44 protein-coding genes (1 of these 44 only partly in view) are annotated in these 57,671 nt (G+C 49.6%); 42 read left to right on the forward strand and 2 right to left on the reverse strand.

The features are described 5' to 3' along the window. The first annotated feature begins 25 nt into the window (after nt 1-25). From GT1_RS05095 to GT1_RS05210, 24 genes are all read left to right on the forward strand, one after another. A complete protein-coding gene (locus GT1_RS05095; RefSeq protein ID WP_188397812.1) occupies nt 26-1,177 on the forward strand; it encodes an amidohydrolase family protein in 1,152 nt (383 codons plus the stop codon). Nucleotides 1,178-1,226: 49 nt separating this feature from the next. Continuing rightward, on the forward strand, nt 1,227-2,387 hold the full coding sequence (locus GT1_RS05100) for an amidohydrolase family protein (RefSeq protein ID WP_188397813.1): 1,161 nt from the start codon (nt 1,227-1,229) through the stop codon (nt 2,385-2,387). Between the two features lie 126 nt (nt 2,388-2,513). Further along, entirely contained in the window at nt 2,514-3,410 is an 897-nt protein-coding gene (locus GT1_RS05105; protein ID WP_188397814.1) for an NAD(P)-dependent oxidoreductase, read from the forward strand. Then, nucleotides 3,410-4,612 (forward strand): 3-isopropylmalate dehydratase/homoaconitate hydratase family large subunit, encoded by a 1,203-nt coding sequence (locus tag GT1_RS05110; protein WP_188397815.1) that lies wholly within the window; start codon nt 3,410-3,412, stop codon nt 4,610-4,612. Before GT1_RS05105 ends, GT1_RS05110 begins: the two co-directional genes overlap by 1 nt. A 2-nt stretch (nt 4,613-4,614) precedes the next feature. After that, nucleotides 4,615-5,163, forward strand: a complete 549-nt coding sequence (locus GT1_RS05115; RefSeq protein ID WP_188397816.1) for a 3-isopropylmalate dehydratase — start codon at nt 4,615-4,617, stop codon at nt 5,161-5,163. Next, complete coding sequence (locus GT1_RS05120; RefSeq protein ID WP_188397817.1) at nt 5,164-6,318, forward strand: 2-methylaconitate cis-trans isomerase PrpF family protein; 1,155 nt, start codon at nt 5,164-5,166, stop codon at nt 6,316-6,318. 56 nt (nt 6,319-6,374) lie between these two features. Continuing rightward, entirely contained in the window at nt 6,375-7,241 is an 867-nt protein-coding gene (locus GT1_RS05125; RefSeq protein ID WP_188397818.1) for an oxaloacetate decarboxylase, read from the forward strand. 154 nt (nt 7,242-7,395) lie between these two features. Next, on the forward strand, nt 7,396-8,799 hold the full coding sequence (locus GT1_RS05130; protein WP_223226062.1) for an L-serine ammonia-lyase, iron-sulfur-dependent, subunit alpha: 1,404 nt from the start codon (nt 7,396-7,398) through the stop codon (nt 8,797-8,799). A 242-nt stretch (nt 8,800-9,041) separates the two neighbouring features. Then, nucleotides 9,042-10,634 carry a sigma-54-dependent Fis family transcriptional regulator gene (locus tag GT1_RS05135; protein ID WP_188397819.1) on the forward strand — a complete coding sequence of 531 codons (1,593 nt, stop codon included), beginning with the start codon at nt 9,042-9,044 and terminating at the stop codon, nt 10,632-10,634. Nucleotides 10,635-11,057: 423 nt separating this feature from the next. Continuing rightward, entirely contained in the window at nt 11,058-12,914 is a 1,857-nt protein-coding gene (locus GT1_RS05140) for a cobalamin-dependent protein (RefSeq protein ID WP_188397820.1), read from the forward strand. A gap of 22 nt (nt 12,915-12,936) precedes the next feature. After that, nucleotides 12,937-14,379, forward strand: a complete 1,443-nt coding sequence (locus GT1_RS05145) for a glutamate mutase L (protein ID WP_223226063.1) — start codon at nt 12,937-12,939, stop codon at nt 14,377-14,379. A gap of 72 nt (nt 14,380-14,451) precedes the next feature. Continuing rightward, nucleotides 14,452-15,810: an MFS transporter gene (locus tag GT1_RS05150; protein ID WP_223226064.1), complete on the forward strand. Its 1,359-nt coding sequence runs from the start codon at nt 14,452-14,454 to the stop codon at nt 15,808-15,810. 21 nt (nt 15,811-15,831) lie between these two features. After that, the gene (locus tag GT1_RS05155) at nt 15,832-17,412 is read left to right on the forward strand and encodes a DUF362 domain-containing protein (RefSeq protein WP_188397822.1); all 1,581 of its coding nucleotides are present in this window, start codon (nt 15,832-15,834) and stop codon (nt 17,410-17,412) included. A gap of 34 nt (nt 17,413-17,446) precedes the next feature. Then, complete coding sequence (locus tag GT1_RS05160) at nt 17,447-18,337, forward strand: UPF0280 family protein (protein WP_188397823.1); 891 nt, start codon at nt 17,447-17,449, stop codon at nt 18,335-18,337. A 51-nt stretch (nt 18,338-18,388) separates the two neighbouring features. After that, the gene (locus GT1_RS05165) at nt 18,389-21,223 is read left to right on the forward strand and encodes a molybdopterin cofactor-binding domain-containing protein (protein ID WP_188397824.1); all 2,835 of its coding nucleotides are present in this window, start codon (nt 18,389-18,391) and stop codon (nt 21,221-21,223) included. Between the two features lie 22 nt (nt 21,224-21,245). Continuing rightward, nucleotides 21,246-21,485 (forward strand): hypothetical protein, encoded by a 240-nt coding sequence (locus GT1_RS05170; RefSeq protein ID WP_188397825.1) that lies wholly within the window; start codon nt 21,246-21,248, stop codon nt 21,483-21,485. Nucleotides 21,486-21,587: 102 nt separating this feature from the next. Then, nucleotides 21,588-21,854 carry a hypothetical protein gene (locus GT1_RS05175; RefSeq protein ID WP_188397826.1) on the forward strand — a complete coding sequence of 89 codons (267 nt, stop codon included), beginning with the start codon at nt 21,588-21,590 and terminating at the stop codon, nt 21,852-21,854. After that, nucleotides 21,855-23,378, forward strand: a complete 1,524-nt coding sequence (locus tag GT1_RS05180) for a sodium:solute symporter (RefSeq protein ID WP_188397827.1) — start codon at nt 21,855-21,857, stop codon at nt 23,376-23,378. Nucleotides 23,379-23,564: 186 nt separating this feature from the next. Next, nucleotides 23,565-24,380, forward strand: a complete 816-nt coding sequence (yqeB, locus tag GT1_RS05185) for a selenium-dependent molybdenum cofactor biosynthesis protein YqeB (RefSeq protein ID WP_188397828.1) — start codon at nt 23,565-23,567, stop codon at nt 24,378-24,380. Nucleotides 24,381-24,441: 61 nt separating this feature from the next. Then, on the forward strand, nt 24,442-25,110 hold the full coding sequence (locus GT1_RS05190) for a class I SAM-dependent methyltransferase (protein WP_188397829.1): 669 nt from the start codon (nt 24,442-24,444) through the stop codon (nt 25,108-25,110). Between the two features lie 107 nt (nt 25,111-25,217). After that, nucleotides 25,218-27,266: a methyl-accepting chemotaxis protein gene (locus GT1_RS22125; protein ID WP_223226065.1), complete on the forward strand. Its 2,049-nt coding sequence runs from the start codon at nt 25,218-25,220 to the stop codon at nt 27,264-27,266. Between the two features lie 270 nt (nt 27,267-27,536). Then, entirely contained in the window at nt 27,537-28,580 is a 1,044-nt protein-coding gene (locus tag GT1_RS05200; RefSeq protein WP_188397830.1) for a molybdopterin-binding protein, read from the forward strand. Between the two features lie 44 nt (nt 28,581-28,624). Beyond that, a complete protein-coding gene (locus GT1_RS05205) occupies nt 28,625-29,779 on the forward strand; it encodes an XdhC/CoxI family protein (RefSeq protein WP_188397831.1) in 1,155 nt (384 codons plus the stop codon). A 168-nt stretch (nt 29,780-29,947) separates the two neighbouring features. Then, nucleotides 29,948-30,889 (forward strand): selenium metabolism-associated LysR family transcriptional regulator, encoded by a 942-nt coding sequence (locus tag GT1_RS05210; protein ID WP_188397832.1) that lies wholly within the window; start codon nt 29,948-29,950, stop codon nt 30,887-30,889. A gap of 499 nt (nt 30,890-31,388) precedes the next feature. On the opposite strand, the gene GT1_RS05215 is transcribed toward GT1_RS05210, so the two are convergent. Then, nucleotides 31,389-32,885, reverse strand: coding sequence for an Nramp family divalent metal transporter (locus tag GT1_RS05215; RefSeq protein ID WP_188397833.1), 1,497 nt, complete (start codon nt 32,883-32,885; stop codon nt 31,389-31,391). A 33-nt stretch (nt 32,886-32,918) separates the two neighbouring features. Next, on the reverse strand, nt 32,919-33,422 hold the full coding sequence (locus tag GT1_RS05220) for a hypothetical protein (RefSeq protein WP_188397834.1): 504 nt from the start codon (nt 33,420-33,422) through the stop codon (nt 32,919-32,921). 759 nt (nt 33,423-34,181) lie between these two features. Between GT1_RS05220 and GT1_RS05225 the strand changes: the two genes are divergently transcribed. The 18 genes from GT1_RS05225 to GT1_RS05310 all read left to right on the forward strand — a co-directional run. Further along, nucleotides 34,182-35,510 (forward strand): MFS transporter, encoded by a 1,329-nt coding sequence (locus GT1_RS05225; protein ID WP_188397835.1) that lies wholly within the window; start codon nt 34,182-34,184, stop codon nt 35,508-35,510. 89 nt (nt 35,511-35,599) lie between these two features. Then, on the forward strand, nt 35,600-36,757 hold the full coding sequence (locus GT1_RS05230; protein WP_188397836.1) for an FAD-binding oxidoreductase: 1,158 nt from the start codon (nt 35,600-35,602) through the stop codon (nt 36,755-36,757). Continuing rightward, nucleotides 36,754-38,043: a (Fe-S)-binding protein gene (locus GT1_RS05235; RefSeq protein ID WP_188397837.1), complete on the forward strand. Its 1,290-nt coding sequence runs from the start codon at nt 36,754-36,756 to the stop codon at nt 38,041-38,043. The genes GT1_RS05230 and GT1_RS05235 overlap by 4 nt, the downstream gene beginning before the upstream one ends. A gap of 5 nt (nt 38,044-38,048) precedes the next feature. Next, nucleotides 38,049-39,443, forward strand: coding sequence for an FAD-binding oxidoreductase (locus tag GT1_RS05240; protein ID WP_188397838.1), 1,395 nt, complete (start codon nt 38,049-38,051; stop codon nt 39,441-39,443). A gap of 38 nt (nt 39,444-39,481) precedes the next feature. Beyond that, entirely contained in the window at nt 39,482-43,006 is a 3,525-nt protein-coding gene (nifJ, locus tag GT1_RS05245) for a pyruvate:ferredoxin (flavodoxin) oxidoreductase (protein WP_188397839.1), read from the forward strand. Between the two features lie 47 nt (nt 43,007-43,053). Continuing rightward, complete coding sequence (locus GT1_RS05250; protein WP_188397840.1) at nt 43,054-43,983, forward strand: dihydrodipicolinate synthase family protein; 930 nt, start codon at nt 43,054-43,056, stop codon at nt 43,981-43,983. Nucleotides 43,984-44,103: 120 nt separating this feature from the next. After that, nucleotides 44,104-44,403: a UxaA family hydrolase gene (locus tag GT1_RS05255; RefSeq protein ID WP_188397841.1), complete on the forward strand. Its 300-nt coding sequence runs from the start codon at nt 44,104-44,106 to the stop codon at nt 44,401-44,403. A gap of 189 nt (nt 44,404-44,592) precedes the next feature. Continuing rightward, nucleotides 44,593-45,756, forward strand: a complete 1,164-nt coding sequence (locus tag GT1_RS05260) for a UxaA family hydrolase (RefSeq protein ID WP_188397842.1) — start codon at nt 44,593-44,595, stop codon at nt 45,754-45,756. Between the two features lie 476 nt (nt 45,757-46,232). Next, a complete protein-coding gene (locus GT1_RS05265; RefSeq protein WP_188397915.1) occupies nt 46,233-47,504 on the forward strand; it encodes a lactate racemase domain-containing protein in 1,272 nt (423 codons plus the stop codon). 33 nt (nt 47,505-47,537) lie between these two features. Next, complete coding sequence (locus GT1_RS05270) at nt 47,538-48,311, forward strand: HpcH/HpaI aldolase/citrate lyase family protein (RefSeq protein ID WP_188397843.1); 774 nt, start codon at nt 47,538-47,540, stop codon at nt 48,309-48,311. A gap of 12 nt (nt 48,312-48,323) precedes the next feature. After that, nucleotides 48,324-50,042, forward strand: a complete 1,719-nt coding sequence (ilvD, locus tag GT1_RS05275) for a dihydroxy-acid dehydratase (protein WP_188397844.1) — start codon at nt 48,324-48,326, stop codon at nt 50,040-50,042. A 246-nt stretch (nt 50,043-50,288) separates the two neighbouring features. Beyond that, nucleotides 50,289-52,103 (forward strand): thiamine pyrophosphate-dependent enzyme, encoded by a 1,815-nt coding sequence (locus GT1_RS05280; protein WP_188397845.1) that lies wholly within the window; start codon nt 50,289-50,291, stop codon nt 52,101-52,103. Further along, entirely contained in the window at nt 52,100-52,690 is a 591-nt protein-coding gene (locus GT1_RS05285; protein ID WP_188397846.1) for an indolepyruvate oxidoreductase subunit beta, read from the forward strand. The genes GT1_RS05280 and GT1_RS05285 overlap by 4 nt, the downstream gene beginning before the upstream one ends. A gap of 132 nt (nt 52,691-52,822) precedes the next feature. Then, complete coding sequence (locus GT1_RS05290; protein ID WP_188397847.1) at nt 52,823-53,962, forward strand: acyl-CoA dehydrogenase; 1,140 nt, start codon at nt 52,823-52,825, stop codon at nt 53,960-53,962. Nucleotides 53,963-54,000: 38 nt separating this feature from the next. Continuing rightward, nucleotides 54,001-54,786: an electron transfer flavoprotein subunit beta/FixA family protein gene (locus GT1_RS05295; protein ID WP_188397848.1), complete on the forward strand. Its 786-nt coding sequence runs from the start codon at nt 54,001-54,003 to the stop codon at nt 54,784-54,786. Between the two features lie 14 nt (nt 54,787-54,800). Next, nucleotides 54,801-55,997 (forward strand): electron transfer flavoprotein subunit alpha, encoded by a 1,197-nt coding sequence (locus tag GT1_RS05300; RefSeq protein WP_188397849.1) that lies wholly within the window; start codon nt 54,801-54,803, stop codon nt 55,995-55,997. A gap of 38 nt (nt 55,998-56,035) precedes the next feature. Beyond that, nucleotides 56,036-56,452 (forward strand): MaoC family dehydratase, encoded by a 417-nt coding sequence (locus tag GT1_RS05305; protein ID WP_188397850.1) that lies wholly within the window; start codon nt 56,036-56,038, stop codon nt 56,450-56,452. Nucleotides 56,453-56,583: 131 nt separating this feature from the next. Beyond that, nucleotides 56,584-57,671 carry the 5' portion of a 4-hydroxyphenylacetate 3-hydroxylase family protein gene (locus tag GT1_RS05310; protein ID WP_188397851.1) on the forward strand. It continues 367 nt past the right edge of the window, so the window shows 1,088 of its 1,455 coding nt (coding positions 1-1,088); its start codon is at nt 56,584-56,586; its stop codon lies beyond the right edge, outside the window.

The following is a 57,671-nucleotide window of genomic DNA, read 5'->3' on the forward strand; positions in this document are numbered from 1 at the left end:
AATTCAGAAAAAGAGGGATCGCTTTATGGCCAAAATTTTACTGAAAAATATAGGCTGCCTGTATTCCGGGGACATTAATGAGCCTGTTATTAAAGCAGACTCCATTTTGATCGAGGATGGCAAAATCATAGAGGTCGGCAATAGTCTTACAGCCGGTGACGCCAGGGTGATTGATGTAAGAGGCACCACCGTTATGCCTGGCCTGCTTGACAGTCATACCCATCCGGTTATCGGTGAGTGGACTCCCCGGCAGAATGCCATGAGTTGGATCGATCCGTATGTACGTTCCGGTGTAACAGGCCTGATTAGTGTCGGTGAGACACATATTCCCGGAAAGCCGAAAAATGCCGAGGGTATGCGTGCGCTGGCTACTGTTGCCAAACAAACCTTTGACAATGTTCGTCCCGCCAAAATGAAACTGTATGGCGGCGCTTATATAATGCATAAAGACGCTGCGGAAGCAGACTTTAAGAAATTTGTCGACATGGGCTGCAAATGCACCGGTGAAATCGGCCTGGGCAGTGCAATTACTGTCGAGACAGCAGGCCCGATGATGAAGTGGGCCAAAGATGCCGGTTTGAAGGTCACCATACACCGTGGTGCATCCTATCTGCATGGCTCCAATACCATTGACCCTGACACTATCATTGGGCTGCAGCCTGACGTTATATGCCATGTTTCACTGGGAAGGGTTCCGGCTGATGAGGTTCACCGCTATTTTGACGAGACAAAATCCCACATTGAGATTACCCGTCCGCAGCTTGGCAGCCTTGATGCAAACGCTGAGGTCATCCGGTATGCCCAAAAGAGAAACGAGCTGTACCGCGTAGTGTTTGGCAACGACTGCCCGTCTGGTTTCGGCGTCTTCCCGCACGGTATTTGGGAGTTGGTTCTGTTTGCTTCGGTTTTCTGCGATATTGGCGTTGGTGCTGCCATCGCGATGGCTACCGGCAATACCGCACAGGCGTTTAACTTAGAGAACACCGGTACTGTCAAGGCCGGAAACTGGGCAGACCTTGTAATCTGCGATGCACCTGCCGGTTCCGTGCTTAAAGATGCAACGGCTGCCATTTCAGACGGCACCCTTCCGGGTATCAGCATGGTCATGATTGATGGTGAGATCGTAGCACAAGGTGCTGGCGTCAACACCGCTCCAGCCAAAAACCAAGTTTGCTAAGAACGGATTGTGTACCGTATCTCAGAAATAAAATGGGAGCTGAAACAGTATGAAAAAAATATATATTAAAAATTTAGGAACCATTGCGAGCGGCGATGTAAATAATCCGATTCTGGCTGCAGAGGTTATTTATGCAGAAGACGGCGTAATCCAGTATGTAGGTGCTGCTAAAGCAGACCTCGAAGCTGCAGCCGCCACGGTTGTTGATGCCAAGGGGCTGGATGTTGGCCCGGCTTTGATTGACGCCCATGCACATCCGCCGATGAACGACTATCTGGTCGAGTTTAAGGCTACAGACTTTGCTACTAATTTTATGGCCGGCGGCACCGGCAGTATGATCTCTGTCGGCAGCACCATGCCTGGTATGCCCTATACCGTATCTGGCGTAAAGGCAGTCGCCGTTGCCGGAAAGCAGATTTGGGACACGTACCGTCCGTTAGGCTCCAAGGTATATGGCGGTGCGTTGATGCTGGTTGACGGTCTTAAAGACAGCGACTTTGCGGAGATGGCGGCCGAAGGCATCAAGGTTGTAGGCGAGGTCGGCAAGAGTCCTGTGCAGGATGTCGCTAAAGCGGCCGAGCTGACCAAGATGGCGCGCAAGCACGGTATGGTGGTTACAGCCCACTCCGGCGGCCCGGCAAAAGCTTGCTGCGCGAGCTACAATGCCGATGATTTGCTGAAAATAAACCCTAATGTCATTTGCTCATTAAACGGCGGTCCCACACCCATGAGTGATGCCGATATCGAAAAGGTGCTCAAGGAAGGCGATTTCTATTACGATATGCTGGCCCATGGCAATGTGCGTATTTTGCGCAATGTCTACAAGCTGGCAAAATCACTCAATAAGGTTGATAAGTTAATGTTTGGCACCAATGTGCCCTCCATGTCCGGCTACTCGCCGTTAGGCCTGTGGCTGAGCATAGCCGCTTTAAGCAATACCTATCAGGATGTTCATCCTGCCACCTTCATTGCCATGGCGAGCGGCAATGTGGCGGACTGCTATGGTTTGGACCACGGCAAAATCGCAAAAGGCTACAAACTTGACATAATCTTCCTGGATGGCTTCGGCTATGATACTTGCCCGTTTAAGACGCTGCAGTCCGGTAATATGTGCAGCACAAGCTTTGTCATTCTTGACGGCGAGCTGCGGATGCCGCATTGCAAGAACGTGCCCGGCGCTTCCAGAAAGCCTGAGTTCATCACCAAATAAGTAAACAGCTGTATTCCCCTGCATGCTGCAATGCCGGAATTTCCCTGGAGGTTCCGGCATTGCACGGGGTGGGGGGACAACAAGATAAGCAATAGAAAATGTGCCTTAATTAGGGGGAGTAGAATTATGGAACTCGGATTTATCGGATTAGGTGCAATGGGCTCTAAAATGCTTGCAAATGTTATTAAGGCTGGTCACAGTGTTACAGTGTTTGATATTGGACAGGCGGCGGTAGATGCGGCGGTGGCACTTGGAGCCAAGAAAGCAGCCAATGCGGCAGAGACTGCGCGAGGCAAGGAAATTGTATTATTGTCGTTGCCGAACTCGGCTATTGTGGAGTCAACAGTCCTGGGGACCGGCGGTATTCTGGAAGGTGCCGAACAGGGTCTCCTGATTGTAGATTTGAGCAGTATTACACCGCAGTCTATTCAAAAAATTGCAGGCATAGCTAAAGCAAAGGGCGTAAGCATCATTGATGCGCCGGTCAGCGGTGGTACTGCAGGGGCACAAATGGCTACTCTGAGCATCATGGTTGGCGGCGAACAAGCAGATTTCGAACGTGCTCTCCCTGTTTTACAGTCAATTGGCAGCAAGATCGATCATGTGGGTGCAATCGGTGCAGGCGACACCGTTAAGCTTGTTAACAACCTGTTGCTTGGAGTGAATATGGTGGCAGTTGCCGAGGCACTATGCCTGGGGGTCAAGGCAGGCATAAAACCGGAGGTACTTTATCAAATTATCAGCAACAGTTCAGGCAACTCTTATGCATTGACGGCAAAGTATAAGAAGTTTATTGCTGCAGGCAACTTTGAACCAGGCTTTATGATCGATTTGCAATATAAGGATCTCCAGTTGGCAGTCGATACTGCCAAGGGATTAAAAGTACCGTTGGTTTTGGGCAATATCGCGCAGCAGGCCTATGAGATAGCACGTGCCAGCGGGTTAGGTGCTGAAGATATCTCGGCCGTGATTAAGCTGGGTGAAGCTTTGTGCGACATCAAGGTCCGCGAGGAGGCCCAGTAATGAATGTCATAGAAAAAATCCTTGCCAAAAAGGCAGGTCTTGATCATGTCAAGCCAGGGCAGGAAATCACCGTCAAGGTGGATTTGGTCATGGCCCATGATGTGACCGCGCCCATTGCAATTGAACAGTTTCGGAAGATTGGTGTTTCTCGGGTATATGACCCCGAGAAGGTGGTATTATTCATTGATCATAATATACCGTCCTCTACCGTTGAGTCCCGTCAGCAGCACCGGACGATGCAGGCGTTTCATGAGGACTTTGGTGTTCAGTTCTACAAGCGGTCGGACGGCGTCCTGCACCAGGTGGCGTATGAGGAAGGGCTGTATGGCGCAGGCGATATCATTGTCGGCGCAGATTCCCACACCTGTACTGCCGGTGCGCATGGCGCGGTGGCAATTCCGCTCGGTTCCACTGAGGCGGCTGCTGTTATGGCACTTGGCGAGCTTGATCTGGAGGTGCCGGAGACGCATATCATCCGCATCAACGGCAAGCTTAACCCCTTTGTCTATGGTAAAGATATCGTTTTACATATAATAGGAAGGTTTACAACTAACGGCTTTACTGACTGTGCGGTGATTGTCACCGGAGATGCCATTGTTTCGCTGCCGTCGGAGGAAAAGATGACAATCGCTAACATGATGATTGAGTGTGGTGCAATGATTGGCTACATCGACCAAGGCAATGGCGATCCGGGGCCTGGTGCGGTAGAGTACGATATTGATGCCGCAGAGATTGTTCCGGTTGCGGCCTGCCCCTCTTCGCCAGGCAATGTCAAGCCGCTCAGTCAACTGGTTGGCACACGGATTACCCAGGCTGTGCTGGCAAGTTGTACCAATGGTCGTTATTCGGATATGGAGATTGCGGCGTCTGTTCTGCAAGGCCGCAAGATTGCCTCCCATGTTAACTTGGTGGTTGTTCCCGCATCCCGCAGAATCCTTGAGCAGATGGAGGAAAATGGTCTGGTGAAGGTGTTCCGTGATGTGGGGGCTATTGTCATGAATCCAGGCTGCGGCCCTTGCTTTGGTTCACATCAGGGGCTGTTGACCAAGGACGATGTGGCTGTATCTTCTACCAACCGTAACTTCCCGGGACGTATGGGTGACAAGGCCGCGCAAGTGTACCTGGCATCGCCGCGTGTGGTTGCTGAGAGCGCTGTGGCCGGATACCTTGTGCTGCCTGGTACCATAACAAAGGAGGTGTAATTATGGACGGAACAGGCAGAGCTTTTTTTCTTGGAGACAATGTGGATACAGATCAGATATTGCCTGGTTACGCCATGTCGCTGCCGCCGGAGCGCCTCGGAGAGGCGGCCTTGGGCGGCAGTGCAATCCCCAATTTTGCCAAGATTGCCGCTCACGGTGATATTCTTGTCGCCGGTGACAATTTTGGCTGCGGTTCATCGCGCGAACAGGCACCTGTGGCGTTAAAAGCCTGCGGTATACGTGCGGTTGTTGCCAAATCCTTTGCGCGCATTTTCCGCCGGAATGCCATAAATATTGGGCTGCCGGTTATCACTTGTGATTGCATTGGCCAGATTACGGCTGAGGCAAAAGACAATGATGTTTTCGAAATTAACATTCAGGCTGCAACACTTACGAATATGACCAGGAAAACCGGCTATGTGCTTAAACCGTTGGCGGCGTCAAGCTTGCAAACACTACATGCCGGAGGGCTGATTAATCGTGTGCGCGAAAAGCTGTCAGAGCGTGGTGAGCAGTTGCAGTCTGGCCAACTAACGGGAGGGGATAGGTAAATGGATCAAAAATCAATTCGCACTGTCATTATGCGTGGCGGCACCAGTAAGGCCATGTTTCTTCGTGAGGAGGATCTGCCGCAGGATAAGGCCAAGAGGGATCAGATTATTCTAAAGGTATTCGGCAGTCCTGATGTCCGTCAGATTGACGGACTTGGCGGCGCGGACCCATTAACAAGCAAGCTCGCCATTATCGCAAAGTCAGACAAGCCCAATGTCGATGTAGAGTATACCTTCGGCCAGGTGTCCTACGTTGCGCCCCTCATTGATTATTCCGGCAACTGCGGTAACATCTCGTCCGCCGTAGGACCCTATGCCGTTGATGAAGGCTTAGTACAGATTGAGGAGCCGGTAACCACTGTACGGATTCTAAATACCAATACCGGAAAAATGCTGTATGAGAAGGTACAGGTCGGGGGCGGCAAGGCCAAGGTCAAGGGCGATTATGTTATTGCGGGTGTTCCCGGATCAGGCGCAGAAGTAGTCGTTGACTTTTCCGACACAGCAGGTTCGGCAACCGGTAAGCTCTTGCCAACAGGCAATGTGCTTGATGACATCGAAGTCGCGGGTTTCGGCAAAATCCAGGCGTCACTGGTGGATGCCGCTAACCCGGTGGTATTTGTGCGTGCTGCTGACCTCGGTATGACTGGTATCGAAACGCCCAAGCAAATTGACGAGAATGGCAAGCTGCTGGCGGCACTGGAGGAGATTCGCGGCAAGGCTGCTGTTATGATGGGCTTGTGCGGCAAGTGGGAGGATGCTGTCAAAGAAATTCCCGCTTTTCCGATGGTGGCTTATGTGGCACCTGCTCAAGGCTACAACGATTTCACAACAGGCAAGGCTATCGCCGAAAGTGATGTGGATTTTGTTTCGCGCCTCTTATTTATGCAGGTGACGCATAAGACCTATGCCGGTACTGCCACAACCTGCACAGGAGCGGCTGCCCGTATTGAGGGCACCGTTGTGCACCAGGCAATGATGGCTAAAGACCGCGGTAAAAACATTGCGGTGCGCATCGGGCACCCGGCCGGTGTCATTGCCCTGAATGTCGCAGCCGAACAAAGAAATGGCGATTGGACGCTGACGCGCGCTGAGGTTAACCGTACTGCCAGGCGCATTATGGAAGGAACCTGTTATTACATAGACTCAGAATGATGCTGGGTTCGAATTCATAGTAATCAAAAGCCATAAAGGCGGAATGGAGACAGACAATGAAACAAAGAAAAGTACTCAGAGAGCTTCTGTGCGATAAAGCCATCCTTGTCGCGCCTGGTGCGCATGACGCACTGACTGCGCGTGTTGTGGAAAAGTGCGGGTTTTCAGCGGTGTATATGACCGGATATGGACAGGCGGCAAGTGCGCTGGGCAAGCCTGATATCGGCCTGCTTTCGATGACAGAAATGCTTGACCGCGCCCGCAAGATGGTAAGCGCCGTAAATATTCCGGTGATTGCCGATGCCGACACCGGCTTTGGCAATGCCGTTGGCCTGATGCGCACGGTAGAAGAGTATGAGGCTGCCGGTGTGGCGGCTATTCAGCTTGAGGATCAGGTCGCGCCCAAGCGCTGCGGTCATATGTCCGGCCGGAAAGTTGTCTCACTGGAGCAAATGGTAGGTAAAATAAAGGCTGCTATTGCCGCGCGCAAGGATGCGGATATGTGCATCATCGCCCGCACTGATGCCCGCACCGTACACGGCATTGATGAGGCGCTGCGCCGTGCCAAGGCATATGAGGCAGCAGGTGCTGACATCATCTTCGTGGAGTCTGTGGAGTCTGTAGAAGAAATGCGTCTGGTCAACAGCACAATCAAAATACCGTCACTGGCTAACATGGTCGAGGGCGGACGCACACCGCTGATTCCCAATAAGGAATTGCAGGAAGTGGGTTACCGGCTGGTAATTTATCCGACCGCTTCCACCTATGTCACGGCTAAAGCCATGTTCCAGCTTATGCAGCAGCTAAAAGCTGATGGAACTACAGCTACAAGCATGGACAATATGATCGTATTTTCAGAGTTTAACCAGCTGGTCGGCCTGCAGGATTTTGGGAAGATTGAGGATGAGTTTGTTTGCGAGTGAACTCGTTTCAGCACAGCTGAAGCATCGGGGGTTCAGGTGGAGAGTCTACTCCACCTGAACTGACGCCGCCTGTAGAGGCGGGAGTCCTAACTTGTTGGATAAGATAAATCATAGTGGATAAAAAATAAATACCCGCGGGAAAGGGGTTAGTAAGTTGCCGACGTTGAAGAAAAGGCTGGAGGTTTTGCAACCTGTTACCATGGGACAAATGATTGGCCTGGCAAAGGAGTTTGCCGTTTCTGTTGTCGACGTTGTATTGGCCGAAGCAGAGCTGCAGACAGGGAAATCGCAAGAAGAGATTCTTGCGGATGTTATGGAGCAGTACCGCCATAATTTGCAGGCCATTGAAATCGGGCTAAAGGACGGCGAAAGTATCCTGCTTGGTACGGTTGCGTCACAGCTGGGAAAAATCGAGGGTCCCAAGTGTTTTGACGATAAGTTCCTTGATGATGTTTTGCTGTACACGCAGGCTGCACAGGTGGGCAATCACTGTATTGGCCTCAGACCTTGCGCCGGAACCGGGGATTCCTGTCCTTATACAGGCTATATCATGGCCATGATGCGTGCCGGTTACAGTGAGCGAGAAGTCGCAGAGATCGCTGCTCTGTTTTTAAAAATCGGCGGACTGTTCCGTGCCGGCAAAGTGACGACAGGCTGCAATATGGAGGGTTTTGGTGCTGGTGCGGCCTGTATAGCAGCGGGTACGGCCGCATTGATGAAAGGAACACCAGAGCAGATGGAAAAGGCCATGGTATTGGCACTATCTCCCACCATCGGTGTTCCGTGTACACCGCGCGTGCTGGTTCCGGCTCTGTGTACAACACACATTGCCGGTGCTGTTATGATCGGTATGTACTCCGCCAAGCTGCTCTTGCGGGTAGACATTGATGTTAATGTGCCGATTGATGTGATGTTTGCCATGGCCAGCCAGGTTCACGTCCAGTCAGGCAAGCATTTGGTGCCGACTGTGGTGGACTTTATGGAGCCGTTTTTTAAACGCAAGCCCCAGGTAGAGGATTTGGTAGAACAGCATGTCAAGGATGCCGAGCAGGCCAAAATTGAGCAAACACTGAAAAATGCCGATGCCATATCGCAAAATTTTGCCAAGCAAACTTTGCCAATCACCAATACCTTGGGTGAGGCTGTTGTCGGCGGCAGCAGCCAGGCTGTCGGTTCGCCGACTAATGCAGCGCGTATTGCGCATGAACTGGCTCGGGGGACAATCCGAAAAATAACGGTGGAATTGTATCCGGAATTGTTTGCCCGTCGGGCCATCAACATTCCCGGGGTATTGATGGGTGCTGCCTTTGGCAGCTCGACCGCAGATTACGATATGTACAATGCGGCCGTTCAAAAGGTTCGCGAAGCAGGCATTGAAGTAAACATCGTTGAGGGTACGGAAGCTTACATCCAAAAGATAACCATTGAGACAGATCAAATGACCTGTTGGGTTGACACCTTAAATCGCGGCGGCGGCAGGGTCCATTTGCGCGATGCTTCGCCTTCGCTGGAGCAGGCAGCAGCAGCGGCTAAGCGGTTGGGCATTGTCTTAGCCTAACATAGAGATAACATAAAGCTTGTAGTAATAGTTACTACAAGCTTTATGTTATTGTTTATTTCTGATAGCGGAACAACTGTTGTATATCTATACATCCGTAGATTTATTATGTTAAAATAGCCCTATGGGATTACTTGATTCTAGTGAAGTTTTGGTAATATCCTGCAATCTATGTAAACTACTGTTCGGGCATTGCCGGGCCGGGGTTTACAGAGATTGGATAACTTAAGGGAGGACTGTTAATGTACGACGAGCAAACCAAAATCTTACTCGAAGCGTTGCCGATGATTGCAAAAATCACTGGGGGATATGCGACCTTAACAGACTCCAACGGAGTCATGATCACCAATTATGATTACAAGGGAGAAGAACTTTCCCAATTTAAGAACCAGGTGTATGAGATGGCCACCCGCTGCATTAAGGAGAAGCGGCCGCTGATTGGACCGGCGCGCTATGACCAGAACTGTATGGCCTGGGCAGTTCCTATTAATAACTATGTCCTGGTTAGTACAGACACGCAGCGCATTCGCAACGAGGAAAATTTAAAAGAAGCCATGAAGAAGGCATTGCCGGGTATAGCAAGGATTGCGGGCGGTTATGCGACCATGTGTGACAAAATGGGTCAGCGGATCATCAGCTTTGACTCCAATGGGCAACAGGTTGAAGTAGCAGGCGACTTTGAGCAGGCCAGGCGATCCATCACATCCAAGGAACCCATTGTCACCATGTCCACCCAGGCTGAGGGCGTCTATGTCGCATATATCCCGATTACCAGTGACTGCTGCCTGATCCTGAACAATGCCACTACCTCTAAGAAAAGTATAAAGCTGATGCAGGAGGTCAAACGCCTGCAGAATACTAAGTATAATATCTGTGATATCATCGGCGAAAGTCAGGCAATTAAACGCACCTTGTCGGAGACTGTGCGAATTGCTCGCAGCAATTCGACAGTTTTGCTTGTCGGTGAAACTGGAACCGGCAAGGAAATGTTTGCACAGGCCATTCACAATGCCAGCCATTCAGGCGGGCCGTTTGTGGCCATAAACTGTGGTGCGCTGCCAGATTCTTTGATTGAAAGCCATCTGTTCGGTTATGAGGAAGGTGCATTTACCGGGGCAAAAAAGGGTGGAATGCTAGGTTCGTTCGAGCAGGCCGATGGTGGTACAATCTTTCTTGATGAAATTAACGAACTGGATTTTAACTTGCAGAGTAAGCTGCTGCGTGTGCTGCAGGAAAAGGAAGTCACTCGCATCGGTGGCAGCAAGCCTATTCGTGTGAATACGCGTGTCATAAGCGCAACAAATAAAAATTTGCGGGAATTGGTCAAGGAGAAGAAGTTCCGTGAAGATTTATACTATCGGTTGGATGTAATCCGAATTACCATCCCGCCTCTGCGCGAGCGAGAGGGAGATGTAACTCGGCTTGCGGAGTATTTTTTAAATAAATACAACACGAATCTTGGCAGAGTAATCAAGCAGATTGGCAATGAGGCGATGGAGGCCCTGCAAAAGTATAATTGGCCAGGTAACGTCCGCGAACTGGAAAATACTATAGAATTTGCAGTGAATGTTGCAGAGTATACGGAAATAGAGATTCTACTGCATCATTTGCCGCAGCATATCATATTGCATAACCAGAAAATCAAGGAAGTCAGTAAGGCCAGCCTCTATGAAAATGGTCGCACATTGGATGATTATGTTATGGAGTATGAAAAAGAAATCATAAAAATTGCACTGGAAAATGCAAAATACAAATCCAGCTTGGCTGCAAAGCGTTTGGGGGTTAGCGTGAGTACACTGTGGCGAAAAATGCAGAAATATGGAATTGATGTCTAATAAGGCGCTTCTAAAGCCCCTGGACAGAACCCAGAGGCTTTGGAAGCGATTTTAAGTGTAAAAAGACATTATTTTTGCACTTTTGCAAAAAATTTTTTAATTTTAAAAAAACCAACCTTGATGCATGTTTAAAGAAGGTCCAGGCATCATATCTTTTCATTTTTGCAAAGTTATGATGCCTGGATTTGTTGTTAGCAGATGAAAAAGTGCTGAATATATAATAAGTTTGTGAAAAAACTGAATTGGCACGCTAATTGCATTAATAATTAGCAGGCGTGTACGCTATATGTCCGGACGCGGACTTAAAAAAGAGAGCGAATGAAAGAAAATCAATATTAAAAAGATTGTCTTAGGAGACAATGCCCGGGTGATAATGTTTTGAGTGTTTTTAGCGGCCGGGGGCTGAGGGAGGAATAGAGTGATATGCAGAAAAAGACAAAAGAAATTATTATTGCTGACCAAGAGCGTGTGCGGGCTTACGAAAAAGTTTTTAAGGTGCCCATGCCTCAGGTGACTAAAGATGGAGATGTAACCGGCCTTCCTGACCCATATCCGCGTGTGGTAGCCGGAGTAGAGCGCAGCGGTTATCGTATTTGGGAACTGGCGCAAAAAGCGGAGCAGACAGGTATTCCGGTAATGAATCCCATTCTTGGCCGTAATTCGGCAGAGGAAACCTATAAAGAATCGCTTGACATGTACAAAATGGCCGAACAGTTTAACGAGACTATCTTCCAATTTGTTCATTCCGAGGCTACGCGCCATATCGATCCGCTTAACGGGGCTGAGCTGATTGAGCAGTCACGCGGCAAAGGCGGAATTACGCCTGCCGGGGAACGGGAATTAGTCCAGTTGGGCGGAGGCAGCAAACATCCTATGCGGATTAATGCTACTGGCGATACACCGCATTTATCCATTATTAATGCACTGATTGCCGGCTTTGACGGTACCGATATCGGCCCTGTCATTCACGTCCATTTCGGCGGACGCGGCATTCATGATTATAAAACCAAAGTGCTTAACGGCTATCGGGCACTGCAAATTTGTGCAGAAAATAAAATATTTGTCCAGACCGATTCTCATAAGCATTTAAATAATATCGGCGGAACAGACGGCATGGCGCTGGCTATGTGCCTGCTGGCAGAAGGTTTGGCTGTTTTGGCCGGTTTGCCTAAAGAGCTGAGCGGTCTGCAGATGAATGTCGCCGGTATTAACCTGCTGGCCGATCTGGCAGCCATGCGGGCCTTTAAAGAGACGATGTGGAGCGATTCCTTGATTGTAGTACCGGAAACCTTCCAAAATCCGCCGGCCGATCTTATCGTAGAGCAGGCACATTTTGCCCGTATGGCTGTTAGTGCGCGGTTAGGCAAAGCCAATTTCTACCGTCCCAAGGCAGCCGAGTCTGTTGGCATACCGACAGGTGCTTCCATGGCCAAGGCCATGTGGGCTTCCTATAATGTATTTGCCAATACGGCAGATATAGATATACAGAATGCTGCTATTGATGCACGCAAAGAAGAAATTATTGCCGAGGCCATGGCGGTGCTGTCTGCCGTATTAGGGCGGGATGGAATGCTGGCACCTCAGGATATTACCCCGAACTTCTGGCGCAGTTATGGTGATGAAGAGCTGATTGATCTGATTGTTTCGGCAGGTAAAAACGGTATCATGGATTCACCGCGGGCCGGCGGCTGGGACCTCAAACGCGGCGTGCGTACACACCGGGATAAAGACGGTATCCGCCGGTATGTTCCGGGCTATGGCCCAACCAGCATTGACGAACAGTATCTTACTTTTACAAGCGAGCCGGTACAGGTCGAAAAGCCGGCAGAAATCAGCAAGAAGACCAAGGTTGTACTGGCAACAGTGGGGGCTGATGCCCATGTGGTGGGCATAAATACCATTCGTGAAGCATTTGAAAAGGATGGGTATGAAGTTATTTACCTCAGAGGCATGAACCTGCCGGAAACAGTGGCAGAGGTTGCCGCAGAAGCCAAAGCCCAGGTTGTCGGTGTGACAAACCTGCTCGGCTTGGGAACAGCGCTGTACCCACGGGTGAGTGCCAGAATGGAAGAGCTTGGGATAAGAGCGGAGACTGCCTTAATTTCCGGCGGACGCATTGCCGAAAAAGAGGAAGAGCATGCGGCGGTAAACCAGAAAATTGAGCAGGAAGGTACCGGTTTTCTGGGAGTGGATGCCCATTTTGGCCCCGGGACAGAACCGGCAGATGTGGTTCAATGGGTGTATGAACATGCAGAGCAGGTAGCTGGCAAGAGCGAGTAAGATAGGCGGGGGCATGAGTATAGTGAGCGAAAAGTTGATTGATACAATCTTGTTGGATGTCGGCAGCACTTTTACTAAAGCGACCGCAATTGACAGTATAGATGGTGAATTAATATGGCTGGCCAGAGCGCAGGCACCTACCACTGTAACAGATATTAATCAGGGCTTGGGTTCGGCCTTGCAGGGACTGGCTGCAGCGTGCAGGGTTAACAGCATCACAGCCCGCAACATCCAGGCGTCAAGCAGTGCTGCCGGTGGTTTGCGGATGGTAGCTATGGGCTATATGCCGCGTGTGACGGCTAAAGCGGCCAAAGAAGTAGCCATGAATGCCGGAGCCAGAGTGCTGGAGGTCATGTCTTTTGAAGATAAACCGGAAAACAAGCTGGAAATGTTATGTGAGATTCAGCCGGACATTATCCTGTTAGCCGGTGGTACAGACGGGGGCAATCAGGCATCGCTTACAGAAGATGCGCAGTTGATCGTAGACAGCAAGGTAAAAGCAGTGGTTGTTCTTGCCGGAAATGTCAGCATACAGCCGCAAGCTGAAGCCATCCTTCAACAAGCAGGCATTCAAACCATCCGTGTTCCCAATGTTATGCCGACCATTCACAGCTTAAATGTCAAGCCTGCACGCGAAGCCATCCATGAACAGTTTATTCATCAGATTACCGAGGCCAAAGGGCTAGGCAAGTTACTTGACCGCTTAACAGTTAATAAGGTCATTCCTACGCCGGGAGCAGTACTTTTAGCCACAGAGCTGTTGGCTAAAGGCACGCGTGAGGAGAAGGGACTGGGTAATCTGGCTGTTGTTGATCTTGGTGGAGCAACAACCGATATTCATTCGGTTCTGCCGTATATGGAAGAATTGTCAATAGAAGAAAAGGGCTTGGTAGTAACCAATGAAAAGCAATTGTCGTATCGCACTGTGGAAGGTAACTTAGGGTTACGGGTAAGTGCACGCGGCATCATTGAGGCTGCCGGGGAAAAGGCCATTCTCGCCGGTGTCGGCCTTGCAGGAGAAGCCTTGGAAAAATCCCTGCACTGCTATGCGATCCAGCTGGAGGCAAATCCTGAATACCTGGCTGTGTCTGATCAGGATAAGCTGTTTGATCATGCCATGGCAAGAGCGGCTGTGGAGGTTGCTTTCAAACGCCATGCCGGTTATATCGCGCAGAGCTTTGACCCGGTTATGGGTATTGTGCCAGGTACTCCGGTTGGCAGAGATTTGCGCAGAGTAAAAACAGTGATTGCTGTCGGCGGTGTTTTTACCGGCTTATCAACCGATGAAGCAATGGCCGTTGTCAGAGAGGCTTTGCAGAATCCCGGCATATCCTTATTGCCTGCACAAGACAGCAGGATAATTATTGACAAATCGTATCTGTTGTATGCCATCGGCTTGCTTGCCGAATACAGGCCCACACAAGCACTATTGTTAGCTAAGCGGCATTTCAGCATGTCGGACTAAGCGATAAAAGTTGTCCTCCATAATTCGATACTATGTGCCCAGAGGGCAGCTATATTGAAATGAGGGGATTTTGTGGAAAAGCATGATATCACGGCTCTTGTTACGGCAAGGCTGGATAGACTGCCCTTATCAAGATACCACTACAAGATGATAGGAATTTGCGGTGCTACCTGGGCTTTTGATGCTTTTGATATTGCATTGATTACCTTTGTGGCGACAGCACTTGCCCAGGCGTGGAACTTAAGTCCCGGCGAGATGGGGATTGTTTTAAGCTCAGGTCTGATCGGCATGATCGCAGGCGCTTTTTTGGGAGGCATTGCCGGTGACCGCATGGGCCGTAAAGCGGTTTTAAAATGGACTATGTTAGTATTTTCCGTTGCATCACTGGGTTGTGCTATTGCCTGGGATATATACTCATTGGTATTTTTCCGTTTCATTGTCGGCTTGGGGCTGGGGGGATTACCGCCGATAATCTATACCTTGATGGGCGAGATTACTCCTGCCAGGGACCGCGGGAAAACCCAGGGACTATTGACTACCTTTTGGACAGTCGGCTGGATACTGGCTGCGCTGCTTGCTTATTTTGTCATTGCCGGTCTGGAAGATGGCTGGCGGTGGGCTTTTGTTGCCGGGGCTACACCGGCGCTATACCTCTTCATTGTTCAGCGTTACATTCCTGAATCGGCCAGATGGCTGGCCATGAAGGGCAGAAAAGAAGAAGCACTGGCCATTGTTGACGATATTGAACGGCAAGTCGCCAAAACTGATGTGATTCCGCCTCTGACGGAAAACATGATTAAAAAAGATGTGGTTGCCCCGCAAAAGCCGTCCTTCGGGGCATTGTATTCTGTGAATTACAGGCGTGTAACCATCATGCTGATGATCCTCTGGTTCCTGAACATGTTTGGCTATTACGGGCTTTTCTCCTGGCTGCCTTCGCTCTTAATGAAGAGCGGCCGTACGATGGAGCAATCCTTCCTGTACAGCATTTTCCTGCAGTTGGCGTATCTGCCAAATCAGGTGTTAGTTGCCTTCCTAATGGATAAGTATGGCAGAAAGCCGGTGCTGATAGGAAATTTGCTGTGCGGCTTCTTAGCGACTCTGGCATTTGGCTGGGCATTAGGCTTACCTACTCTAGAATCATTCCACATTATTGGGCTTGGCGTAGTAACCTCATTCTTTATCTCCGGTATTATCGCGGTAAGCTATACTTACACACCAGAGCTTTACCCGACTGCTTTTCGCGCAACAGGAGCAGCCATGGGCTCTGCCTGCTCACGGGTAGGAGGCATGGTTTCGCCGATAGCCATTGGCTATGCCATGGGTATTATCGGTATTACCGGCGCAGTGTCATTAGTTGCCGGGGCGTTTATCCTGGCTGCTGTTACCGTAGGAGTCATGGGTATTGAAACCAAAGGCAAGGCGTTATAAGAATTAAAGGAGGACCAATTTATGTACGAGAGCAAAACATATCAGGTAATAACCGAAAAATGTATCGGCTGTAGAATATGTGCCAAGAATTGCCCGACAAATGCCATCTCCATCAATGACAAAAAAGCAACGGTCGGCGAGCTGTGTGTTGGCTGCGGCGTTTGCTTCAAGCTCTGCAAGCCTGCTGCAATTGAAGTAACTCAGGCATCTCCTGATGCCGTTGTATGTGAAACCTGTCCGATACATTGCAGCATTCCGCCAATGCGGCTGGGTGCCTGCCAGCGGTATCAAAATGTCAATGGCAGGCTGGAGCGCACCGAACCCTATAACATTGTGGATCCGGCCACCATTTCGATTGATCCGTCCACCAAGCTGCCTACCTTTCCGCTAATGTTGGGCTACGGTGCAGGCTCCAACCTTTATTCCGCTGACGTGCCTGCTAAGGTAATTTCTTCGGCTGTCGTTGATGGTGTGGAAGTGGTATCCTGCGTTACCGAGACGGTGCTGTCCTTCAATGGTGCCCGCGTAAAGGTGGACACCGATGAATTCCTGGGCGATAACGGTACGCCGGTACGACGTGAAGGCATTATTGTCGGTTACATTAACACCGCTGAATATGGCTCACAGATGATTTATATTGGCGGTTCGCATCTCAATACCAGCCCGGGCGGTCACATGGTAATGCGTACAACTTGCGACCTGCTCAATAAAAAAGCAGTTACCTTGCGTACCGAATCAGTCAAGGAGCTGGTACTGCAGCATGGCAAGCCGCCGATTATTGACGGCGTGCAGGCAGAGCGCATGCGCATTGGCTGCGGGACTGTCGGTGCCACAACCTTTACGCTGGAGCGCTGGGGCGAGCAGATTGTAGATGAGGTTATCACCATCGACTATGATATCACATCCAAGATGACTGCCCATACCACCGCCGGTTTGCGCTACGGCTATAAGGACAGCGGCATTACTCCGGTAGGCACCTACAGTTCGCCAGGGCGTTATTTCGGCATTCCCGGCAGCGGTTGGGGCGGTTCTAACGTAATGGAAGCCAAGGATGCCATCAAATCCATTGACAAGAATGTTGCCTGGCCCGGTCTGCGCCTGGTGATTACCGAGCCGACGGCTGTGCGCGCTGTATATTTTGAGTTGGATGAGAACTTAGAACCTGTCGAAAAGCCTATACCGCCCAAGGTCGCGAAGGTTATCCAGTACATTCGCGATAATTGTGAGCCTTGCAACTGTCATGTGTCGGTTGTCGCCGGGTTCGGCGGCGGTATCCGTGACGTTATTTCACGTGAACGCTCCTGTAATGTCAATGAAGCACTGAGAGCCGGCAAGATTCGGTACACAATCAACGGTCAGCCTGTTCACATCTTCCCGGGCGGCGGCATTACCGCAGAAGCATGGGTCGAACATATGCCTGAAGGCGCGTTTGCTTGGGTTCCTACCCCGGCAAGTGTCTGTCCGATGGAGGTCACCATGACCAAAGAAACATATAAGGAAATCGGTGGGTATATGGAAGCCATCCGGCCTATCGAAGAGATTATGAAAAACAACAAATGCAAGATTGTTAAGATAGAGCGTCCCAAGACCATCTCTTCGTAAGCTGATGTACCAAGGACAGAGTGGAGGGAATGCTATGATGCCGCATGATAGTAATGGTTCGCACCCATGGCGCATATTAGCGCCCGGTAAAGTCTATTTTCACTACGGCCCGACGTCCATGGTTGTCATGGCTGACAAGGACGGCAGTCCGCTCACAGACTTGTGCTGTGAGGCTTATGATGTAATCAATGCTGCACTTGAGGAAATTACGGCATCACTCTCTTATCTGCGCTTATACCCGAAACAGATTCAGCGCGGTATGCTGACTGGACTGCCTGGTAGAATGCTGGCTGGCGTAGTTGCTGTCGGTGAGCCTACCCTGACGCCTATGGCTACAGTTGCTGGGGCTGTTTCTGATACGGTGGCAGACTGGCTGGTTGCCCAGGGCGCAAGCCGGGCTATGGTCAACAATGGCGGTGATGTCGCTCTGCGGCTTGCGCCAGGGACTGAAGTCAAGCTGGGAATCATGAGCAGCCTGCAGCAGGGCGTGATTGACCGTACCCTGACCATTCGTGCTGAGGACGGTATTGGCGGTGTTGCCACAAGCGGTCTGGGCGGGAGAAGCCTGACACGTGGCATCGCCCAGGGGGTAAGCGCTTTTTCTTCCACCTGTATACTGGCAGATGCACTGGCCACACATTTGGCAAACTGCTCCTATGTCAAGTCAGAGCATGTTATGGTTACCAAAGCCGGTCAGGTCGACCCAGGCAGCGATATCAAAGACCTTGATATTGTTGTTGGTGTGAACAAGTTAGACGGCAAGGAAATCAAACAGGCTCTGGAACAGGTTAAGCGCGAAGCCGTGAGGCAAAAAAAGAAAGGCAATCTAATAGCCGCCTGCTGCAAAATCCAGGAAAGTATGCTGGATTATGAGATGAAAAACATTTTTCCTGATTTGATGTGCACGCAAGCCGCTCAAGGCTAACCCCCTGTTTTTCCACCCAAGACAGAGCACAAAATACGAGGAGGTATTTTAATGATACAATTTTTCGTAAATGGGCAGGAAGTTCAATATACGCCTGCTGGGCCAAGCAAAAAATGCTTGCTGGATTTTCTCAGGGAAGACCTTGGCCTGACCGGAACCAAGCGGGGCTGCGAGGAAAAGGCCTGCGGCGCCTGTACGGTGCTGATTGACGGTGAGGCCAAGCGTTCCTGCATGTTTTATGTGCAGGATATGCAGGGTAAACATGTCACAACCATTGAAGGGCTGGCCAAGGACGGTAAGCTGGACCCTGTACAGGAAGCTTTCGTGGAATACAGTGCCGTGCAATGCGGTTTTTGTACGCCGGGGCTCATTATGGCCGTCCACGGCCTTTTAAACAAAAACCCCAACCCCACCGAGGAGGAAATAAAAAAAGGCCTGCGGCTCAATTTGTGCCGTTGTGGCACATACCCCCGGGTCCTGTCGGCAGTTTATAAAGCCGCTGCTGTATTGCGGGGCGAAGAGTATCCGGATTATGTTCCCCTGGATCTGTCAAAACCAGGCAGTTTTATTGGCAAGTCTATCCCCAGAATAGATCTGGACGAAAAAGTCAGCGGCCAGACCAAGTTTTACGCCGACTATTATTTCGAGAATACGCTGTACGGTAAAGCCGTCTATAGCCCTCATCCTCATGCCAAGGTGCTTTCCATTGATACTTCTCCCGCTTACCAAATTCCCGGCGTGCAATTGGTAATCACGGCCAAGGATATTCCGGGCAGTAAAGTGTATGGTGTTTTGGCTCAGGATCAGCCGGTGCTTTGCGACAAACGGGTCAAATATATCGGGGATATGGTGGCGGTGGTGTTTGCCGACGATGAGGAAGCCGCCGAAAAGGGTGCCGAAGCCGTAAAGGTTGAATATGAAGTGCTGCCAGGGGTGTTCAGTATTGAGGAGGCTCTCAAACCGGATGCGCCTTTGATTCCTGACACAGAGCTCCCTTCATACTGGAATGCCTACGTAGCCGGCGAAAAAGGGAATATCTGTAAAGAAGTTGCCCTGCACCGGGGTGATGTGGAAAAAGCCTTTGCCGAATGTGATGTGGTGATTGAAGAAAAGTTCAGCACCCCGCCTGAAGAGCATGCCTGGATCGAAGTGGACGGCGCTTTGGCTGCTTACGATGAAAACCATGTGCTGACTGTTTACGCGCCGAACCAAAGCCCCTTTGCGGATCTGGCCCAGCTTCAACAAGTGCTCGATTTAACGGCTGACCAGCTCCGTGTTGTCCATTTACCGGCAGGCGGCGCTTTCGGCGGTAAAACTGAGCTTACCGTGCATGCCCTGGTAGCTATCGCCGTAATGAAAACAGGGCGTCCGGCCAGAATGGTGCTCAAACGCAAGGATTCCCTGCGGACCCATCCGAAACGCCATCCGTACTATATGACTTATAAAATCGGAGCCCAAAAGGACGGCAAGATATTGGCGATGCAGGTGCGCATCCTGGCAGATGCCGGTGCCTACGTTTCCTGGACACCCAGGGTTTTGGAACAGGGCATCTCTTATTGCACCGGGCCTTATTACATTCCTAACCTGGATTTGACGGGTACCGGGATTTATACGAACAATCTGGTATCTGGCGCTTTCAGGGGCTTCGGCGCGCTGCAAAGCCATTTTGCTGCAGAATCCGCCATTGATATGTTAGCCAACAAACTGGGTATTGATCCGGTGACCATGCGGGAGATCAACGGTTTGGAACGGGGCTTGCCTATGACCAGCGGCCAGATTTTGACAGATAAAATTGGCGTTGATTACAAAAACACCTTGAAAGCTGCGAGAGCAGTAATTGATGAAGTGCTTTTACCCTTGAAGAAGCCCGGTGAGCTTATCGGCATCGGGGTTGCCAGCGGCTGGCGCAGCGTGGCAGGAGGCCTGGGGCCTGTAGAAAACGCCGGGGCGGCTTTTGAACTGATGCCTGGTGGACGAGTTTCTTACCGGATTGCCTGCACGGAAATGGGGCAAGGCTCACACACTTCTTTGGCTCAGATTGCCTCTGAGGTTACGGGTATTGCCTGGGGTGACTATGATATTCTGGCCGGTGATACGCATAACGTACCTTTTGGTGGAGGCGTGATGGCTTCGCGCGGGTTGTTTTTATGGGGACACCCCACCATTGTCGCAGGGGAACAATTCCGCGCTTTATTGCTGAAAAAGAGCGCCAAACTGCTTAGCTTGCCTGCCGATAGTTTAACTATCAAAGACAGTAAAATACTGGTGAAAGAAACCGGGGAAGAAAAATTGACTTTGGCCAAGCTGGCGGAACTGTCTGACGAAACTCTGGTAGTCGAGGCGGATTTCACCCTGCCCAAAAGCTGCCCGGTGCTGCCCAATACCAACGAGGACGGCCAAGTAGACCCCAAGGACTATATGCCGCATCACACTGTGGCGTATAATACCACGGCTGCTGCGGTCAGAATCGACCCTAATACCGGCGCGATTGAGGTTTTGAACGTAACCGCGGCTTGTGACGGCGGACAGATTGTCAATCCTGAGGCGGCTGCCACCCAGATCGAGGGCGCAATCATTATGGGCATGTACTACGGCCTGACCAGTGACTTTAAGATTGTCAACGGTGTCAATGTGTCCGACAGCCTGGGTAAATGCAAGATCCCCCGGTTTGACAATATGCCCAAGAACATGAAGGTAATATTTGTTGACGCGGAAGATCCGACCGGACCATTCGGCTCGAAGGGTGTTGCTGAAATCGGTGGTCTGACTCCGGCGCCGGCAATCTGTAATGCTATTTATGATGCAATCGGTGTTCGTGTTCACGATTTGCCGGCGGCAGACTATATGAAAGACATCAAGGCTGCTTTGGAAAAGAGAAAGGGCTGATAAAAAAACAGGGGGGGTATTTATGGAAACTAAAGAAGGTAACATCAGCAAACTGACAATTACGAAGAAAGACAAAAACGGTAAAGAACATACGTACATTTATTGGCAAGCCGCCATCACATTTAAGCTGGCAAACGGCAAAGAGAAGCTTAAGTATATTACAGGTTCTAAAAGAGCAGAAGTTGAAGAGGCAGTGAACCACTACCTGGCTGTCAAACAGAGAGGCGAATTGGTAGAAGGTACCGGAAGTACTGATCATTAATATGTTCCGCCGTTAATTTTTGCCACCTGTAGCTATTAATAGGAGGGGGTGAAACGGACCGCGGGTCGTGTTACTACATCAGGAAAAAAGGGGAGGATCATTTTGGGGAAAAAGTATAAAACAACAGAAAAATGGTGGCTGGGGTTAATCGTTCTTTTCTACGCACTGTATAACATTCCCGGAGTTCCGGCATACGGCGATTCGAACGGAGCCTTATGGCACGGCGTTCTCACAATCCTGCCGCTCTGGATAACCTCTTATGGGGGCATGATACTGTTAACAAAACAGAGAAGATTGAAAAAGAATCCCAACCCCGATCTGCAAATGACAGGCGCTGCGCAAGAGGCTGCAGCCAAGGAGGAAAAATAAATGTTATCAGTTACCGCTACCTGGGCATTGTTTATTGTTTACTTGGGCGCCCTTATCGCCTGCGGGGTGTATGTTTGGTGGCGTGAGAAGAAACAGTCAGCCCGGCAGTTTTATACTGCTGCCAACAGCATTCATTGGTTTGTTCTTTGTATGACCTATATCGGGGCCCTGATGAGTACCTGGGTGTTCTTCGCCGGCCCTGGCGGCTACTATCGGGGCGGCTTTGCTTACTATATGTCTGAGCTGAGCTATATGCCGTTGTTCCCGGTTTTCACTTACTTTGTCATGAACAAGGTATGGCTCTTAAATACGCAGCGTAATTACACAACCCAGGCGGATCTCTTTGTGGACCGTTTCCGCAGTCCTCTCTTGCGTTTGATTTTGGCAGTCACTTTCTTTACTGTTTCCATGCCTTATGCAGCGGCCACCTACCTGGCTTGCGGCACCGCGGCGAATGTGGCAAGCGGCGGGCTGATTGATGCCTCATCAGCCATCATCTTTGTCGGTATCGCTATTTTGATATTCATTCCTTTTGGCGGTGTAAAATCAGTGGCGTGGGTCTCTACTGTCCAGGCATGGATATTTATGATCGGCTTATGGACTATCGGTATCAGTGTACTTAACTATGGCTTTAACGGGGATTTGTTTGCGGCCATATCCAGCGTGTGGGAGAAGCAAAACAACTGGTTCTCATACCCCGGACCCAAGGAGTGGGCACCGTACTCTGCACGGTTTGGCTACCCCATTGCCTGCGCGATTGGCTGGACAATCATGCTGCCTGACGTATTTATCCGGGCCGGTTATTTTGGCAAGGATATGGACGGGCAACGCAAGCTCATGCTTATGCAGCCCGCACTGCAGTTAATCGTTTGGACAGGATGTATGTTCATCGGCTTTGTGGCTATTGCCTTCTTACCGGATTTGAGCGGCAAAGAGACCGAGTTGGTCATTCCGCTCTTGATTGAAAGAATTATTTCCACGCAATCTATTGGTTATGCCGGCGTACTGATGGGCATTTTTGTCTGGGGTGTACTGGCTACAGGTCTGACTTCTGCTACCTCGCACTTGTTAGTGGCCGGTTCCACCATTTCAGAGGATATTCTCAACAGATTGCTCAAGCTTAATGTCAGTCCTAAGGTTCATATGCTGTTGGCCCGTGGTGCAGTTTTTGCCTTAGGTATTGGCGCACTGGTTATCGCGCTTAATCCTCCGAGTCTCATGTGGACACTGATTATGTTTGCAATCGCTCTGGTTATGCCGATGTTCCCTGTCTTGGTGGCAGCACTCTATTGGCGCCGAGCCACAACACCGGCAGCTCTAGTCGCCACGATTGCCGGTATCATCGGTGTACTCTTGACCTATTATTATGACATGGGTAATACCTGGTACGGTGTTTTTGGCATGATCGCATCGGCAATCCTGATGGTTGTGGTGAGTTATATGACCAAGGAGACTGACAAAGAAGTGCTTGATGAATTTTATGGTGCCTTGGATAAGGCCGAGACTGTCTATTATGAAAATTAAGCTGTAAAAAAAACAGATAAGCTCCTGGGATTTTCATAATGGATATCCGGCGGCAACGAAAGGAAAGTCGTTGCCGCCGATTTTTCTAATCCGGGTTTCCTATTAAATGAGCTGAAGATGCCATTTTGAGTTCTCTTTAAAAACATAGCTGTGTTGTGTAACTTTAGCTTTGCGGGGTATGAAAATATGAACAATTTAGTTATAGTAAAAGGCGGCGGTGATATTGCCACAGGCATTGCTCACCGCTTGTATCAGAGTAATTTTCAGGTAGTAATCCTGGAAATAGCCCTGCCAACCGTGGTTCGGCGGACGGCAGCCTTTGCCCAGGCCGTGATACAATGCGCGCCGGTAACCGTAGAGGGTGTGACCGCCAGGCTGGCTATGCTTGATGAGGCGCGAACGCTCATAGACTGCGGGCTGATTCCAGTGTTATTGGCAGAAGAGCCGCAAGCGGTCGAGAAGGTTATTGCTGCGCTTAAGCCGGTGGCAGTAGTTGACGCCATTATTGCCAAACGCAATACTGGCACTCAACTTACTGATGCGCCGGTAGTGATTGGCGTAGGTCCCGGCTTTACCGCCGGGGAAGATGTTCATGCTGTGGTGGAAACCATGCGCGGCCATGAACTGGGCCGGGTTATTTATCAAGGAACAGCCATAGAGAATACCGGTATTCCCGGTGAAATAGGCGGGTTTACGCTGGAACGCCTGATAAAGTCACCGGCTGACGGCCTGTTTATTGGCTGTCGTCAAATAGGAGACACAGTTGCCGCCGGGGATATTGTCGGTCATGTCGGTGATATTCCTGTCAAAGCAGTCGTTGACGGCGTACTGCGCGGCCTCTTGCAAAACCGGCTTATTGTCGAAAAAGGGATGAAACTGGGCGATGTCGATCCCCGCTGCAGGCGCGAACATTGCTTTACCATATCTGATAAGGCCAGAGCCGTTGGCGGCGGTGTGCTGGAAGCGTTATTGCATCTGTACATTCCGTGTCGGGAGCTTTAGCAGTATATCGTTATATAACATCATGCAGTTTGTAAGCAGCGAAGAAAGGTGTAGGTAATTTATGCGTGACAACAAAACCTCTCAGGCAGCAAGTGAGTATGATGCAAACGTCCATAAAACGCTGCTGCGGTATCATTTATTTCTTACAGAAACCCTTGATCTGGTTAAAACCGCTATGCCAAAACCTGAGGCCTGGTTTGATACCGGCTGCGGGACAGGAACCCTTATCTTGCAAGCTATTGAATGTTTCGGGGAGATGAAAATTGTAGCAGCAGACCCGGCAGAAGAAATGCTGAGTATAGCTAAAAAAAAGCTGGCCGATTATCAGGTAACCTATATGCAGGCAGGAAGTGAAGAACTAGTCTGTACAGACAATTTTGATGTTGTGACCGCGATTATGTCCCATCATTATTTGTCTGAGGAACTGCGTAAACAGGCAACGAAAAATTGCTACAAGCTGTTGAAACAAGGCGGTGTTTACATTACCTTTGAAACCATTAGGCCAACAAGCAGGCTGGGAATGCAAATAGGCCTTGAACGTTGGCAAAATGCTCAATTGTTGAGCGGAAAAGATACCGCTGCAGTAGCAAAGCATATCAGCCGGTATGGAATTGAGATTTTTCCCATTACTATCCAGGAACATATTGATATTTTACGAGAAGCCGGTTTTTCGACTGTCGAAGTGTTGTGGGTTTCCTGTATGCAGGCAGGCTTTTATGCCATAAAATAGTGATTTATCGCCGGAAAAGTCTAATGAAGAAGGATAAATACCGCATACCTGCAGCTTCTTTAATGCTGAACATATAGAAATTTCGTGCACAGAGAGGAGAAAAGCTTGTGAAGGGTATTCGAACTTTTTTTGTACTTATCATTGCTGGTATTACCCTATTGGTATTTAGTATCCAGACCTATGTTTCGTCAACACAGATCAGGGAGTATGTAGTAACCCAACTGGAAGAACAGCTGTTGTTTCAAGCTTCACAAGAGGCCACTAACCTGTATATCCCGCTAAAAGAGATCGCCGATGAGGCCATCACCATTGGTAATATGTTCGAAACTATGGCAGAGTACCGTGAGGATATAATCCTTAATTATATTATGAAAACTGTACAAAAAAGCAAGACCTTTGTCGGTGCCGGCATAGCGTTTGAGCCATATGCCTATCAACCGGATGTAAAAAATCATTGGCCGTACATAGTGAAGGATAAAAACGGTACACCTGCTTTGACGTGGGCATATAGTTCCGGGAATTATCACGCGAATTCATGGTATAAATTGGGTATTAATACACAAAAATCAGTTGATTATACAGAGCCATATGCAGACTCAACCGGCGCTGATACCATCTGGGTAACTTGCGTTCACCCGATAGAAAAAAACGGTAAACGCATCGGCGTGGCTGAGACCGATTTCACCTTAGATACCTTTAAGCAGCAGCTAGCAGACATTCGCGTGGGACAGAGCGGTTATGCCTTCGCCCTTACCAGCGCTGGTGCGGTGATTGGCAATCATACCGGTTCTAAAACCGGGGAGACGAAAGACTTATCAGTAAAACTTACCGAAATAGCTGACGCTGATTGGAAGGCACTGGGACAGGTCGCGCTGCAATCAGGCAAAACCGGAGTTATGCAGGTAAAAGATAATTATGTTGCATATGCTCCCATTGGCAGTACTGGCTTTACCTTGGTATTGGTTTATCCGACTGAGGAAGTTTATGCAGGATTGAATAAGCTTATATATTCTAACCTGATTTTGGTGATTGTCTCCATTATCTTGTTTGTACTTACATTATCCTATCTTGTCAATCGGCGTGTTGTCAATCCGCTGCGAGTATTGGCTGAAACCGCCAACAAAGTAGCGGCAGGCGATCTTCGCAACATAGGGACAAAGTATGTGAGTAACGATGAAATCGGTCAATTGAGCGCAGCCTTTGCTACCATGTCTGACAACCTGCGCCGATTGATGCTGCAGGTAATGCAATCGTCCGAGCATCTGGCTTCTTCATCGGAAGAACTGACGGCAAGTGCCGAGCAGTCGGCGCAAGGCGCAACCCAAGCAGCCACGAGCATCACGGCGGTGGCGGCAGGGACGGAGCGGCAAACCGGAGCTATTGACGAAGCCGCGGCTGCTGTTGAACGCATTTCACAAGAGCTTGCTCAGGTTGCCGGCAATGTTGGCATCGTTGAGGCAACTGCCGGCAAAGCATCAGGTGCTGCCCAAGATGGGAGCCAAGCCGTGGAAGCGGCAGTGCGCCAAATGGCTAATATTGAAACAAAAGTGACACACTCGGCGCAGATTGTAGTTAAGCTGGGGGAACGCTCTAAAGAAATCGGACAAATTGTTGGTACCATTGCCGGTATTGCCAGCCAGACCAACCTCTTGGCTCTGAACGCCGCCATTGAGGCCGCCCGTGCCGGCGAGCAAGGGCGCGGCTTTGCGGTAGTGGCTGAGGAGGTCCGCAAATTAGCAGAACAATCCCAGGAAGCCGCCAAGCTGATTGCCGTCTTAATTGGCGAAATCCAAGATGAGACAACCGGTGCGGTTTTGGCCATGGATGAGGGCAACCGCGAGGTGAAAATCGGGGCAGAGGTTGTCAATAACGCGGGAGTTGCCTTTGCCGAAATAGTGAAACTGTTTGACCAGGTGTCAACGCAGGTAGGCCAAATTACCAGTGCCGTACAGCGCGTTGCCGGCGGCAGCGAGGATATTGTTGCTACCGTAAAGGAACTTGAGGAAATAAACAAAGATACCGCAGGCCAAACCCAGACAGTATCGGCAGTTACTGAACAGCAAGCAGCCTCCATGCAGCAAATCGCCGCCGCCAGCGAGGCGTTGGCACAATTGGCGGAGAATTTGACGCAAGCTGTAAGCAAGTTCAAGTTATAGATAAAGTAGATTTAGCTTCAGGTGAGGTTTTAACCACATCTGAAGGTTAGTCGCCCTTATCCAGGGACTTAATCGCTCTTACTCCCACCTGGAGAGGTGGGAGTCTTAGAGCGAGTTAGTCATCGGATAAAAAGATGGGGTTGCCGCACCAGTTGCTGTTTTGACCATTTCTTGTGGGAATCATGTATTATACCACTATATTGTTCTTACAGGTGGTTGGATTCACCGTATGGATAACCCGGAACTTAGGATGATTGAAGGAGTATAACAATGAAAGTTCAAATAATCAAGGTGGAAGAAGCGATTGGAAAGGTGCTCAGCCATGATCTTACAAAAGTTGTGCAGGGCGAATGTAAGGACACTCCTTTTAGAAAAGGGTACATAATCAAAGCGGAAGATGTGCCAGAATTGCTTAAAATGGGTAAAGAAAATATTTATATCCTGGAGCTTGAACCAGGTGATGTGCATGAGGACGAGGCCGGAATCCGCCTGGGGGCAGCGGTTGCGAACCAGGGTGTGCGCTGCAGCGCACCTAAAGAAAGCCGGGTCAATCTATATGCTGAATGTGACGGCCTTTTTAAAATCAATGTCCATGCTCTGGAGGCGATCAATAATCTGCCTGACGTGATTTTATCCACGCTGCCCAATAATACGGTTGTCAAAAGCGGTGAATTGTTGGCAGGCACGAAAGTTATACCATTAGTGACTGAAGCAAAAGTCATTATGGCGGCTGAAGCGATTTGCCGGCAGGCAGGGTGGGTCGTTAAGGTGGTTCCCTTTCGCAAGCTTGATGTCGGTGTGGTCATTACTGGCAGCGAGGTTTTTAAACAGCGGATTCGCGATGGGTTTAGCCCTGTAATCACTGAAAAGGTGGAAGCCTTTGGCTCAAGAATCTTAAAAATAGAATATGCTCCAGATGATATGGAAGTAATTTCAACTAAAATTAAAGAAATGGCCAATAATGGTGCAAACATTATTTTTGTCACCGGCGGAATGTCGGTCGATCCTGACGATGTTACTCCGAATGCGATAAAATTATCCGGCGCCAAAGTCGAAAAGTACGGTGCTCCAGCGCTCCCCGGGGCGATGTTTATGCTTGCCTATCTGGATAATATACCGGTAATGGGCGTGCCTGCCTGTGGCATGTTTTTCAAAATAACTATTATTGATTTGCTTTTGCCCCGGCTTTTGTCAGGTGAAAAAGTATCACGCAAGGATATAGTGGCGCTGGCCCATGGAGGACTATGCCGTGCGTGCACTGAGTGTACCTATCCAAATTGTACCTTCGGCAAAGGAACTAGTTATTTATCTTAGGAGGTGACAATCAGTAGTAGTGACGCAGGAGGGGGTGTAATAATATGGAATTTGAATTACCGGAAGCAATAGTAATAGCGACTGTTATCGGAGTGGAAAACCTGCCGTGTGATATACTTGGGCAAAAAAAGCTGCTCTCGCCGGACGGTGAAACAAGAACGGGAAATATCAAGCTGCCATGGAAGCTGCCGATGAACTGGCTTGATGAAGAATTGGCGTGCTTGTCCAGAGAAGCGCTGAAGGATGGTAAATTTAGAACGGCAAGGCTTGCCAATCCGGAGGAGCCGGAGCAAATCGTTAAGGTTATGATGGATCCTTACCTGCCTTGTCAGGAACTTGTAATCCTCGGCGGCGGCCATATCGCCAGGCAGCTAATTCAGGTGGGGCATCTGCTGGGATATAAGATTACCGTGATCGATGACCGGCCGGATTTCGCAATGAATGAATACTTGACTGTGCACGACAGAAGCATCTGCTGCAGTTTCAGCGATCTGGAGAAAGTGGTGAGACTGGGGCCGGCAAGCAGCGTTGTCATTGTTACCCGCGGCCATCTTCATGATATGGACTGCCTGAGGACGGTTATTAAGTATCCATTTGCTTACCTGGGAATGCTTGGCAGCAGGCGGAAAGTGGCATTGGTAAAACAAACCTTGGCTGAGGAAGGAGTGGCTCAGGAAAAAATCGATCAGGTGCATATGCCTATTGGCTTGGCGATTGGGGCGCAGACTCCGGCGGAAATTGCCGTCAGTATTGCTGCGGAACTAATCAGTGTCCGTCGTGCCGGTGGGACGTCATCTCTAAAAGATACGACGCCGGTTAAACAAGGGGAAATCTGCGAAATGCTGACAGCCGCAGATCGGGAAACCTTGGATGCGGCATTGGCTGCGGCGCGGGATAAAACGCCGGCCGCGCTGGCGACAATAATAAAATCGCAGGGCTCAACGCCGCGGAAAAGTGGCGCCAGGATACTGTTTTACCGGGACGGACGGGCATCTGGCACGATAGGCGGCGGCTGTGCGGAAGCGGAAGTGCGCAGGATGGCTTTACATGTAATGGACGAAGATAAGCCTTACATCTATAAAGTAGTGATGACTGCCGATATAGCTGCGATGGAAGGTATGGCTTGCGGCGGGATGCTAGAAGTTTTCATTGAGCCGGTGACCACTTTTTACCGGGCTATGGATGGACGTGAAAACTAATGACAGCAGTTATTAGTTGTAATCAAAGGAGGCGGAGACTTAGCTCAGAGTTTATTGCCGGTAAGAATGTGCATGTATTATTGAAACCTGTAGGGGACATAGTTTGAGGCAGGCTATTTACTATGCTTTGTGCAGCGGTTGAGCGGAACTTCGCGGGAGGTAGCAAAGATGGAAATGAAACAACTGGAAGCGTTTGTCGCAGTGGTTCGACACAATAGCTTTTCCAAGGCTGCCGACATGATCTATTTGTCTCAGCCGACCATCAGCGCCCACATCAGCTCTCTGGAGAACGAGATAGGGGCGCAACTCTTAATACGTTCTACCAGGACCGTTTATCCGACCCAGATAGGCAAAGAACTGTTTCACCGTGCCAAAAGCATTCTTGCCCTGCGCGATGAGGCTATCGGCAGTATCAAGAGAGTTGACCGGGAGATGAGTGGAGAAATCAGTATCTTAGCCTCTACCGTGCCTGCTCAGTTCCTGCTGCCGGAGATCATTGCGGCATTTCAACAACAGTATCCACATATCGTGTTTGATGTCCACCAGGCAGACAGCCTGCAGGTTGTGGAAGGTCTTTTGGGGTACCGGTATGATTTTGGCATAGTGGGTACCAGCGTCAGTTCCCGCCATTTGCTGACGGTTCCCTTCTACCGTGACAGGCTGGTGTTGATTACCCCTAAATCGATGATTGTTAACCAAGAGGAGATTTATCGCGATCTGTCATCGTTTTTACGGCAGCAGCCTTTTGTAATGCGCGGGGACGGCTCCGGCACCCGCGCGGAAATGGAGCAACTGCTGCACAAGCAAGGCATTTCTGTCCGGAATCTGAATGTTGTGTCCTATTTCCACGATACCCAGGGTATTTTATCCGCTGTGTCCCACGGGATGGGAATATCCTTTGTTTCCAAAGTTGCTGCCGCTGCCTATGAAAAGACTGGGCAAATCAAGGTATATGACCTTGGAAAGCAGGCATTTACCCGGCAATTGTATCTTGTTTTTAAAAAAGAAGTGGTGTTATCGCCGGTCCAAAAGGTATTTGTTACTTATCTGGAAAATTATTTTACAAGTGTAACTTTTAACAGATATCAGGGAAGAGTAGAAACAAAATAGAAGCGAGGGGACATTCTATTGTTCATGTCCCTATTCAAATAATAATAACTTGGCAATATTGTTGCAAGGTATGTAGCCGGCGCTAAAATTGAACAGCCGCAATTATAGCAACACCGGTTTATGGTTAGCAGGCTGCATGGATACAAAAGAAGAGCCCGAAGGCTCTGAATTACTATAAACATTTGTGGTTATGTTTTTCTAAATATGTTTCAATGGCGATTACCAGAGCTAGGAAAATAACGAAGACCACCAACGTTATCGCTATCCCCGTAATCATTGTTCGCACCTCCTTATTTAACTAGTTTTGTTACCTTAATTATATAAAAAGCTGCATTGATTTTCAATATCTATATCTATAACGGCAGGCGGTTGGCTTCCAGTCCTTTGTCATAACTGGCCTATGTTAAAAGCCGCCATTCCATAATCATCGGAATAGCGGCGGAATGGGACAAGGGGACAGGTCCCTTGGGACAAGGGGACAGGTCCCTTGTCCCAGTGTTTAAACTAACTTGAATTGATCCAGAACCGAGAAGACAGCCATTGCAATCAGAAAGATACCTGATAATGCTACACAAACTACAACCCAGGAAGACATCCTGTATTCAGGCGGCAATACTTTGCGCTCAGCATAAATCTGTGCTAAGCACCAAAGCCCGCAAGATAATGCTCCGCCAAGGATTGAGCCGACCATTACAATTGTGACCACATTGAAGCCTGCCCAATTATAGGCTAAACCGCCAAGGCTCATATAGAGCCAGACATATTTGGCGACACCGGTCTTGCCTTTCTCTCGTACCCAGTTGGAGGCGGGTCTGAAGGCTTCGTAGACGGTTGATGGGTATAGCTCATAAATGCTGGAGAGAACTCCCCATAATGCACACCATACTGCCAGCCAATACAGGTAAACCAGCCCGGGGTGAATAACCGTAAGGAAAGCACTTTGATGTTCAAGCAGTTTCATGCCGGAAGGTATGAGCTGTTGCGTATGCAGCACTGCTGAACCGAGAGCTGTGAAAACCACAGTAATTAAGAGTAATGTACCAAAACTGACAATAGTATCAATTTGTGCGGCCTTAAGCCAGGTTTTGGCTTTGGCAATTTCTCCTTTGGAGGTAGGCAAGGGGAACTGGCCCTCAATAATGCGGAGCTTTTCTTCAATCTCTTTTTGATTAGGCAAACCCATTGCGCCCCAGCCTTTGTTACGATACAACCCGACATAACCTATGTAATCATAGGTGCCACCGCCTATGGCACCTACATATGCCACCATTTCCATACCAATGCTGCGACTGGCGATTTCTGGGTATTTGGCGGCTATCCATGGCTCATAAGTCGGCATGTTGGGAATAAGGCCAAGCAGAAGTTGACCCCAGTCAGGGTTAACAGCAAAGAGGGCTACAAATGATGTAATCACTTTGGCAATTACAATGTAGGTCTGTGTTGTCTCAACATGCTGGTAGGTACCTGATGCCACGATGGCAAGAGTTCCCACGATATAGATTGTTGCCCATATCGGAACAGATAACGCCCCGTTTGTGAGGTACATCATCATATTGGCAAGTAAATTAGCTACTCCGCCAACCCAGGAAGGCATACTTAGGACCGCTAGTACACCCAGTAAGATAGGAAACCAGTTTTTGGGACCGGGGAAAATATGTCCCCAGCGGGTGATGGGATGCTCACCTGTTAAAACAATATAACGGGTACCGGTGTAACTCATAAAGCCTTTGGAAAGAGCACCTAATAATAGGCACCAAAGAATGCCATAACCAAATATTGCAGCTCCGCGGGGGGCAAAGAATACTTCACCGGAGCCAACAGTTGCTGAAGCAAGTATAATACCAGGCCCAAGGAACCCTAATAGCCCTTTCCAGCCTAATAATAGCTTTTTGTCAGGTTCAGGATAACTAAACAAAGCTTCTTTGGGTTTATTATCTGATGCAGGAGTCACAGGATTTGCAGGACTTGGGTTAATAACAATTTTAGTGTCGGGCATAATTACACCTCCAGGTTTTTTAAAAACTAATGACTAGTGCTGACGCCTCAGCCTTTTCCCCTCCTCTCCCCTCCCCATCATTGATGGTGATGTCACAATCAGATGTACAGCCTGGCGGCATCTGAAGAGTGCATATGTGGAATAGCAGGCAAGTCCTATGGGAAGTATGACTACTATACTTCGGGCATAAATGAACAAGCAAAGGGAAAGGACCCACCCAAAAACTGCTATCCATTTCCAGCTATTCAATAGCTTTTTATAGTAACCAAGCATATGTAAAAGTTCTTCTTTAGTCTCCGCAAAGCTGGATACTGGCCGTGAACTCATAGAAGGACCTTTGGGGAAATGCGGTTTTTTTGATAATAATTTTCGAAGATAATACAGGCAAAGCAAAAAGAATAAAGGTGCAAAAACAACATTTTTTTCCAGGACTGCCATGGCTGTAAGTGCTGCAAAACCTATAATTGCAATACTGCGTGCAGCAATCTGCCCCTGCGGTTGTCCTTTTAAGCGTTCACTAATAGTTTTAAAAATCATACCGTCATTCCTCCATAATTATTTATATACATATACAAGAACAATGTTCATACATTAGAACAATAATTTTTCCTCCGATCGGAGGAAAAGTTATTTTAATATAATGGACTCAACGGAGTAATGAAAAATCCCTTAGTAGAATTATAATATTTTTAATTATTTGATAATATTAAACTAATACAAAAATGTGAAAAATGCAAGCAGTATTTTTGGTTAATAGTGCAAAATATAAAAAAAAGGTAAGACAATTAGTGTATTCTTCCGTATGTAAGCTATTTCTAATGAGTGAAAATTAACAATTGTAAAAAGATACTGGAAAAAAAACAATTATTGAAGTATAATAAGGGCATAAAAAGAGAACAAAGTTCTCATATAAGAACAAAAGCAATGTTGTGTGGTATAGAAAATTGCTTTTAGTCAAAAATTTATTATTTGTCGATTATCAAAAACTTTGTTCTTACATGAGAGCAAAGTAAAAAAATCATCATTATACAGAACAAAGTTCTCATATAAGAACTACAAGGGGGTGAATTTTATTGAAACACAATGCAAAAGAGCAAGAACTTTTTAGTCACAGGTTGACGCCTTGCGGATGGGGATAAATTGGGTGAGAGGCTATAGAAAAAACTTTCATGTCTGGTGGATGATATTTAGGTAAATACCAGCCCTGTTGTTAACGTCCGGCTATCCAACACCTAGGAGTGGACAGCGGAGAAGGTAGCAACGGGAAGAACCAAAGAAAATTTAGGAGGGGAACCCATGAATGATAAAGTATATGAAAAAAGTGTAATTAATAAAGTGACTTGGCGCCTCATTCCGTTTCTGGTTTTAAGCTATCTGCTATGTTACATTGACCGGGTAAATCTTGGTTTTGCTGCGCTAACCATGAATAAAGAATTAGGGTTTTCTGCGACTGTTTTTGGCTGGGGAGCCGGCTTGTTGTTTGTAGGTTATTTCCTGTTTGAAGTACCGAGCAATCTTGCACTGCAAAGATTCGGCGCCCGGATTTGGATTGCCCGGATTATGATTACCTGGGGCATTATTTCCGCCGCTATGGCTTTGATTCAGGGAACGGTAAGTTTTTATGTTATGAGATTTCTCCTCGGAGCAGCTGAGGCCGGCTTTTTTCCAGGTATTATTCTGTATCTGACCTATTGGTTTCCGGCAGAATACCGGGGCGTGATTATTTCTCGGTTTATGTTCGCCCAGCCCATTGCTCTCATGCTTGGTTCTGCTATTTCCGGCTGGCTGCTTAATCTGGATGGCGTTTGGGGGATTTCCGGCTGGAAGTGGATGTTTGTGTTGGAAGGGCTGCCGTCAGTACTGCTGGGTATTGTCACACTATTCTATCTTACCGATAAACCGGAAAAAGCTGAATGGCTAAAACCGGATGAGCGCAAATGGCTGCAAGCCCGGCTGGATGCGGAACGGAGCAAAGTGGAAGCGGTTCGTAAATACGGCTTCTGGGAAACCCTGCTGAATCCGCGGGTTTTATTGCTAGGCTTTACTTATGTGTGCATTGTTATCGGTATATATGGCGTGAATATGTGGCTGCCGCAAATTGTAAAAACGTTTAGTTCTCAGCTTAGCAACACCCAGATCGGATTAATCAGTGCCATTCCATTCGTATCCGCTGCCATTGGTATGTTGTTTATCGGTATAAGTTCAGACCATTTCCAGGAACGCAAGTGGCATTTGACCATCACCACCGTTCTGGCAGGCCTTACGCTTTTGGCCAGTGCGTATACCGGCAGCAGCAGCCCGGCCTGGACCATATTCTTCCTGTCTGTATCCAGTATTTGCCTGTATGGCTGTATGCCTATCTTCTGGACTTATCCGCCGGCTTTCCTAACAGGAACTGCAGCGGCGGCGGGTATTGCTTTGATTAATTCAATCGGCAATCTCGGCGGCTTCGCCGGTCCTTTCGCTGTCGGCTGGATTAAAGATACTACCGGCGATTTCCTTTATGGTTTGATTTTCCTAGGCTTTAGTGCAATCATCGGTGCTTTGGTAGCTTATATAGTATGTACAAAAACCGAACAAACCCAGGCAAAAGCCGCCGTCAGCCGGGCGGAATCTGTTAATTAATCCGCCAAACAAAAAAATGCAGATTGCGCCGTCAGCCGGCAGATGGCGGCGCAATCAAAAGATTACGTAAATCAAAGGAAGGGAATACCATGGGAAATGTTGATAGTCGAATAGTGACTAATAGCGATGAACTACAAGAAATTTTACTTCTGGCGCAACAGCTGAAAACAGCAGTCCATTTATACCGGCAAGGAAATGGCGGGATTCAGTTAGACTTTAGCCAGTGGAAAGAAATAGAGCAATTTGATGCCGATAATCTGATGATCATTGCGCCGCCGGGTTTGAAGCTGCAGGACTTAAACGCCGCTATCGCCGCGCAAGGGTTGCGCTTCATCCCGGCCGATTCACCGGCTTTTGCCCAACTCAGTGTTGGAGAGTGGGCTTATCGGGGTTGCCCGAATTTGTCCGCCTGGAAATACGGTGTTGGAAAACACTTTTTATTAGGTGCCAGTTATGTTTTACCAAATGGCGAAATAGTGCCGGTGGGCGGGAAATGCATCAAAAATGTGAGCGGTTATGATTTTACCCGTTTTTTGACCGGGGCTTACGCCGACCTGGCTGTAGGTGTACAGTACGTCATAAAGCTTATGCCGCAGCCTGCCTGTCGCATCGCTTACCATGTGGAGCTGGCTTCCTTGTCTGACGCAATTAAGCTGGTTGGAATGTTGCATAATCGTCCGGTACCACCTGTCTGGCTATTCTGGATGGACCAAGTGACAGGGGAAAAGCTGACCGGCGGAGCCCAGGCCGGCCACCGTATTATGTTTGAACTGGACGGCAATGAAGCCGAAGTGCGAGAGTACGTCGAGACTGTGGAGCGCATTTTTATTGACTGCAATGTAAAAATTGTGGAGGGCCAGACAGCGCCGCCGGATTTGTCAGGACTGGAGAAAGAGCTGAATGAGTTCTGGCTGCTGGATGAATTCAAAATTCCTTACCTACAAGTGGGCCATTTTGCCGCAGAGGCGGACAGGTTGCTGGTTAAAGCTGGTTGCAGAGGCGGACTGTTCGGACAACTGGCCGACGGGAAAATCCATTTATATGCGGCAAAAGAGGAGAAAGCGCTGACTGAACTAGTCCATTCTCTACAGAATGTTGCCCGGAACCTGGGAGGCACCGCCAGCGGCAAGTATCAACGCTTATATCAAAGCGGCCTGGCGGGAAAACTGATGGATTTAGAAAAGGCCTTTAAGCGGCGGTATGATCCGGCGGGGATCCTTAACCGGTCCGAGGAGGTGTCGCAATGAAAGAACAAGATTTGATGCAAGAAATTGCCCGGGAAGTGGTCAAATGCAGCCGCTGCGGCAATTGCCGGTCTATTTGTCCGGTTTTTCTGGAAGAAAACAATGAGAATACCACTCCCCGCAGCAAAGCCCGAATGATGGAAGCGGTGGCAGACGGAGAACTGGAGTTGACGCCCGGGATGCAGGAACGGTTTGCCAAATGTTTGTTTTGCAAAGCCTGCAAGGCTCATTGCGGTTCCGGTGTAGGTACTGATGCCCTGATTTTGGGGGGGCGGACCGCTCTGGCGAAACAGAATGGTATTCCTTTTTTGAAGAAGGCAGCCTTTACCGGGTTGCGCTACCGCAAATTCTTTGATTTGTTTTTACGGAGCGGTGCTCTGTTTCAGGGACTCATGTTCAAAAAAATGCCGGATGGTCGCGGCCGGATTGCCCGTTTTCCTCTGCCAGGTGCTGGCTTTAGTGTCCGCCGGGTGATACCGGATTTGGCGTCCCGGCCTTTCCGGTCTGCGGCCAGCGGATTGGTGAAGGCTAAAACGCCTGCCGGCAAGGGACGGGTTATCTTTTTTACCGGCTGTACGCTGAACTATATTTATCCCCAGGTTGGTGATGCTGTGATAAATATCCTGACAGGTGCCGGCTGGGATGTAGTCATTCCCGCAGAGCAGTGCTGTTGCGGCACGCCGGCTTTTACCAGCGGGGACTTAGACACCGGCCGGATGTTGGCAGAACAAAATATTAAAATTTTGGCAGAAGCGAACGGTGATTATATTGTTACCGCCTGCGGCACCTGCGGCGCTGCTTTGCGGGACGAGTATTCACTGGTGTTGGCAGACTCGCCTCAGCTTAAGACCTGGCACGGTTTATCCGGCAGGGTGCTGGATATCGCGGAATTTGCCGTGCAGCACTGCGATTTGTCACAATTGGGCCCTGTGCCGCTTAAAGTGACCTATCACGACCCCTGTCATCTGGTGCGGGGAATGAATGTAGCGGCTGAACCCCGCCGGATTCTCCAGGCCATTCCGGGAGTGGAATACATAGAAATGCAGGATGCCAACCGCTGCTGCGGCGCCGGTGGCAGCTTCAGTGCTTCCTACTATGAATTATCCCGGAAGATCAATGACAAGAAACTGAATTGTGCCGAAGCTACCGGCGCGGATATTCTGGTTACCGGCTGCTCGTCTTGCCGGATGCATATTACCGACGGCCTGAGTCAGCGGGGTAGCGCCATGAAAGTGCTGCATACCGCTGAAATTCTTGCCATGGCTTCTGCCGCCGGCCGAAAGGAGTAAAAAATATGTTGAGTGACAAAGTCATCAATGAACTGGCTGCCATTGTGGGGAAAGCCGAGATATTACTGGCACCGGAGGATATGATCGCGTACTCCCATGATGCCACTATGTTCAGCCATAAGCCGGAAGCAGTTGTACGGCCGGCGAACCGGGATGAGGTAGCGGCGGTCGTCCGAATTGCGGCCCGTCACCGGATTCCGCTAACCTGCCGCGGAGCGGCCACTTGCTTGTCAGGAGGGGCAGTTCCTTTGAAAGGCGGCATCGTATTAGAGCTGACCCGTATGAACCGTATTCATAAAATTGATCCGGTAAACCGGATTGCTGTGGTGGAGCCGGGAGTCATTACCTTTGATTTGATTTCCCGGGTTGCCGCCGAAGGGCTGTTGTATCCTCCCGATCCTTCCAGCATGAAGGAGTCCACCATTGGCGGTAATGTAGCTGAATGTGCCGGCGGGCCCAAAGGTGTAAAATACGGTATTACCCGGAATTTCGTTTTGGGGCTGGAAGCGGTATTGGCCGACGGGAGCATTGTGGAAACAGGTAATGATGTGGACGGCGACATGTGCGGGCCGGACTGGACGATGCTATTTACCGGCTCGGAAGGGACAATGGCTGTTATCACCCGCATTTCACTGCGCCTGGTCCAGTTGCCGCAGACCAAAAAAACCTTGCTGGCGATTTACGACCGGCTGGAAGACGCTGCCCTGACAGTTAGCAAGACCATGGCCGGCGGCATTGTGCCCACAACTTTGGAGATTATGAATGACCGGACTATTGTGGCTGTGGAAAACTATTTAAAAATAGGCCTGCCGGTTAATGCCGGAGGATTATTGCTGATTGAGGTGGACGGTGTACCCTCTACTGTGGAAGAGAACGCTTTGAAAATTAGTGAAATATGCCGGCAGTGCGGCGCTACGGAAGTGAAAATAGCGCAAACGGCTGAAGAAGCGGAAGATTTGTGGCGGGCCCGACGGGCCATCGGCGCGGCTTTCGGGAGGGTGGCGCCAAGTAAATTCGCCGAGGACTCCACTGTTCCCCGCAGCCTGGTGCCCGAACTGGTAAACCGCATGCTTACCATTCAGGAAAAGTACGATGTTCCGGTATTTATCTGCGGGCATGCCGGTGATGGCAACATGCATCCTACTATATTATTTGACCGGCGGGATAAGGACCAGACAGAACGAGCTGAAAAAGCCCTGGAAGAACTGCATTTTATTACCCTTGAACTAGGAGGGACATTAAGCGGTGAACACGGCATCGGGTTTGCCAAAGCTCCGTTCCTGCGGGCCGAGGCAGGAGAAACAGGCTATCAAATGGGCCGGGAGGTTAAAACGATACTTGATCCGTCAGGTATTATGAATCCGGGCAAAATGTTCTTTTATGAAGGCAAGTTGCACTAATAAAATAAAGTGTTTTTATTTGGTGAGGAGTGTTCCTTATGTCTAAACGTTTAATGAAAACAATGGACGGCAATACCGCCGCCGCCCATGTAGCCTATGCGTTTACCGAAATGGCGGCTATCTACCCGATTACTCCCTCATCGCCAATGGCCGAGCTGACAGACCTCTGGTCCTCCCAAGGCAGAAAAAATCTATTCGGGCAGCCGGTACGAGTCATTGAAATGCAATCAGAGGGCGGTGCTGCCGGAACATTGCACGGCTCTTTGCAGGCGGGGGCATTGACGACAACCTATACCGCTTCTCAAGGGTTATTGCTGATGATCCCCAATATGTATAAAATCGCCGGTGAATTGCTGCCCGGAGTGTTTCATGTCAGCGCCCGGGCATTGGCGGCTAATGCCCTGAGTATTTTCGGCGATCACCAGGATGTGATGGCTGCCCGGCAAACCGGGTTTGCTCTTTTGGCTGCAGGCAGTGTCCAGGAAGTCATGGATATGGCGGCTGTGGCTCATTTGTCGGCCATCCAAAGCCGCATTCCCTTTCTGCATTTCTTTGATGGGTTCCGGACTTCGCATGAGGTACAGAAAATTGAAATTCTGTCCTATGAAGAACTGGCAGCTTTGCTGGACTGGGAAGCTGTCCGGGAATTCCGGCGGCGGGCACTGAATCCGGATCATCCTGTGGTTCGTGGCACGACCCAAAATCCTGATATCTATTTCCAGACTCGCGAGGCTGTAAATAAATTCTATCAATCGCTGCCCGCCATTGTGGAAGAAAATATGAAGAAAATCAACAGCCTTACCGGCCGCTGCTATCAACCGTTCAATTATTATGGTGTGCCGGATGCCGAACGGCTTATTGTAGCTATGGGTTCCGGCTGTGATGTCATCCGGGAAACGATAGCCTACCTGAATGCCCGGGGCGAAAAAACCGGCCTGGTGGATGTTCATTTATACCGGCCATTTTCTATCAGCCATTTACTTAACGTTATTCCCGGCAGTGTCAGAAAAATTGCTGTGCTGGACCGCACCAAAGAACCGGGAGCAGCGGGCGAACCCCTCTATCTGGATGTCAGAAATGCTTTGTTTGGCCGGGCAAACTTCCCGGTTATCGTGGGCGGTCGTTACGGCTTGGGCTCAAAAGATTTTACGCCGGCTCAAGTTGCGGCGGTTTATGAAAATCTGAACAGAGAGCAGCCGCAGGACGGGTTTACTGTAGGGATTGTGGATGATGTGACACTTACTTCGTTGCCGGAATATCCGGCAGACTTGGACACTACGCCGCCGGGAACAAAAAATTGCAAGTTTTGGGGTATGGGTTCTGACGGAACAGTCGGTGCCAACAAGAACAGCATTAAAATCATCGGCGATCACACCGATTTATATGCTCAGGCCTATTTTGCCTATGATTCCAGAAAATCCGGCGGGCTGACCGTTTCTCACCTGCGTTTTGGCCCCCAACCTATTTCCTCTTCCTACCTGATTACCCGGGCGGATTTTGTGGCTTGCCATAATCAGAGCTATGTCCAGCAGTATGATGTGCTGGCCGGTTTGAAGCCGGGAGGAAACTTCCTTTTGAATTGCCTGTGGAACAGGCAGGAGCTTGAAGAGTATATTCCAGTGGCGATGAAACGTTATATAGCCGAAAACCAGATCGAATTTTATACAGTCAACGCTGTGGATATTGCCAGGGAAATAGGTCTTGGCGGGCGGATCAATATGGTGATGCAGGCAGCTTTCTTCAAATTGACCGAAATTATTCCCCTGGAAGACGCTGTCCGTTACCTGCGGCAGGCGGTGACGGAATCCTACGGCAAGCAGGGACAAACCGCCATTGACATGAATTTTGCCGCTATTGAGCAGGGTATCCAGGGGCTGGTGCGGCTTGAAGTGCCACCGGCTTGGAAAAATGCGGTGGCGGAAAAAAGTGTGCAAACGGTGGAGTCGGTGCCTGCATTTATTGAACAAGTGGTTCTCCCCATGAATCGCCAGGAAGGCGACAAACTGCCTGTCAGCGTGTTTAACGGCCGGGAAGACGGGACCTTTCCGCTGGGTGTGACTGCCTGGGAGAAAAGAGGCATTGCTGTGCAAACGCCAGAATGGCAGCCGGAAGCCTGTATTCAGTGCAATCAATGCGCCTTTGTCTGTCCCCATGGGGTCATCCGGCCGATGCTGGTCAGGGAGGAAGATGTAAAAACGGCGCCGGCAGGCTTTGCCGTCAAGCAGGCAAGCGGCGACTCCGGCCGCCGGTTCCATTTGGCGATTTCCGCTTTGGATTGCACTGGCTGCGGTAATTGCGTGGATGTTTGCCCGGCCAGGGAAAAGGCTCTGGTCATGGCGGATTTGGCCGGACAGCAGTCTGGCTGTAAAATGCGATGGGATTTTGCCAAGACCCTGGCTGACAAATTTGTGGCCGAGAGCCGGCCCTTGACAGTAAAAAGCAGTCAGTTTGCACCGCCGTTGCTGGAATTCTCCGGTGCCTGTGCCGGCTGCGGCGAAACCCCCTACGCCAAACTGGTCACCCAGCTGTTTGGCGATCGGATGATGATTGCCAATGCTGCCGGCTGTTCCACTGTTTGGGGAGCCAGTGCTCCGTCCATAGCCTATACCGTAAATGACAAAGGCCGCGGACCGGCCTGGGGCTTCTCCCTCTTTGAGGATAATGCTGAGTACGGTCTGGGGATGCATTTGGGAACAGCCCAGGTTCGCAAGGTCTTGGCTGGCGAAGTGGAACAGGCTTTGCGGGAAAATATAAGTGATGAGCTGAAAGACGCCTTGACAGACTGGCTGGTCAATCTGAATCAGGGAGCAGAAAGTCGCCGCCGGGCTGACAATATGATTGCCGCTTTGGCAAAGGAAAAAGGGGATCATGCTCTTTTGAACCGGATTTATGAACAAAGAGATTTTCTGGTGAAGCGATCCCAGTGGATTTTCGGCGGCGACGGCTGGGCCTATGATATAGGCTACGGTGGTTTAGATCATGTGCTGGCCGCCGGTGAAGATGTGAATGTGCTTGTTTTCGATACCGAGGTATATTCCAATACCGGTGGACAATCCTCAAAGGCCACGCCGACGGCGGCTATTGCCCAATTTGCTGCTGCCGGCAAGCAAATGCGCAAAAAAGATCTGGGCATGATGATGATGTCTTATGGTTATATTTATGTGGCGCAAATTGCCATGGGCGCGGATAAAAGCCAGACACTGAAAGCCATTATTGAAGCTGAGGCCTATCCCGGCCCCTCGCTGATCATAGCTTATGCTCCCTGCGTTAACCACGGTATTGCCGCCGGCATGGGCAAAAGCCAGGAACAGGCCAAGCGGGCAGTTGCAGCCGGGTATTGGTCTTTATACCGGTACAATCCTCAACTGAAAGAGCAAGGGAAAAATCCATTTACGCTGGATTCAAGGGAACCGGAGGCCAGCTTCCAGGATTTTCTTCAAAGTGAAGTGAGATATTCGGCTCTGCTCCGGCGGTTTCCTGAAGCGGCCCGAAACCTGTTTGACAGAGCGGAGCAGGATGCCAAAGACAGACTGGCTCAGTATAAGCGCCTGGCAAAACAGTGAAAGGATAGAAATAGACCGGTAAACGATTACAATAGGAGGCTGTTATTATGTTTAATCCATCAGGAATTTATGCGGCTATGCTGACGCCGTTTAAGGCCGATGGTGAAGTCAATGAAGAAGTACTTCGGCAAATGGTTGATTTCCTGATTGCTAAAGGGCTGCATGGATTGTTCCCGGTTAGCTCAGTCGGTGAATTTGTCCATATGTCGCTAGAACAATGTTATCGGTTTATGGAAGTAGTCGCCCAGCAGGCCAAGGGAAAAATAGCAATAACTCCTGGGGTTAGTTCGACCTGTGCGGAGCATTCGATAAAGTTATCGCGTAAGGCGGAAGCGTTGGGTTGTGATGGTGTAGTTATTTGTCCGCCGTATTATTATCCGATTAGCCAGGAAAATATGGAAAAGCATTTTGAGCTTGTTGCTGATGCTACTACGCTTCCCGTCATTTTATATAACATACCGCTATTTGCTACACCGATCTCCAGTGATGTTGTTGAAAGACTGAGCTGCCGCGCAAATATAGTTGGTATGAAAGACTCAAGCGGTAATATGGTGGAACTGATGCATTATATGGATAAGGTGCGCCGGACGGGTTCTGATATGAATTTTCTGGTCGGCAGGGAAGAAATACTGGCTCCGGCTCTAACCGTTGGTGCCTGTGGCTGTATGACGGCGAGTGCGGGGATTATTCCTGAAATCATGGTGGGTATTTGGGATGCTTATCAAGCTGGCGACTATGAAAAAGCCAATCGGATTCAAAGGGCTATGCTGCCTCTGATCCGTGCCATGTTTGCTGCGCCATTTCCGGTTGGCTTTAAGGTAGCTCTTGAATTGCGTGGTTTCGCGATGGGACCCTATAAGCAACCATTGGCTAGCAGCGAACAAGAAAACTTGCAGGCAGTAAAAGTGAAAATAAAAGCTGTCTTAAAAGAACTTCTTGAGTTTATTCGGCACGAGGGTTTAGATAAGGCTATGTAATATAAATAAAGAAAAAAGTTGGCTAGAGCCAATTAATTAGGATGGTTGAAGGTTTTGATTTATCATGATAATCACAATTGCAGACAGTAGAATCTGAATGTAGATCAGGAGGGAAACAAGATGAGTAAGTCTCAAGCCATTATGATGAAAGCCATTGACAATGTGGCAACTGCGACCCAGGAAATCTTGCCCGGAACCGACATAACGGTTACTATTGACGGTGCTATGGTTGGCATTCATGTCACTGAGAAAATCCCTTTTGGTCATAAAGTTGCCATCAGGGAAATTGCAAAAGGGGACAAGATTATTAAATATGGTGCGGTGATCGGTGAAGCCACAGCACACATTCACCCGGGGCAGCATACCCATGTGCATAATTTGGGCGGGTGCCGCGGCCGAGGTGACTTATCCGATGGCTAACCCGCTCTAAGACTCCCATTTTCTATAAATGGGAGTTATACCCCTACGGGCACAGGCGAGCGGTTAAGCCCCTGGATAAGGGCGACTAACCTTCAGATGGGTTAAAACCCACCTGAAGCTAAGTCTACTTTATAGGCAGGTAAGCGTTACTGGAAATATTAATATAATACTGACAGGAGTGGAGCAGATATGGAATTTATGGGATATCGCCGTCCGGACGGAACGGTTGGCATTCGCAACCATGTATTAGTTATACCTACTGTGGTGTGTGCAAATCAGGTAGCCAGGGGAATTTCCCAGGCAGTTAAAGGCAGCGTATGGGTTGAGCATCAGCATGGCTGTTCACAGCTTGCGCCAGATGCCGCACAAACGGCACGGGTATTTGTGGGGCACGGTACTAATCCCAATGTGTATGGTGTAGTTGTCGTTGGCTTAGGGTGTGAAGTGGTACGGGCGCAGGATGTAGCGGCGGAAATAAAGAAACAATGTCCTTATAAACCGGTGCATTGTGTAATTATTCAAGAGGCAGGCGGTTCATATAAAGCCATTGCAGAAGGTTCAATTGAAGCTCACCAGATGGTTGAACAAGCTTCGGCACTTTCGCGCGAGCCAATTGATATATCTGAATTAATTTTAGGAACCGAATGCGGCGGCTCTGACGCCTGTTCAGGACTTTCAGCCAATCCGGCATTAGGAGCAGCAAGCGATCTTCTGGTTGATGCCGGCGGTACATCCATTATCTCGGAAACACCGGAACTTATCGGGGCAGAACATATTCTTGCAGGCAGAGCAGTCAGCCAGGATGTAGCCAACCGTTGCATTGCAACTATCAAAGCCTTCGAAGATAATGCCAACGCTATTGGGGTTGATATGCGCGGCGGTAATCCGACACCGGGGAATATTGAAGGAGGACTGTCGTCCATAGAAGAAAAATCATTAGGCTGCGTTTATAAAGGTGGCACCAGGCCGCTGGTGGACGTTATCGGGTATGCCGAAAAGATTATGAAAAAAGGACTTGTCTATATGGATACTCCCGGTAATGATATCGAACAATTAACTGGTATGGCTGCAGGCGGCTGCCACATTTGTGTTTTCACCACAGGCCGTGGCACACCTACCGGTTCTGCAATTGTCCCGACAATGAAAGTTGCCTCAAATACCGCTATGTATAACAACATGGCAGGTAACATGGACATTAATGCCGGCACAATTGTCGACGGAGATGAAAGCATAGAGCAAGTGGGGCGGCGGATTTTTGAGGAAATGATCCGGGTAGCCTCCGGTAAGCGAACTAAGGCTGAGATTTTGGGACATAATGACTTTGGCATTCAGCGGATCGGGCCTACTTTGTAGAGGGTAAAAGGGGAAAGCAGCTTATGCGGCTGAAAAGATGGTATCCGGGATCTATTTCAGCTGAATAAGTTCCCCGCACACGGTGTTGCTATTCGACTGACAGGTGAGTTATGCGGAAACTTATACGGAAAGTACAGGAGTCTGGGTAAAAAGTATAGTGACAATTTGAAAAAATTAAAGAATTTTTTCAAATATGGCAGGAGAATAAGAAAAAATATAGTATATATATCTTTATCTAAATGTAAGTTGTGACTAAAATGATGAACTGTGTTCACAAACGAGAACTTAATTAAGAATCAGCTGGTTTATTTAGTGGTGACGAAGGGCTGCAACGCGTTATCTCTATCTCAAGTTGCTGAAGCCGACTAGATCGAGGTAATACAGTCAATGAAAAATGTGTTCTTATTAATGAACTCGCTTCAGAAAAGAGAACAAAGGTAATAAAGTTTACTTGATTATTTGGGGAGGTGGCGACAATAGGCATTATTCAGGAACTTTTAGCTGATATCCCTATGCCGCGAATGGTCAAAGTACGTCAAAATTTCATTGCGCCCGAATTGGATAATGTGGTAGAAGCATTGGGGCAAGAGTTTCAAAAAACCGGTGTTGGCGACCGTATTATGCCTGGTATGCGCATAGCTATCGCTGTTGGCAGCCGGGGAGTCGCGGAAATTTCCGCGATTACACGGGCGACTGTTGCTGAAATTAAAAAACGGGGCGGGCAGCCCTTTGTGGTTCCCGGCATGGGAAGTCACGGCGGCGCAACCGCTGAAGGACAAGAGCAAGTGCTTAAAGAGTTAGGAGTAACAGCAGACAGTGTCGGTTGTCCGATTATCTCCTCCATGGAGGTGGTCGAGGTTGGCAAATTAGCAAACGGGCTTGCGGTATTAATTGATAAGCATGCCTATGAGGCAGACGGTATCGTGGTTATTAACCGGGTTAAACCACACACCGCCTACCGTGGTCCCTGTGAAAGCGGATTGGCAAAAATGCTTACAATTGGCTTGGGAAAACAAAAAGGCGCTGATTCATGTCACGCTTATAGTTTTAAACATATGGCCGAGCATGTTGTTGAAATGGCAAAAATCAAGATTGCACAAACTCCTGTACTATTCGGTATTGCTACAGTGGAAAATGCCTATGACAGGGTGGCAAAGATTGTCGCAGTACCGGCGGAAAAAATCATTGAAGTGGATCAAAAACTGCTTATTGAGGCCAAAGAGAGAATGCCCAGGATTTTGTTTGAACAAATTGACGTGCTGATTGTCGACCGGATTGGCAAAGAAATATCCGGTGACGGCATGGACCCGAATATTACAGGCCGTTATGCTACTCCTTATGCCAGTGGCGGGCCGGAGGTTGTTAAGCTGGTTGTGCTGGATTTAACGCCGCAAACCCATGGTAACGCCAATGGCATGGGAACCGCTGACTTTACGACCCGCAAGCTGTTTCATAAGATTGATTTTGAAAGCACCTATGCCAATTGTCTGACATCGACCATTGCCGTCCCCGCCCGGATTCCGCTTATTATGGAAACAGACAAGGAAGCTGTCCGGGCGGCGATAAAGACCTGCAATGCGCGCGACCTGAGCAAGGCTAAAATTGTGCGGATTAAAGATACACTGCACTTGGGTGAGATTTATATTTCCGAAGCCTTGCTGGCCGAAGCTGCAGACAATCCGGCTATTGAGGTAAGCAGTCAACCGGCGAATATGCAGTTTGATACTGCCGGCAACCTAATCTGGTAGTCTTGCGAATATAGACAGAGGAGTGTAGAGAAAATGGCGCTATTGAAAGAAAGGTTAAAAAGAGGTGACATGGTCTTCGGGCCTTTTGTAAACCTATGTCATCCGGCTGTATTAGAAGTTGCCGGTTTTGCAGGCTTTGATTTTGCGATCATTGATACCGAGCATGGTGAGTTATCCTCCGACCGGGCTGTTGACATGATCCGGGCAGCCAAACTCGCGGGGATTAGCCCGGTAGTCAGGGTTTACGGCAACCAGCCGGAACTAATTGCCAAGGCTTTGGACATCGGGGCCGAGGGTGTGCAAGTTCCCCAAATTGGCAATAAACAAGAAGCGCAAGCTGCCGTAAATGCAGCTAAGTTTTCCCCGGAAGGGGCTCGCGGCTGTAACCGCTATGTACGGGCGGCAGGCTATTCCTCTATGGATAAGTTTACCTACTTCAGCGCTGCCAATCAGGAAACGGCCGTAATTCTCCAGGTTGAGGGCAAGGAAGGAATAGAGAATTTATCTGAGATTCTTACGGTTAAGGGTATTGATGTACTGTTTATCGGTCCGTACGATTTGTCGGCTTCGTTAGGTATACCCGGGCAGGTGGATCATCCGGACCTGGTGGCAGAGATGCAAAAGAATATGAAATTAGCCGGCGAGGCCGGTATTGCCATCGGTTTCTTTGTCGATGATGTCGAAACAGCTATCAAATGGAAGCGTTGGGGAATACAGTATATATCCTTTGCCGCTGATGTCGGTTTGTTGTATCAAGCCTTTAGCAAAGCGGTTAAAGCTTTTCAGGAAGAAAAAGTACAGGCGTAAAGGAGGATAACAATGCAGCAAAAATGTCAAGACGCCCGTAATTTATGGGCTCAGGTAGACGCTTTGCGGATGGGTATGAACTGGTCGGAAGACGATATTGAAAAACCGCAGATTCTCATTGATGATGTTTTTGGCGAAAGCCATCCCGGCAGTTTTCATCTGGATGTTCTTAGTGATGAAGCCGCGATTGGCATTTATGAAAGCGGCGGCAGGCCGGCAAAGCATCATGTTACCGACATTTGTGACGGCTGGGGCCAAGGCCATGACGGCATGAATTATATTTTGGCATCCCGGGAAGCTATCGCCGATATGGTGGAAATACACGCTTCGGTCATTCCCTGGGACGGCATGATCCTGATTTCCAGCTGCGATAAAGCAGGGCCTGCCCATCTGATGGCCGCTGCCCGTATGGATATTCCCACAATCCATATTCCTGGCGGTTCCATGCGGGTGGGACCGGATATGGGAACCTCCGGTCTGGCTGGACCATTGTCGGCCAAATCGAAAAAAGGTCAGGTCACCAATGTTGAGATGCGAAATTACAAGCTTACCGGCTGTCCGTCCTGCGGCGCTTGTCAGTTCATGGGAACTGCCAGTACCATGCAATGTATGTCGGAAGCATTGGGGTTGGCCTTACCGGGCAGCGCTTTGATGCCTTCGACTTTTGCCGAGATTCGCCGCAACGCCCGGCGTGCCGGGCGGCAGGTCCTTTACCTGGCGCAGCAGGGGATAACCGCTGGTAAGATACTTACCAAAGCTGCTTTTGAAAATGCCATTAAAGTGCATGCAGCCATTGGCGGCAGCACAAATGCCTTGATTCACCTGCCGGCCATCGCCCATGAACTGGGAATACAGATTGATCCGGAGCTGTTTGACAAATGCAGCCGTGAAATTCCCTATTTAACCAATATCCAGCCAAGTGGGAAATATGTAACCGAATTGCTCTGGTTTGCCGGTGGTATCCCGATGGTTCAGTGGCATATCAAGGACTATCTGAACCTGGATGTTATGACGGTAACCGGCCGGACACTGGGAGAAAACCTGGAGCATTTGCAGCAGGAAGGTTTCTTTGAGCGCGGCCTCGATTATCTTAAAAGCTATAATGTGCCTGCCGAAGAAATAATCAAGCCGGTGGCCAAAGCAAAGCAATATGGCTCAATTGCTGTACTTAAAGGTAATATCGCGCCAGAAGGTTCTGTCATCAAATACTCGGCTGTCGTGCCGGCTATGCACCAGCACGTTGGTCCGGCAGCTGTATTTAATAGCGAAGAAGACGCGCAAAAAGCAATTATTACCGGCGCAGTTAAACCAGGCAATATCGTGATTATTCGTTATGAGGGACCTAAAGGGTCGGGTATGCCGGAAATGTTTATGACAACAGACGCCATTGTCTTTGATGAAACCCTCAACGGCACGGTGGCGTTAATAACCGATGGGCGCTTTTCCGGTGCCAGCCGGGGACCTTGTGTGGGTCATGTTTCGCCAGAAGCAGTGGAAGGCGGTCCGATTGCGCTTATTGAAAATAATGACCTCATCGAGATTGACATACCGGCCCGTCAACTTAATATTGTAGGTATTGCCGGGGAAAGAAAAACGCTGGAGGAAGTTGCACAAATATTGGTGCGAAGAAAGGAAGAGTGGCAGCTTCCTGAACGAAAGCCAAGAAAGGGCGTCCTGAAAAAGTATACGGAAAGAGCCGTTTCGGCCATGTCCGGGGCCTATATGAAGTAACCGTAAAGGCCAAAAAAACTGCGGAAAATCCAGGGCTTTTGGTTGGAACTTTGGCCATACAAGGAAAAAAACTCTACCCTTTACATTGAACTTAGTTCCAAATAAAGAACAATAATTTGCAGTACGATCTGGGACAAACAACCGTTAAGTTCCAGTGTGGCTGAATCCTGGTTTGCATGCAGGCCGGGTAGATCAGGCAAATAGAAAAAAAGATTTATGATTCTCAGAATTGGGGGAGACAGAAAGATGCAAAAACAGTTTATGCTGGGCAATGAGGCTATCGCCCGGGGCGCAGTGGAGTCCGGAGTTAAAGTAGTTGCAGGGTATCCCGGTACTCCGGCTACAGAAATCGTGGATCACTGTGCCGAATTCGGGGTTTATGCCGAATGGTCCACTAACGAAAAACATGCCTTTGAGGTTGCGGCTGCCGGCTCGCTTACCAACCAGCGTGCCATGGCGGTTATGAAACACAACGGCACTAACGCTGCCGCCGATTTTCTCATGCATATCAATTTTACCGGTATCAAAGCAGGCATGGTCCTGATTTCCGCTGATGATCCGGGTGGACTTTCCTCCCAGTGCGAGGAAGATACCCGGATTCTGATTCACAATTATGCGCATATACCTGTTTTTGATCCGGCCAGTGTGCAGGAAGCCTATGAAATGACCAAGGCTGCGATTGAACTGTCCGAGAAGACCGAAGTGTTGTTTGCTTTGCGTCCGGTCATGAGAATCAATCATGCCGGTAGTATGGTTACCTTTAATCCCGACGCTAAGCCGGAAGTGAAAAAGCCTGATTTTGTTATTGACCGCAGCCGGTATGTCATGTCAGCCGTAGTGGAAAAAGAACTTGGCGGCGAGCTTCGACCCAAAATGCGTCACCGCTGGCTGAATGAAAAACAGGTTGAACTTAAGGCCATTATGGAAACATCCCCCTTCAACTGGGTGGAAGCAGGCGAAGGTGAAATCGGCTTTATCGGCTGTGGCATCGGTTATGCATTCCTGAAAGAAGCAGAACAAATTTACGGTAAAAAACTGCCGATACTGAAGCTTTCCACTTTGCCGCTGCCGGAAAAGAAAGTGCTTGAATTTGTAAAAGGTCTGAAAAAGCTAGTTGTTTTTGAAGAAATCGAACCGGTTGTAGAAACCTTGATTAAAGAGCTCTGCTTTGAAAATAACATTCAGCTGGAGATTCTCGGCAGAGATACTTATTTGCCGAAAGAAGGCGAACTGTCTGCCGGCTTTGTTCTTACTGCGATTGAGAATGTTTTTGCCGATAAGGCGTATCCTGTGCCGGTTTCGCAATATATCCCGGCCCGTACCAGGACCCAGTGCTCCGGCTGCAGCCATCGCGGCCTCTTAATCGCGCTCAAGGAAGTAGTCAAGAAAAACGGCGGCGTGGTTACCGGCGATATTGGCTGCCATGACGCCGGCACCTTTGAACCGATGAAGCTGCAGGCAACCATTTATTGTATGGGCTCTTCCATTCCCATGGCATACGGCATCAAAGCCGCCGGTTTTGACAAGCCCACGTACGCCCTGATTGGGGATTCCACTTTCTATCATAATGGCCTGACCGGCCTGGCAAGCGCCATCTTCAATAAAGCCAATATTACTGTTATTATCGGCTACAATTCCACCACCGCCATGACTGGTTTCCAACCGCATCCCGGCAGTGAGAACAACCTGACCCAGGATGGGCTGCAACCGATGGACCCGGGTGTTGTGGCTGCTGCTATGGGGGCCAAGGTTTTCCGCTGCAACCCCTATAATGTGGAAGAAACAATTAAGGTAATCAACGAAGCAACCGCCGAAACAGGCGTTAAAGTCGTAATCGCCGAAGCGCTGTGCTACCTTAAATTCGGTCGCGAAAACAAAATTTCCTATACTTTCCGCAATATTACCGTAGATGAGGAGGTTTGCAACGGCTGCAGCCTTTGTGTCCGCACCTTCGGCTGTCCGTCAATTACCATTGTCAACGAAAAGGCAACAATCGATTACAGCAGTTGCAACGGCTGCGGGGTTTGTGTATCAGTGTGCAAAAGGGGGGCCCTCAAGTGAAATTTGATTTAGTTATTGCCGGTGTTGGCGGGCAAGGTAACATATTAGCATCCCAGGTTATCGCCAAATGCGCCATGGATGCCGGCTACAATGTTGTAAATACGGAAACCAAGGGAGCTGCCCAGCGCGGTGGTTCGGTACTTTCCCATGTGCGCATCGCCGACAGCGAAATCTATTCACCGCTTGTTCCCCAGGGGCAAGCCGATATTCTTCTTGGCTTTGAGCCGCTGGAAGCGCTGCGATATATTAACATGCTAAGCAAAAAGGGCACCTATATCATCAACACCGCACCGGTGCCGACCATACTGGCTAACCTGAAGGTAGACGAGTATCCATCACAGGAGCAAATGATTGCTGCTATTAAGGAGAAGGGAGTCAGCGGCTATTTCCTCAATGCTACCCAGGCTGCCAAGGATATCGGCAATGTGCTGCTCACCAATGTGATCATGCTGGGGGCCTTCACCAGAATCAGCAAGCTGCTGCCGCCTGACGCCATTTTGCAGATGCTGCTTAGCATGGTAAAGGAAAAATTCCATGCCGACGACAAAAAAGCGTTTGAATGCGGTCAACGCCTGATCCAGGTTTAACTGACGATAAAGCAGCAGAGCGCTGGCGTAACCGGGATAATAGGAGACAGCGTATCCTATTATCCCATGATATAACCTACCGGTATTTTCGTATCCTGAACCCAAAGTTATTACACATGGGAGGAATTGTACATGAGATTTGACTTTACGGAAGAACAGCTTATGATGCAGAAGATGGTCCGCGAATTTGCGGAAAAAGAGGTTGCCCCAGGAGCGGCTGAACGGGATGAAAAAGAGGAATTTTCCCGGGAACTCTATGACGCCATGGGGGAAATGGGACTGACCGGCATCTGCTTTCCCGAACAGTATGGCGGTGCCGACGGCGATTACCTAAGCTACATCATGGCAGTTGAAGAAATATCCCGTGCCGATGACAGCGTGGGTGTCACTCTGGCTACGTCAGTATCCCTGTGCCAGGGGCCTATTTTCGCCTACGGCACGGAAGAACAGAAAGAAAAATATTTGACCCCGCTGGTGGAAGGCAGCAAACTGGGCGCATTCGGCTTGACTGAGCCCAATGCCGGCACTGACGCTGCCTCGCAGCAGACCGTGGCGGTGGATCAAGGCGACCACTACCTGATCAACGGCAGCAAGATCTTCATCACCAACGGCGGTGAAGCTGAAACCTACGTCATCTTTGCCATGACTGACAAAACCAAGGGAGTCAAAGGCATTACCGCGTTCATTATTGAAAAAGGCATGCCTGGTTTTACTTTTGGCAAGAAAGAACACAAGCTGGGTATTCGCGGCTCGATCACCATGGAATTGATTTTCCAGGACTTGAAAGTGCCGAAAGAAAATCGTCTGGGTAAAGAAGGCGAGGGCTTTAAAATTGCCATGAGCACGCTGGACGGCGGCCGGATCGGTATTGCTGCGCAAGCCCTGGGCATTGCGCAGGCCGCACTTGATGCTTCTGTCAAATACTCCAAAGAAAGAATCCAGTTCGGCAAGCCCATTGCCAGCAATCAGGCCGTTGCTTTTATGCTGGCCGATATGGCTACCAAAATCGATGCGGCCCGGTTCCTGGTATACCGGGCGGCCTATCTGAAGGATCAGGGCAAATCCTTTAGCAAAGAAGCGGCCATGGCCAAAATGTACGCTTCTGATATTGCCATGGCAGTGACCACCGACGCTGTCCAGATTTTCGGCGGTTACGGCTATATCCGCGAATATCCGGTGGAGCGCCTGATGCGCAACGCCAAAATCACCCAGATATACGAAGGAACTAACCAAGTGCAGCGGATTGTTATTTCAAGTTCCCTGCTCAGGTAACCGGATAAAACCCCTATCTCACTTCGGGAGGATAAGCAATGGAAATAGTCGTATGTGTCAAGCAAGTGCCTGATACAACAGAAGTAAAGATCGATCCTCAGACTAACACCCTGATCCGGCAGGGAGTGCCGAGTATTGTCAATCCCTTTGACAAAAACGCGGTGGAAGCTGCCATTCAGCTTAAAGAAAAGCATGGCGGCAAGGTGACGGTTATCAGCATGGGACCGCCTCAGGCCAAGGATGCCCTAAAAGAGTGCCTGGCCATGGGAGCCGATGAGGCGGTGCTGGTGAGTGACCGCGCCTTCGGTGGTGCCGATACGCTGGCAACTAGCTATACGCTGGCCGCCGCCATCCGGAAAATTGGCAATGTGGACCTGATCATTTGTGGCAAGCAGGCTATTGACGGCGATACTGCCCAAGTCGGGCCGGAGGCTGCCGAACATCTCGGCCTGCCTCAGGTCACTTGTGCAGCCAAGATTGAAGTCGAGGCCGGCAAGGTCCGGGTAGAGCGCGAGCACGAGGAAGGCTATGAAGTCATTGAGGCGCAGTTGCCGCTCCTGATTACTGTTGTGAAATCCATCAACGAACCACGCTTCCCCACTGTAAAAGGCACGATGAAGGCCAACCGTAAAGAGATACCGGTATGGACGGTCAATGAGCTTACTGTTGATCCGGCAAAGCTGGGACTCAAGGGTTCACCGACCCAGGTTCGCCGTATCTTTACTCCCCAGCAGCGCACACAGGGTGAAATTATCCAGGCAGATACCGCCAGAGAAGCGGTGCTGGCGCTGATGGGAAAACTAGCTGACGCGAAGATCATCTGACAGGGGGGAAATACATGGCAGTATGTGTAACAAACGAATGTGTCGCCTGCGGCAGCTGTGTTGCAGCTTGTCCGTTCGGTGCGATTGAGATGGCAAATGAAACGGCACAGATTACCGAGGCCTGCACCGCCTGCGGCGCCTGTATCGAGACCTGTCCGGTCGCCGCCATTGTCCGCGACGATGAGGGACAGTCCGCTGTGGTTGTTGACAAAGACGCCTACCAAGGTGTCTGGGTATATATGGAAACCTATGAAGGCAAAATCCGTGGTGTCGGGCATGAACTGCTGGGCCAGGGGCGTGTTCTGGCTGAAGCTCTGGGGCAGGAACTGGCAGCCGTCATTATTGGCGATGGTGTAGAAGCCCTGGCCGGCGAGGCTTTTGCCAGCAGCGCATCCAAGGTTTATCTGGTGGAAGGGCCGGAATACCAGCATTATAATACGGACGCCTATACTGCTGCTTTTACCGATCTAATCAAGCGGTACCAACCTTCGGTTATTTTAATGGGCGCCACCAATGATGGCCGTGATCTTGGACCGCGGGTGGCCTGCAGGGTCGGTACCGGCCTGACGGCCGACTGTACCAACCTTGGCATTGACGAGCAAACCGGTCTGGTAGCCTGGACCCGCCCCGCGTTCGGCGGCAATATCATGGCCACCATCCTCTGTCCGGAACACCGGCCCCAGATGGGCACCGTCCGGCCAAAAGTGTTCAAGCGCCCGGAGCAGGACTTTAGCCGTATCGGTGAAATTGTACGGGTTGCCAGCCCGGTTAGTCCAGCCGATATCCGGACCAAGTTTGTGGAATTGATCAAAGTGTGTACCGCAGCCTGCAATTTGGAAGAAGCAGACATCATCGTGTCCGGCGGCAGGGGTATGTGCGGCCCGGAAAACTTCTGCCTCATCGAGGATTTGGCCGGTGTCCTGGGCGGCGCGGTAGGTGCATCCAGGGCTGCCGTTGATGCCGGCTGGAAGCCTGCCATCCATCAGGTGGGTCAGACCGGAAAAACAGTGGGACCCAAAATTTACTTTGCCTGCGGTATATCCGGCGCCATTCAGCATTTGGCAGGCATGTCGTCTTCTGACACCGTTATTGCCATTAATAAAGATGCCGATGCCCCTATCTTCAAGATGGCCGACTATGGCATTGTCGGCGACGTCATGGAGGTCTTGCCGTTATTAACGCAGGAATTCAAAAAAATCAAAAGTGCTTAATAAACTTGCTTTAACATAGCAAGAGGAGGTGACGAACAATGGTACAGGATATTCCTTTTGCCGACCTGAAAATCGGCGACAAGGCCAGCATGTCCAAAACCGTGTCCGAATATGACGTGTATGCCTTTGCCGGAATAACCGGAGACTACAATCCGGTTCATATTGACGCCGAATATGCCAAGACCACTATGTTTAAGGAACGAATCGCCCACGGTATGCTGTCGGCCGGTTTTATCTCAGCCGTCATCGGCACCGCGCTGCCGGGAGCCAATTCTATCTATATGGGCCAGGAACTGACTTTTAAAGCACCGGTAAAAATCGGTGATACGGTTACCGCTACCGTGGAAGTCATTGAAAAAATCGAGGCCAAAAAACGCGTTATCCTGCGCACTACTGTTACCAATCAGGATGGCGTCCTCGTAGTCGATGGCAAGGCCACCATGCTGAAAAAGTAGATTCTGCTTATCCTCAGGGCCCTTATTTGCATACAATAAGGGCCTTGTTGAATCTATACGGATGGAATGTTCATGGCAGCATTATGCCAGGGAAAATAGCAAAGTCAATTATTTAATGGGAGGGATACCACATGCCACTTATGACACCGGAACAATATGAAGAAAGCTTACGGAAACTCAAGCTTAAAGTCTACCTCCAAGGAGAACTGGTAAGTAATCCGGTTGACCATCCGATCATCCGGCCTTCGATGAATTCAGTCAAAATGACTTACGCACTGGCCCAGGAACCGCAATATGAGGACTTGATGCTGGCTACATCGCATTTGAACGGCAGCAGAATCAACCGCTTCACTCACCTGCACCAAAACAGCGACGACCTGGTGAAAAAAGTAAAAATGCAGCGCCTGCTGGGTCAGAAGACTGCCTCCTGTTTCCAGCGCTGTGTCGGCATGGATGCTATGAACGCTGTTGACAGTGTTACCTTTGAAATGGACCGGAAGCTGGGGACCAATTATCATGAGCGGTTTATCAAATTTCTGACTCGTGTTCAGGACAAGGACTGGACGGTGGACGGCGCCATGACCGATCCTAAAGGTGACCGCAGTCTGTCGCCCAGCAAACAGGCCGATCCTGACCTGTTCGTGCACATTGTGGAAAAACGTGCCGACGGTATTGTGGTCAGCGGTGCCAAAGCCCATCAGACAGGTGCTCTCAATTCCCATGCCATCCTGGTAATGCCCACTATTTCTATGGGCAAGGAGGATGCCGATTACGCCCTGTCTTTTGCCACACCGGTCGACGCCGAGGGGATCTACTATATTTACGGCCGCCAGTCCTGCGACACCCGCAAACTGGAAGGCGGCAGCATCGACGTAGGCAACAGCCAGTTTGGCGGCCATGAAGTGCTGATGGTGTTTGATAACCTGTTTGTGCCCTGGGAAAATGTCTTTATGTGCGGTGAATATGAATTCAGTGGTCTGTTGGTCGAACGTTTTGCCGGCTATCACCGCCAAAGCTACGGCGGCTGCAAGGTAGGCGTCGGCGATGTTCTGATTGGTGCCGTGGCCCTGGCCACCGAGTACAGCGGTTCCAGCAGGGCTTCCCATGTAAAAGACAAGCTGATTGAGATGATTCATCTGAATGAAACGCTGTACGGCTGTGGTATCGCCTGTTCTGCCGAAGGCTGCCCCACTGCGTCCGGCACTTATCTGATCGACTT

It is taken from the genome of Sporomusa sp. GT1, from assembly GCF_014634905.1.
GTDB lineage: Bacteria > Bacillota > Negativicutes > Sporomusales > Sporomusaceae > Sporomusa > Sporomusa sphaeroides.

What these genes read in the sequence shown, in the direction of transcription:
- GT1_RS05160 (WP_188397823.1), top strand. Translation starts at nt 17,447, where the DNA reads ATGATGCCGCATGATAGTAATGGTTCGCACCCATGGCGCATATTAGCG.
- nifJ (WP_188397839.1), top strand. Translation starts at nt 39,482, where the DNA reads ATGTCTAAACGTTTAATGAAAACAATGGACGGCAATACCGCCGCCGCC.
- GT1_RS05125 (WP_188397818.1), top strand. Translation starts at nt 6,375, where the DNA reads ATGAAACAAAGAAAAGTACTCAGAGAGCTTCTGTGCGATAAAGCCATC.
- GT1_RS05290 (WP_188397847.1), top strand. Translation starts at nt 52,823, where the DNA reads ATGAGATTTGACTTTACGGAAGAACAGCTTATGATGCAGAAGATGGTC.
- GT1_RS05270 (WP_188397843.1), top strand. Translation starts at nt 47,538, where the DNA reads ATGGCGCTATTGAAAGAAAGGTTAAAAAGAGGTGACATGGTCTTCGGG.
- GT1_RS05280 (WP_188397845.1), top strand. Translation starts at nt 50,289, where the DNA reads ATGCAAAAACAGTTTATGCTGGGCAATGAGGCTATCGCCCGGGGCGCA.
- GT1_RS05225 (WP_188397835.1), top strand. Translation starts at nt 34,182, where the DNA reads ATGAATGATAAAGTATATGAAAAAAGTGTAATTAATAAAGTGACTTGG.
- GT1_RS05215 (WP_188397833.1), bottom strand. Translation starts at nt 32,885, where the DNA reads ATGCCCGACACTAAAATTGTTATTAACCCAAGTCCTGCAAATCCTGTG.
- GT1_RS05260 (WP_188397842.1), top strand. Translation starts at nt 44,593, where the DNA reads ATGGAATTTATGGGATATCGCCGTCCGGACGGAACGGTTGGCATTCGC.
- GT1_RS05300 (WP_188397849.1), top strand. Translation starts at nt 54,801, where the DNA reads ATGGCAGTATGTGTAACAAACGAATGTGTCGCCTGCGGCAGCTGTGTT.
- GT1_RS05120 (WP_188397817.1), top strand. Translation starts at nt 5,164, where the DNA reads ATGGATCAAAAATCAATTCGCACTGTCATTATGCGTGGCGGCACCAGT.
- GT1_RS05170 (WP_188397825.1), top strand. Translation starts at nt 21,246, where the DNA reads ATGGAAACTAAAGAAGGTAACATCAGCAAACTGACAATTACGAAGAAA.
- ilvD (WP_188397844.1), top strand. Translation starts at nt 48,324, where the DNA reads ATGCAGCAAAAATGTCAAGACGCCCGTAATTTATGGGCTCAGGTAGAC.
- GT1_RS05165 (WP_188397824.1), top strand. Translation starts at nt 18,389, where the DNA reads ATGATACAATTTTTCGTAAATGGGCAGGAAGTTCAATATACGCCTGCT.
- GT1_RS05250 (WP_188397840.1), top strand. Translation starts at nt 43,054, where the DNA reads ATGTTTAATCCATCAGGAATTTATGCGGCTATGCTGACGCCGTTTAAG.
- GT1_RS05205 (WP_188397831.1), top strand. Translation starts at nt 28,625, where the DNA reads ATGGAATTTGAATTACCGGAAGCAATAGTAATAGCGACTGTTATCGGA.
- GT1_RS05200 (WP_188397830.1), top strand. Translation starts at nt 27,537, where the DNA reads ATGAAAGTTCAAATAATCAAGGTGGAAGAAGCGATTGGAAAGGTGCTC.
- GT1_RS05240 (WP_188397838.1), top strand. Translation starts at nt 38,049, where the DNA reads ATGTTGAGTGACAAAGTCATCAATGAACTGGCTGCCATTGTGGGGAAA.
- yqeB (WP_188397828.1), top strand. Translation starts at nt 23,565, where the DNA reads ATGAACAATTTAGTTATAGTAAAAGGCGGCGGTGATATTGCCACAGGC.
- GT1_RS05235 (WP_188397837.1), top strand. Translation starts at nt 36,754, where the DNA reads ATGAAAGAACAAGATTTGATGCAAGAAATTGCCCGGGAAGTGGTCAAA.
- GT1_RS05220 (WP_188397834.1), bottom strand. Translation starts at nt 33,422, where the DNA reads ATGATTTTTAAAACTATTAGTGAACGCTTAAAAGGACAACCGCAGGGG.
- GT1_RS05155 (WP_188397822.1), top strand. Translation starts at nt 15,832, where the DNA reads ATGTACGAGAGCAAAACATATCAGGTAATAACCGAAAAATGTATCGGC.
- GT1_RS05180 (WP_188397827.1), top strand. Translation starts at nt 21,855, where the DNA reads ATGTTATCAGTTACCGCTACCTGGGCATTGTTTATTGTTTACTTGGGC.
- GT1_RS05230 (WP_188397836.1), top strand. Translation starts at nt 35,600, where the DNA reads ATGGGAAATGTTGATAGTCGAATAGTGACTAATAGCGATGAACTACAA.
- GT1_RS05110 (WP_188397815.1), top strand. Translation starts at nt 3,410, where the DNA reads ATGAATGTCATAGAAAAAATCCTTGCCAAAAAGGCAGGTCTTGATCAT.
- GT1_RS05210 (WP_188397832.1), top strand. Translation starts at nt 29,948, where the DNA reads ATGGAAATGAAACAACTGGAAGCGTTTGTCGCAGTGGTTCGACACAAT.
- GT1_RS05115 (WP_188397816.1), top strand. Translation starts at nt 4,615, where the DNA reads ATGGACGGAACAGGCAGAGCTTTTTTTCTTGGAGACAATGTGGATACA.
- GT1_RS05190 (WP_188397829.1), top strand. Translation starts at nt 24,442, where the DNA reads ATGCGTGACAACAAAACCTCTCAGGCAGCAAGTGAGTATGATGCAAAC.
- GT1_RS05305 (WP_188397850.1), top strand. Translation starts at nt 56,036, where the DNA reads ATGGTACAGGATATTCCTTTTGCCGACCTGAAAATCGGCGACAAGGCC.
- GT1_RS05100 (WP_188397813.1), top strand. Translation starts at nt 1,227, where the DNA reads ATGAAAAAAATATATATTAAAAATTTAGGAACCATTGCGAGCGGCGAT.
- GT1_RS05105 (WP_188397814.1), top strand. Translation starts at nt 2,514, where the DNA reads ATGGAACTCGGATTTATCGGATTAGGTGCAATGGGCTCTAAAATGCTT.
- GT1_RS05295 (WP_188397848.1), top strand. Translation starts at nt 54,001, where the DNA reads ATGGAAATAGTCGTATGTGTCAAGCAAGTGCCTGATACAACAGAAGTA.
- GT1_RS05140 (WP_188397820.1), top strand. Translation starts at nt 11,058, where the DNA reads ATGCAGAAAAAGACAAAAGAAATTATTATTGCTGACCAAGAGCGTGTG.
- GT1_RS05095 (WP_188397812.1), top strand. Translation starts at nt 26, where the DNA reads ATGGCCAAAATTTTACTGAAAAATATAGGCTGCCTGTATTCCGGGGAC.
- GT1_RS05135 (WP_188397819.1), top strand. Translation starts at nt 9,042, where the DNA reads ATGTACGACGAGCAAACCAAAATCTTACTCGAAGCGTTGCCGATGATT.
- GT1_RS05255 (WP_188397841.1), top strand. Translation starts at nt 44,104, where the DNA reads ATGAGTAAGTCTCAAGCCATTATGATGAAAGCCATTGACAATGTGGCA.